47 protein-coding genes are annotated in these 53,270 nt (G+C 72.3%); 19 read left to right on the top strand and 28 right to left on the bottom strand.

What is annotated here, in order from left to right; genetic code table 11:
- Nucleotides 1-108: 108 nt before the first annotated feature.
- From ACZ6TI_RS42190 to murD, 3 genes are all read right to left on the bottom strand, one after another.
- The gene (locus tag ACZ6TI_RS42190) at nucleotides 109-1,407 is read right to left on the bottom strand and encodes an extracellular solute-binding protein (RefSeq protein WP_465350901.1); all 1,299 of its coding nucleotides are present in this window, start codon (nucleotides 1,405-1,407) and stop codon (nucleotides 109-111) included.
- 62 nt (nucleotides 1,408-1,469) lie between these two features.
- Nucleotides 1,470-2,456: a MurR/RpiR family transcriptional regulator gene (locus ACZ6TI_RS42185; RefSeq protein ID WP_465350900.1), complete on the bottom strand. Its 987-nt coding sequence runs from the start codon at nucleotides 2,454-2,456 to the stop codon at nucleotides 1,470-1,472.
- 255 nt (nucleotides 2,457-2,711) lie between these two features.
- The gene (gene murD, locus ACZ6TI_RS42180; protein ID WP_465350899.1) at nucleotides 2,712-4,061 is read right to left on the bottom strand and encodes a UDP-N-acetylmuramoyl-L-alanine--D-glutamate ligase; all 1,350 of its coding nucleotides are present in this window, start codon (nucleotides 4,059-4,061) and stop codon (nucleotides 2,712-2,714) included.
- A gap of 56 nt (nucleotides 4,062-4,117) precedes the next feature.
- On the opposite strand from murD, the gene ACZ6TI_RS42175 reads away from it, so the two are divergent.
- Nucleotides 4,118-5,446: a MurL-like N-terminal domain-containing gene (locus ACZ6TI_RS42175; protein WP_465350898.1), complete on the top strand. Its 1,329-nt coding sequence runs from the start codon at nucleotides 4,118-4,120 to the stop codon at nucleotides 5,444-5,446.
- A gap of 6 nt (nucleotides 5,447-5,452) precedes the next feature.
- On the opposite strand, the gene ACZ6TI_RS42170 is transcribed toward ACZ6TI_RS42175, so the two are convergent.
- The 10 genes from ACZ6TI_RS42170 to ACZ6TI_RS42125 all read right to left on the bottom strand — a co-directional run bounded on the left by ACZ6TI_RS42170 (nucleotide 5,453) and on the right by ACZ6TI_RS42125 (nucleotide 16,109).
- Nucleotides 5,453-7,441, bottom strand: coding sequence for a prolyl oligopeptidase family serine peptidase (locus tag ACZ6TI_RS42170; protein ID WP_465350897.1), 1,989 nt, complete (start codon nucleotides 7,439-7,441; stop codon nucleotides 5,453-5,455).
- Entirely contained in the window at nucleotides 7,441-9,564 is a 2,124-nt protein-coding gene (locus ACZ6TI_RS42165) for a flavohemoprotein (protein ID WP_465350896.1), read from the bottom strand. The genes ACZ6TI_RS42170 and ACZ6TI_RS42165 overlap by 1 nt, the downstream gene beginning before the upstream one ends.
- A gap of 72 nt (nucleotides 9,565-9,636) precedes the next feature.
- Nucleotides 9,637-10,788 carry a MalY/PatB family protein gene (locus tag ACZ6TI_RS42160; protein WP_465350895.1) on the bottom strand — a complete coding sequence of 384 codons (1,152 nt, stop codon included), beginning with the start codon at nucleotides 10,786-10,788 and terminating at the stop codon, nucleotides 9,637-9,639.
- 112 nt (nucleotides 10,789-10,900) lie between these two features.
- Nucleotides 10,901-11,707, bottom strand: a complete 807-nt coding sequence (locus ACZ6TI_RS42155; RefSeq protein ID WP_465350894.1) for a TrmH family RNA methyltransferase — start codon at nucleotides 11,705-11,707, stop codon at nucleotides 10,901-10,903.
- Between the two features lie 5 nt (nucleotides 11,708-11,712).
- Complete coding sequence (locus ACZ6TI_RS42150; RefSeq protein WP_465350893.1) at nucleotides 11,713-12,300, bottom strand: dihydrofolate reductase family protein; 588 nt, start codon at nucleotides 12,298-12,300, stop codon at nucleotides 11,713-11,715.
- A 25-nt stretch (nucleotides 12,301-12,325) separates the two neighbouring features.
- Entirely contained in the window at nucleotides 12,326-12,997 is a 672-nt protein-coding gene (locus ACZ6TI_RS42145) for a hypothetical protein (protein ID WP_465350892.1), read from the bottom strand.
- A gap of 166 nt (nucleotides 12,998-13,163) precedes the next feature.
- Entirely contained in the window at nucleotides 13,164-14,279 is a 1,116-nt protein-coding gene (locus ACZ6TI_RS42140) for an SPFH domain-containing protein (RefSeq protein WP_465350891.1), read from the bottom strand.
- 13 nt (nucleotides 14,280-14,292) lie between these two features.
- Nucleotides 14,293-14,742, bottom strand: a complete 450-nt coding sequence (locus ACZ6TI_RS42135; RefSeq protein WP_465350890.1) for an NfeD family protein — start codon at nucleotides 14,740-14,742, stop codon at nucleotides 14,293-14,295.
- A 57-nt stretch (nucleotides 14,743-14,799) separates the two neighbouring features.
- The gene (locus ACZ6TI_RS42130; RefSeq protein ID WP_465350889.1) at nucleotides 14,800-15,447 is read right to left on the bottom strand and encodes a class I SAM-dependent methyltransferase; all 648 of its coding nucleotides are present in this window, start codon (nucleotides 15,445-15,447) and stop codon (nucleotides 14,800-14,802) included.
- A gap of 5 nt (nucleotides 15,448-15,452) precedes the next feature.
- A complete protein-coding gene (locus ACZ6TI_RS42125) occupies nucleotides 15,453-16,109 on the bottom strand; it encodes a PadR family transcriptional regulator (protein ID WP_465350888.1) in 657 nt (218 codons plus the stop codon).
- A 106-nt stretch (nucleotides 16,110-16,215) separates the two neighbouring features.
- Here ACZ6TI_RS42125 and ACZ6TI_RS42120 point away from each other — a divergent pair, with 106 nt between their 5' ends.
- On the top strand, nucleotides 16,216-17,529 hold the full coding sequence (locus tag ACZ6TI_RS42120) for a serine hydrolase domain-containing protein (RefSeq protein WP_465350907.1): 1,314 nt from the start codon (nucleotides 16,216-16,218) through the stop codon (nucleotides 17,527-17,529).
- 3 nt (nucleotides 17,530-17,532) lie between these two features.
- Here the strand turns inward: ACZ6TI_RS42120 and ACZ6TI_RS42115 are convergent, their stop codons facing one another.
- Nucleotides 17,533-18,396, bottom strand: a complete 864-nt coding sequence (locus ACZ6TI_RS42115) for an EthD domain-containing protein (protein WP_465350887.1) — start codon at nucleotides 18,394-18,396, stop codon at nucleotides 17,533-17,535.
- A 19-nt stretch (nucleotides 18,397-18,415) separates the two neighbouring features.
- Complete coding sequence (locus ACZ6TI_RS42110) at nucleotides 18,416-19,348, bottom strand: DMT family transporter (protein WP_465350886.1); 933 nt, start codon at nucleotides 19,346-19,348, stop codon at nucleotides 18,416-18,418.
- 42 nt (nucleotides 19,349-19,390) lie between these two features.
- Between ACZ6TI_RS42110 and pdxR the strand changes: the two genes are divergently transcribed.
- Entirely contained in the window at nucleotides 19,391-20,809 is a 1,419-nt protein-coding gene (pdxR, locus tag ACZ6TI_RS42105; RefSeq protein ID WP_465350885.1) for a MocR-like pyridoxine biosynthesis transcription factor PdxR, read from the top strand.
- Here pdxR and ACZ6TI_RS42100 read toward each other — a convergent pair.
- The gene (locus tag ACZ6TI_RS42100; RefSeq protein ID WP_465350884.1) at nucleotides 20,793-21,593 is read right to left on the bottom strand and encodes a DUF3097 domain-containing protein; all 801 of its coding nucleotides are present in this window, start codon (nucleotides 21,591-21,593) and stop codon (nucleotides 20,793-20,795) included. The two genes, pdxR and ACZ6TI_RS42100, sit on opposite strands and share 17 nt — an antisense overlap.
- Before the next feature lie 35 nt (nucleotides 21,594-21,628).
- Here ACZ6TI_RS42100 and ACZ6TI_RS42095 point away from each other — a divergent pair, with 35 nt between their 5' ends.
- The 3 genes from ACZ6TI_RS42095 to ACZ6TI_RS42085 all read left to right on the top strand — a co-directional run bounded on the left by ACZ6TI_RS42095 (nucleotide 21,629) and on the right by ACZ6TI_RS42085 (nucleotide 24,377).
- Nucleotides 21,629-22,411, top strand: a complete 783-nt coding sequence (locus ACZ6TI_RS42095) for a hypothetical protein (protein ID WP_465350883.1) — start codon at nucleotides 21,629-21,631, stop codon at nucleotides 22,409-22,411.
- Nucleotides 22,404-22,886: an NUDIX domain-containing protein gene (locus ACZ6TI_RS42090; RefSeq protein WP_465350882.1), complete on the top strand. Its 483-nt coding sequence runs from the start codon at nucleotides 22,404-22,406 to the stop codon at nucleotides 22,884-22,886. The genes ACZ6TI_RS42095 and ACZ6TI_RS42090 overlap by 8 nt, the downstream gene beginning before the upstream one ends.
- Before the next feature lie 90 nt (nucleotides 22,887-22,976).
- Nucleotides 22,977-24,377, top strand: a complete 1,401-nt coding sequence (locus ACZ6TI_RS42085; RefSeq protein WP_465350881.1) for a S8 family serine peptidase — start codon at nucleotides 22,977-22,979, stop codon at nucleotides 24,375-24,377.
- Nucleotides 24,378-24,380: 3 nt separating this feature from the next.
- On the opposite strand, the gene ACZ6TI_RS42080 is transcribed toward ACZ6TI_RS42085, so the two are convergent.
- From ACZ6TI_RS42080 to fabG, 5 genes are all read right to left on the bottom strand, one after another.
- Nucleotides 24,381-25,163, bottom strand: a complete 783-nt coding sequence (locus ACZ6TI_RS42080) for an HAD-IIA family hydrolase (protein ID WP_465350880.1) — start codon at nucleotides 25,161-25,163, stop codon at nucleotides 24,381-24,383.
- A complete protein-coding gene (locus ACZ6TI_RS42075) occupies nucleotides 25,160-26,188 on the bottom strand; it encodes a ferrochelatase (RefSeq protein WP_465350879.1) in 1,029 nt (342 codons plus the stop codon). The genes ACZ6TI_RS42080 and ACZ6TI_RS42075 overlap by 4 nt, the downstream gene beginning before the upstream one ends.
- A 34-nt stretch (nucleotides 26,189-26,222) precedes the next feature.
- Nucleotides 26,223-27,782, bottom strand: coding sequence for a choice-of-anchor P family protein (locus tag ACZ6TI_RS42070; RefSeq protein WP_465350878.1), 1,560 nt, complete (start codon nucleotides 27,780-27,782; stop codon nucleotides 26,223-26,225).
- Nucleotides 27,783-27,933: 151 nt separating this feature from the next.
- The gene (gene fabI, locus ACZ6TI_RS42065; RefSeq protein ID WP_465350877.1) at nucleotides 27,934-28,701 is read right to left on the bottom strand and encodes an enoyl-ACP reductase FabI; all 768 of its coding nucleotides are present in this window, start codon (nucleotides 28,699-28,701) and stop codon (nucleotides 27,934-27,936) included.
- Nucleotides 28,702-28,729: 28 nt separating this feature from the next.
- On the bottom strand, nucleotides 28,730-29,434 hold the full coding sequence (fabG, locus tag ACZ6TI_RS42060; RefSeq protein ID WP_465350876.1) for a 3-oxoacyl-ACP reductase FabG: 705 nt from the start codon (nucleotides 29,432-29,434) through the stop codon (nucleotides 28,730-28,732).
- Nucleotides 29,435-29,526: 92 nt separating this feature from the next.
- Here fabG and ACZ6TI_RS42055 point away from each other — a divergent pair, with 92 nt between their 5' ends.
- The 4 genes from ACZ6TI_RS42055 (at nucleotide 29,527) to ACZ6TI_RS42040 (ending at nucleotide 34,038) form a co-directional block, all read left to right on the top strand.
- Nucleotides 29,527-30,747, top strand: coding sequence for a sensor histidine kinase (locus ACZ6TI_RS42055; RefSeq protein ID WP_465350875.1), 1,221 nt, complete (start codon nucleotides 29,527-29,529; stop codon nucleotides 30,745-30,747).
- Nucleotides 30,744-31,415, top strand: a complete 672-nt coding sequence (locus ACZ6TI_RS42050; protein ID WP_465350874.1) for a response regulator — start codon at nucleotides 30,744-30,746, stop codon at nucleotides 31,413-31,415. Before ACZ6TI_RS42055 ends, ACZ6TI_RS42050 begins: the two co-directional genes overlap by 4 nt.
- 74 nt (nucleotides 31,416-31,489) lie before the next feature.
- Entirely contained in the window at nucleotides 31,490-32,545 is a 1,056-nt protein-coding gene (locus ACZ6TI_RS42045; protein ID WP_465350873.1) for an alpha/beta hydrolase, read from the top strand.
- Nucleotides 32,542-34,038, top strand: coding sequence for an acyltransferase family protein (locus ACZ6TI_RS42040; protein ID WP_465350872.1), 1,497 nt, complete (start codon nucleotides 32,542-32,544; stop codon nucleotides 34,036-34,038). Before ACZ6TI_RS42045 ends, ACZ6TI_RS42040 begins: the two co-directional genes overlap by 4 nt.
- Before the next feature lie 342 nt (nucleotides 34,039-34,380).
- On the opposite strand, the gene ACZ6TI_RS42035 is transcribed toward ACZ6TI_RS42040, so the two are convergent.
- Genes ACZ6TI_RS42035 through ACZ6TI_RS42025 form a run of 3 tightly spaced genes read right to left on the bottom strand, consistent with a single transcriptional unit; the run spans nucleotide 34,381 to nucleotide 37,543 of the window.
- Nucleotides 34,381-35,331, bottom strand: coding sequence for a 26S proteasome regulatory subunit RPN10 (locus ACZ6TI_RS42035; protein ID WP_465350871.1), 951 nt, complete (start codon nucleotides 35,329-35,331; stop codon nucleotides 34,381-34,383).
- Nucleotides 35,328-36,344, bottom strand: coding sequence for a DUF58 domain-containing protein (locus ACZ6TI_RS42030; protein ID WP_465350870.1), 1,017 nt, complete (start codon nucleotides 36,342-36,344; stop codon nucleotides 35,328-35,330). Before ACZ6TI_RS42030 ends, ACZ6TI_RS42035 begins: the two co-directional genes overlap by 4 nt.
- Nucleotides 36,341-37,543: an AAA family ATPase gene (locus ACZ6TI_RS42025; protein ID WP_465350869.1), complete on the bottom strand. Its 1,203-nt coding sequence runs from the start codon at nucleotides 37,541-37,543 to the stop codon at nucleotides 36,341-36,343. Before ACZ6TI_RS42025 ends, ACZ6TI_RS42030 begins: the two co-directional genes overlap by 4 nt.
- A gap of 519 nt (nucleotides 37,544-38,062) precedes the next feature.
- Between ACZ6TI_RS42025 and ACZ6TI_RS42020 the strand changes: the two genes are divergently transcribed.
- Genes ACZ6TI_RS42020 through ACZ6TI_RS42010 form a run of 3 tightly spaced genes read left to right on the top strand, consistent with a single transcriptional unit; the run spans nucleotide 38,063 to nucleotide 40,504 of the window.
- Nucleotides 38,063-38,590 (top strand): PH domain-containing protein, encoded by a 528-nt coding sequence (locus tag ACZ6TI_RS42020; protein WP_465350868.1) that lies wholly within the window; start codon nucleotides 38,063-38,065, stop codon nucleotides 38,588-38,590.
- A complete protein-coding gene (locus tag ACZ6TI_RS42015) occupies nucleotides 38,587-40,104 on the top strand; it encodes a PH domain-containing protein (protein WP_465350867.1) in 1,518 nt (505 codons plus the stop codon). Before ACZ6TI_RS42020 ends, ACZ6TI_RS42015 begins: the two co-directional genes overlap by 4 nt.
- A gap of 10 nt (nucleotides 40,105-40,114) precedes the next feature.
- The gene (locus tag ACZ6TI_RS42010; RefSeq protein ID WP_465350866.1) at nucleotides 40,115-40,504 is read left to right on the top strand and encodes a thioesterase family protein; all 390 of its coding nucleotides are present in this window, start codon (nucleotides 40,115-40,117) and stop codon (nucleotides 40,502-40,504) included.
- On the opposite strand, the gene ACZ6TI_RS42005 is transcribed toward ACZ6TI_RS42010, so the two are convergent.
- Complete coding sequence (locus ACZ6TI_RS42005; RefSeq protein WP_465350865.1) at nucleotides 40,501-41,439, bottom strand: carbohydrate kinase family protein; 939 nt, start codon at nucleotides 41,437-41,439, stop codon at nucleotides 40,501-40,503. The genes ACZ6TI_RS42010 and ACZ6TI_RS42005 overlap by 4 nt on opposite strands.
- Before the next feature lie 118 nt (nucleotides 41,440-41,557).
- Here ACZ6TI_RS42005 and ACZ6TI_RS42000 point away from each other — a divergent pair, with 118 nt between their 5' ends.
- Nucleotides 41,558-42,226: a superoxide dismutase family protein gene (locus ACZ6TI_RS42000; protein ID WP_465350864.1), complete on the top strand. Its 669-nt coding sequence runs from the start codon at nucleotides 41,558-41,560 to the stop codon at nucleotides 42,224-42,226.
- Between the two features lie 65 nt (nucleotides 42,227-42,291).
- Nucleotides 42,292-43,755, top strand: coding sequence for an aminopeptidase P family protein (locus tag ACZ6TI_RS41995; protein WP_465350863.1), 1,464 nt, complete (start codon nucleotides 42,292-42,294; stop codon nucleotides 43,753-43,755).
- On the opposite strand, the gene ACZ6TI_RS41990 is transcribed toward ACZ6TI_RS41995, so the two are convergent.
- From ACZ6TI_RS41990 to ACZ6TI_RS41980, 3 genes are all read right to left on the bottom strand, one after another.
- A complete protein-coding gene (locus ACZ6TI_RS41990) occupies nucleotides 43,752-44,195 on the bottom strand; it encodes a DUF6174 domain-containing protein (RefSeq protein ID WP_465350906.1) in 444 nt (147 codons plus the stop codon). The genes ACZ6TI_RS41995 and ACZ6TI_RS41990 overlap by 4 nt on opposite strands.
- Before the next feature lie 93 nt (nucleotides 44,196-44,288).
- Nucleotides 44,289-47,546, bottom strand: a complete 3,258-nt coding sequence (gene pulA / locus ACZ6TI_RS41985; RefSeq protein ID WP_465350862.1) for a pullulanase-type alpha-1,6-glucosidase — start codon at nucleotides 47,544-47,546, stop codon at nucleotides 44,289-44,291.
- A 169-nt stretch (nucleotides 47,547-47,715) separates the two neighbouring features.
- On the bottom strand, nucleotides 47,716-48,105 hold the full coding sequence (locus tag ACZ6TI_RS41980; RefSeq protein ID WP_465350861.1) for a hypothetical protein: 390 nt from the start codon (nucleotides 48,103-48,105) through the stop codon (nucleotides 47,716-47,718).
- 168 nt (nucleotides 48,106-48,273) lie between these two features.
- Between ACZ6TI_RS41980 and ACZ6TI_RS41975 the strand changes: the two genes are divergently transcribed.
- From ACZ6TI_RS41975 to ACZ6TI_RS41960, 4 genes are all read left to right on the top strand, one after another.
- Nucleotides 48,274-51,045: an aconitate hydratase gene (locus tag ACZ6TI_RS41975; protein WP_465350860.1), complete on the top strand. Its 2,772-nt coding sequence runs from the start codon at nucleotides 48,274-48,276 to the stop codon at nucleotides 51,043-51,045.
- A gap of 127 nt (nucleotides 51,046-51,172) precedes the next feature.
- Nucleotides 51,173-51,610 (top strand): DUF4362 domain-containing protein, encoded by a 438-nt coding sequence (locus ACZ6TI_RS41970; protein WP_465350905.1) that lies wholly within the window; start codon nucleotides 51,173-51,175, stop codon nucleotides 51,608-51,610.
- Between the two features lie 73 nt (nucleotides 51,611-51,683).
- Nucleotides 51,684-52,091, top strand: a complete 408-nt coding sequence (locus ACZ6TI_RS41965) for a hypothetical protein (protein ID WP_465350859.1) — start codon at nucleotides 51,684-51,686, stop codon at nucleotides 52,089-52,091.
- Nucleotides 52,092-52,242: 151 nt separating this feature from the next.
- Complete coding sequence (locus tag ACZ6TI_RS41960) at nucleotides 52,243-53,160, top strand: serine protein kinase RIO (protein ID WP_465350858.1); 918 nt, start codon at nucleotides 52,243-52,245, stop codon at nucleotides 53,158-53,160.
- The last annotated feature ends 110 nt before the right edge of the window (nucleotides 53,161-53,270 follow it).

Here is a 53,270-nt window from a genome sequence, read left to right as displayed (position 1 = left end):
ATGGTGGTGCGGAGGGGGAGTCGACGAGGAACCTCCGGCTTCTTTCCCCTTCTTTTCGAGGGGCCCGGCCCCCCCCCCCGCCCGATCCCGGGCGGGCGGCGCGGGCGGTCAGCTGTTGAGGATGGTGGTGATCTGCTCGTCGGCCTTCTTGGTCGCGTCCGCGACGGTGGCCTTCCCGGTGGCGATGCTGACCAGCATCTGCGGGATGACGTTGGCCGACTCGACCTCGGCCCACTTCGGCGCCATCGGCACGAACCAGCTGTTCTTGGCGGCCTCGGCGACGGCCGCGTTGCCCTCCTTGGCGGCGGCCTTGTCCAGCAGGTTGGTCGCGTTGGGCAGCGCGCCCTTCTCGATCAGCAGCTCCTGCGACTTGGTGTCGGTGAAGATCTTGATCCACTGCGCGGCCAGCTCGGGGTTGGCGGCCTTGGCGGTGACGCCGACGTTCGAGCCACCCAGGAAGGACGGGATGCTCGGCATCGCGACCGTGGCGACCTTGCCGTTGACCTTGGTCTTGACCTTCTCCGACGCCGGGTCGTTGGGGTCCTTCGGCTGCTCCTGCGCCGCGCCGGCCTCCCAGCCCGCGCCGTACATCATGCCGCTCTGGCCCTGGCTGAAGATCGCGGCCTGGTCCAGCTCGTCCTTGGTCTTGTCACCGACCGAGAAGTTGGTGACCAGGTCCTTCCACTTGGTCAGACCCTCCTGCACCGACGCCTCGGAGAGCGTGCCGGTCCACTTGTCGCCGTCCTTCTTGGCGATCGTGCCGCCACCGCTGACCGCGAACGCGAGGCCCATGTACTGGTACTGGCCGGGGGCGTAGAACGCGGAGAACTTGCTGCCGGTGTTCTTCTGCTTCAGCGTGGTGGCCGCGGCGACGACGTCCTCGTAGGTCTTCGGCGGCTGCAGACCGGCCTTCTCGAACAGCTCGGTGTTGTAGATCAGCACCCGGGCGCCGGCGTAGTAGGGCACGCAGTAGGTCTTGCCCTCGAACTCACACGGCGCGGACAGGCCGGTCAGCCAGTTCGCCGAGTTCTCGTACTGCGCCTTGTCCAGCTCGTGGAAGGCGTTGTTGAACACGTACTTGGGCATCTCGGTGTTGCCGAGCTCCATCACGTCCGGCACTTCCGAGCCGGCCAGCGTCGCGTCCACCTTGGCGAGGTGGTCGCCCCACTGCTGATAGTCGATCTGCACCTGGGCGCCGGTGGCCGCGGTGAACCGCTCGTTGGCCTGGTCCACCACGTTCTTCCAGCCGGACTGGGCGTCGACCATCAGCCAGACCTTGAGGGTCTTGCCCTTGCCGTCGACCGAGGCGTTGACGTCCGGCGTGCCACTCGTGCTGCTGTCCGAGCCGCAGGCGGCGGCAAGCAACGCGGTGGCGAGTGCCGCGGCGAGCGCGATCTTGCGCTTCACGGTTCCTCCTGAGGGGGTTTTTGGTAAAAATTCTGATTTATTGGTGGGGCGATTGGTGTCGGTCATGGTGCGGGCGTCCCGTCCTTGGCGGCTTTGTGTCCGCTGACGGCCTGGGCGGTGCGCTGGAACGCGGCATGCGAACGTTCGTGGGTCCGCTGCGCGACGGCGACGTAGAGCAGATCGAGGACGACCAGCTGCGGGTGGCGCGCGGAGAGCGCGTCCGGCCGGAAGGTGGTCGCCTGCGTGGCGGTGAGCAGCACGATGTCGGCGAGCTCGGCCAGCGGGGAACGCGGGAAGCTGGTCAGCGCGATGGTGGTCGCGCCGCGGCTGCTGGCCTCGGCGAGCAGCTCGATCGTCTCGCCGGTCTCGCCGCTGTGCGAGATGCCGAGCGCGACGTCGCCGGCCCGGGAGAGGGCGGCGCTGGCCAGGCCGTTGTGCACGTCCAGCCAGGCCCATGCGGGCACCCCGATGCGGTGCAGGCTGAACTGCATCTCCTCGCCGACCAGCGCGCTGCCGCTGGCGCCGAAGATGTTCACCCGCGGCGCGGTCGCGATGGCCACCGCGGCGCGCTCCACCTCGGCGAGATCGAGCAGGGCGGCGGTGTCGTGCATGGCCCGGGTGTCGGAGGCCATGATCTGGCCGAGCACGCGCTCCAGCGGGTCGCCCGGCTGGATCTCCCGGCCGATGTCGACGGTCCAGCCCGCCGAACGCGCCCGGCCGGTCTCCGCGGCGATGCCCAGCCGCAGGTCGGCGTAGCCGTCGAAGCCGAGCGCGCGGCAGAAACGAGTGACCGTTGCTGGTGAGGTGCCGCTGCGCTCGGCCAGCTCGACGATGGTCGCCCGGGATGCGGCGGCCGGGTCGGCGAGAACCTGTTCGGCGACCCTCTGCAGGGCGCCGGTGAACTCCGGCAGGAGGGTTCGGATCCGCACCAGCACGCCGTCCGAGCCGTTGCGCTCGTCGCCGTGCCGGTCGAACGCGGGCGCGTGGTCGCGCACGGGGGTGTCGACGACCGCGGTCGCTGCGGCGCCGTCCACCTCTGGCTCGACCATGGGCCGTCCCCTCAGGAAAGAGTGTTAACTGTTGCGGTAAAAGTTCTTACTGCGGACCCCCTCGTGTCAAGAATTTGGGCGAAGTTTTCAAACCGTGACCTAAGAACGACGTGCTTCAATCCCTAAATAACCTTTACCGTCCGAGAGTCAGCAATGTCCCGTTAGCCCAGTTTGAGAGACCAGTCAAAACACAAAGTGGTAGCCCAGCCGTGCGTGCACACCCCGGATGCACGGCTGGGCTACCACTTCGGTGGGTTACACGGCGGTGTCGCGGACCGCCTGCACGAAGACCTCGGAGCGGTGCTCGAAGTTGCGATAGCGGCCATAGCTGGGCGCGGCCGGCGAGAGCAGCACGACGCCGCCCTCGGGCGTGAGCTTGCGGGCCAGCGCGACCGCCGCGGGCAGGTCCTCGGCGACCTCGGTGCGCACCGCGGGCAACCCGGCCAGCTCGGCCACGATCCGCTCACCGCTGTCCGGAATGCCGATCACGGTCAGCTCGCGGTCGCGCAGGTGCTCGCGCAGCGGCGCGTAGTCCAGCCCCCGGTCGGTGCCGCCGACCAGCACGGTCAGCGCCCGCCCCTGATACGCGTCGATCGCGTGCATCGCCGAATAGGGGCTCGTGGACAGCGTGTCGTCGACGAAGGTCAGCCCGGACGGATCCTCGATCTCGGCCAGCCGGTGCGGCAGCCCCTCGAACGTGCGCACCGCCGCCTCGATCTCCGGCGTCCGCACGTCGACACCCATCCCGTCCAGCACGGCCAGGGCCACGCACAGGTTGCGCCCGTTGTGCACGCCGCGCAGCCGCAGCGCGGTGCGCTCGAACAGCGCGTCGTCGCTGCACCACACCAGGCCGTCCGCCTCGACCCGGAAGCGCGAGTCGTCGGCGCCGGCCGGCACGGGCGCGAAACCGTTCGCGTCGGTGACGCCGCCGATCTCGGCCATCAACCGCTCGTCGGCGCCGTTCACCACGATCAATTCCGGACTGTGCGCCAGAATGTTGAGCTTGTCGCGGTAGTACTCCCGCTCGCCGCCGTGCGCATCCAGATGCTCCGGGAAGAGCGAGGTGACCACGGCCACCCGGGGCGAATCGGTCAGGTCGGAGCACTGGTAGCTGGACAGCTCCAGGGCATAGAGCTCCGCGGGTGGCAGGTCGAGCAGCGGCACTCCGATGTTGCCGCCGAACACGTTGGGCCGGCCGGCCGCCGCCAGCAGATGGCTGAGCAGGCTGGACGTGGTGCTCTTGCCCTTGCTGCCGGTGACCCCGACGGTGCGCCCGGCGTGCTCGGCCATCCACAACGCGCTGCCGCCGGTCACCGGGACGCCGCGTCTGCGCAGCTCGGCCATCCACGGGTGGGTCTGCGCAATGCCCGGCGAGCGGACCACCACGTCGGACGCCACCAGCGCGCCGAACGCGTGATCGCCTCCGGCCAGCGGCGCCAGCCGGGCCAGGTCGCCCTCCCACGGCACGGACAGGAAGTTGGCGCTGTCGTCCACCGCGAGCAGGCGGGACGGCCGGTGCGCGGCGATCGCGGTCACCGCGGCGCGGCCCTCCCGGCCGGTGCCCCACACCGCTACCGATCGGCCCTGCAGGTCAGCGAGACGCACTGTGCTCCCCTCGTCCGAGTCGGACTAGTATTGCGCGCTGGTCCGATGACGGGAGTATGCGGGTGCGTCAGCAGTACGAGGTCTTCCGATGCACGACGTGGTCCTTCGATCCGGAGACCGGCGTCGCGAGCTTCGGTTACGAGCTCGACGGGCCGGCTCCCGAGCGGTTCACCGAGACCGTCACCTTCCCGCGCAGCGATCGGCCGGTGCCCGAGGCCTTCCACCGGGTGCTCGACCTGCTGCACGTGGTGGCCGGGGTCAGTTACTACAAGGCCGGCGGCACGACCCGGGTGCTGGCGCCGGTGCGGGTGCCCGCCGAGGCGTCCGCCCTGTTCACCGCCGTCTACTCCAAGGGCATGTCGGAGTACGCGTACCGCAACGACCTGCCGCACGTGCTGGAGCTGGTGGTGGAGACCGGCGACCTGGTCCCGTCGGCCGGCCCGATCGACAACGCCGAGGGCCGGCCGCTGTCCGCGGTCGGCGGCGGCAAGGACTCCATCGTCACCCTCGAGATCCTGCGCCAGGCCGGCTTCGACCCGGTGCCGTTCTCGGTCAACCCCAACCCGGTGATCGAGAGCGTGAACGCCGCCTCCGGGCTGCCCGCGCTGGCCGCCCGGCGCAAGCTCGACCCGCGGCTGTTCGAGCTGAACAAGGCGGGCGGGCTTAACGGGCACATCCCAGTGACGGCGATCAACTCGCTGATCGCGATCGCCACCGCGGTCTGGCACGGGCTCGGCCCGGTGGTGATGTCCAACGAGCGCTCGGCGAGTGATCCAAACCTGATCTGGAACGGTCACGAGGTCAACCACCAGTGGTCCAAGGGGGTGGCCGCCGAGGGGCTGCTGCGAGCCGCGGTGACCGCGCACGCCGGGCTGACCGAGCCCTATTTCTCGCTGCTGCGCCCACTCTCCGAGCTGCGCATCGCCCAGCTCTTCGCCACGCATCAGCAGTACGACAACGTGGTCACGAGCTGTAACCAGGCGTTCAAGCTGCACGACCCGACCGTGCGCTGGTGCGGTGACTGCCCGAAGTGCCGGTTCGTCTTCCTGGCGATGGCGCCGTTCATGCCCCGCGAGCGGCTCGCGCACATCTTCGGCAAGGACCTGTTCGCCGACGAGGCGCAGATCCCGGGCTATCTCGAGCTGCTCGGGGTGGACGCGCACAAGCCGTTCGAGTGCGTCGGCGAGGTCGAGGAGTCGGTGGTCGCGCTGACGATGATGAGCGAGCAGGAGCAGTGGGCCGAAACCCCGGTGCTGACCGCGCTGCAGGCCGCCGTGCCGTCGTCCGCCTGGATCTCCGCCTCCCGCGAAGAGGTGCTCGCGCCCGGCGGCCCGTCCTTCGCTCCCCCGCGCTACGCCAAGGCGCTGGCCGACGCGCTCGGCTAGCGAAAACTAGAGACCGAGCTGCGTCGCCAGGAAGGCCAGCTCGTCGGCGGCCAGGCCGATGTCGCGGGACACCGAGCGCGACGAGTGCCCGACACCCAGCTCGCGGCGGAGCAGGACGGGCGCCGGGCCGGCCGTGTCCCGCTGCAGCAGCGCGCACATCTTGCGGGCGTGCATGGTGTCCACCCGGGTGTCGCCCTCGAAGACGGTGAACAGCACCGCCGGATATGCCGTGCCGGGGCGCACGTGGTGATAGGGCGAATAGGCCCGCAGCCACCCGAACTCGACCGGGTCGGCGGCGGTGCCGTACTCGCCGTTCCAGTATTCGCCGAGCCCGAACCTCTCGTACCGGATCATGTCGAGCAGCGGTGCCGAGCAGACCACCGCGCGGAAGGCGCCGGGGTGCTGGGTCAGCGCCGCGCCGACCAGCAGGCCGCCGTTCGAGCCGCCCCGGATGCCCAGCTGCTCGCGGGTGGTGACGCCGTTCTCGACCAGCCAGCCGGCGGCCGCCGCGAAGTCGTCGAACACGTTCTGCTTGTGCTGGCGCATGCCGGCCCGGTGCCAGGCCTCGCCCTCCTCGCTGCCGCCGCGCAGGCTCGCCACCGCATAGACGCCGCCACGGGAGACCCAGGCCTGGACGAACGGCGAGTAGCCCGGCGTGATCGGCACGTTGAAGCCGCCGTAGCCGTACAGGATGGTGGGTTTCGGGCCGTCGGGGGCGTCGGCGGGCTCGATCAGGAACATCCGGACCGGGGTGCCGTCGGCCGAGGTGTAGGTGACCTGCCGGGTCGACACCGCGGTGCCGGGCGTGCCGGGCGGACGGGCGTGCTCGGTCAGCGCACCGTCGGCGGCGTCGGCGCGGAGCACGTACCCCGGGGTGGTGAAGTCGGTGAAGCTCAGCCACACCTCCGAGCCGGAGCGGCGCCGGGAGATCTCACTCACCGTGCCGAGGCCCGGCAGGGCGAGGCGGCGCAGCTCGCGACCGGACTCCAGATCGTGCACGGTGACCTCGCTGACCGCGTGCCGGCTGCGGACCAGCACCAGCAGCCCGGCGTCGGCCAGCACCTCGGCGTCGCCGAGCACCGCCTCCGGATCCTCCGGCAGCAGCTCGCGCCGGTCGCCGTCCACCCAGCGCAGCAGCCGCCAGCGCGGCGCGTCCAGGTTGGTGAGCAGATAGACCCGGCCGGTCGCGTCGAAGAACGCATAGGTGTGCGCGTCCTCGCCGACGCTCACCGGGATCGGCACGTGGTCGCCGGGCACCGCCAGCCACACGTCGTTGCGGGCGTCGGTGCCCCGGGTCGCGGTGATCGCCATCCAGCCGCCGTCGTCCGACGTGGACACGCCGAGGTGGGTGGCGCGCGGCAGGTCGTCGCCGAAGACCAGCTGATCGAACTCGGGGTCGGTGCCCACCTCGTGCCGGTAGACGCGCTGCCGCAGCCGGCGCTCGGTGTCGCCGTCGTCCATGGTCAGGAAGCGGGGGTAGTAGAACGCGCGCCCGCCGGGCAGCCAGGCCACCGAGGGATGCCGGGTGCGGGTGATCGGCCCGTCCACCACCTCGCCGGTGCCGACGTCGAGCACCCGGATCGTGGCCCACTCGGTGCCGCTCTCGCTCAGCGCGTACGCCAGCAGGTCGCCCTCCTTGGACGGCGACCAGGCGTCCAGCACCGTGCCGCCGGACGGGTCGATGGCGCCCGGGTCGACCAGCACCCGCTCCTCCCCCGACGGCTCGGTGACCAGCAGCACGGCGTGGTCCTGGCCCGGGTCCCGGCGCATCGAGAAGGCCCGCTCACCCCGCCAGTAGGGCGCGCCCACCGACCCGACCGCGAACAGCTTCTCCAGCCCGGCCGTCCAGGTGTCCCGCCCCGGCCAGGAGTCCCGGGCGGCGGCGAACCGGGCGTCCTGCCCGGCGCACCACGCGACGGTCTCCGGATCCTCGGCGTTCTCGAGACTGCGGAACGGGTCGTCGATGGGTTCACCGTGGATCACGTCGACCGTCATCAGCCCTCCGGGGAGTCGTGGTGGATGCGCTCGGGCGCGACCCCGAGCATCTCGAGCGCGGCCCGGGTGGCCTCCAGCATGATCGGCGGGCCGGCCAGGAAGGCGTCCGCCCCGGACCACTCGCCGTAGGCCGCGATGGCCTCGGTGACCAGGCCGGACGCGTACTGCCCGGCCTCGCCGACGGAGACCACCGGCACCACGGTCGCGCGGTGGCAGGCGCGGGCGAGCGCGGCGATCTCCTCGATGTCGTACAGCTCGTCCAGATCACGCACGCCCCAGAAGAGCACCGCGTTGCGCCGGTCGCCGGTCGCGGCCAGCTCGGCGAGCATCGCCTTGAGCGGCGCGACGCCGGTGTCCCCGGCCACCATCAGCAGGTCGCGCGCGGAGCCCTCGGGCAGGCCCATGTGCCCCTCGGCCCGGCCGAACCGCGCCCGGTCGCCGGGACGCAGCGCATAAACCAGCGCGCCGGAGACGCCGGCCTCGCTCTTGGCCCGCACGTGCAGCTCCACGATGTTGTCGCGGCGGGGCGAACCGGCCAGCGAATAGGGCCGCCAGACGCCGGGCAGCGCCGGTACCTCGATCCGGGCGTACTGCCCCGGGCGGAACGGCATCGGCAGGTAGGGCCGGAAGCGCACCACGGCCAGGTCGGGCCGGCGCAGCTCGTGCGACACCACTTCGGCCAGCCAGGTGGCCGGCTGGTAGCGCGCGGTGTCGGCGCCGTGCCCGATCCACTCGTGCACGTGCTGCCAGGTGCTGCGCCACGCCTGGTCGAAGTCCTGCCGCCAGCCGTTCGCCGCCATCCCGGCGCGCATCGCCTCGGCCAGCGCCGCCCCGACCAGGGTGAGCTGCTGCGGCTGCACGCCGCACTCGGCCAGCGCCGCGCCGAGCTGCACGCACCCGGCCACCAGCGCGGGCGGCTGGTCGAGGTGGTGCGCCAGCCAGGTGAGCGCCTGGGCGAGCTGCTCGCGCTGGGACTGCGGCCCGCCCGGCAGCTGGGCCATCAACTGCGGCTGAGCCAGCACCAGCGCGGCACGCAGCCGGGTCGCGACCTCGTCGGCGCCGCCGGCCATCGAGAGGCTGTTGCCGACCAGCCGCTGCACTTCGCGCAGCGCCGTGTCGTCCGCCGGGTTCATCCCGTCGCCGCCGGGTCCGCCGGGGGCCGGGCTGCCCACCCGTGGTACGCCGGGCAGCGGCGTCCCGGGCGTCACCGGAGTCGACGGGATCACCGGTTCAGGATATTGCCCGGGTACCGGGCGGCCGACTGCGGACAAGGCCTGAACCGGGTCGATGCTCACCGGGCCGGTGGAGATCACGCCGCCCTGATAGTGGGTCGGACCGTGCACCGGGCGGACACCGCTCGCGGTCCACGGGATCGGGTCACCGCCGACCTCGTGCGGGACCAGCGCGCCGGGGCTGGCGCTGCCCGGTCCGGGCGCGGTGGTGGCCGGCGGGGATGCTTGCGGAGTCGACAGTGGACGCCCGGGGGCCCACGGTGGCGCCGGGCTCGCGGGCGGCGGAGCCGGGTTCGGCGGGTGCGGGGCGTCCGGCGCGGTGCTGCCCAGCGCGGGATGCCCGACCACCGGATTGGCGCCGGCGGGACCGGTCGGCGGCAGCAGGCGGCCCGGTGTGGCGGGCGGGAAATGCGGGCGGGGCGCGGGCTGGGATCGGACCTCCGGGATCTCCGGGGGCGGCGCCTCACCCGGTGGGGTGGCCGGCGCCGCCGGGCCGTAGATGGCCGGCGGCACGGACGGCGGCGCGCTCGGGGTTAACGTGTCGGGGCCGGGCAGCAGTGGCGGGCCGGCCGGGTGCGCGCCGGGCAGGCTGGACTGGCTGGACTGGGCGGATTGGGCGGATTGGGCGGATTGGGCGAAGGGGTCCGCGTTCGCCGGGCGCTCGGGCTCCGCGTCGGCTGCCGCCGGGCCGGCCGGGAGGCCCAGCCGGGTGGCGGGCGGGGACAGCTCGGCCGGTGGACGGCCCGGCATCGGGGTGGCGGCAGGCGGCTCGTGCCCGCCTAGAGCTGCCGCGGTGTCCGCGGCGCCGGCCGCCGCCGCGTCGGGTGCGGCGAGCCGCAGCCGGATGGCGCGCAGCAGCGCCATCAGATGCGGGTCGGAGCCGGACGTCACCCTGCACACCCCCCGGACGCTGAGAGAACGCCGAACAGTACAACCGTACTGCCGCGGACGGTCACTCGTCGCCTACCCACCGAGAGCGGCCGCCATCCGTGCCGTCGCCTCGTCCAGCACGTGCGCCCCGGTGCCGAAGTTGAGCCGGACGAAACCCGCGCCCGCGGCCCCGAACGCGGTGCCGGGCTCGAGCGCCACCCGGCCGCGCTCCAGGAACAACCGCTGCGGCTCCTCGTCGGCGCCCACCTTGGTGCAGTCCAGCCAGGCCAGGAACGTGGCCTCCGGCGGATGCCAGCCGAGCGCCGGGAGACGCTCGGCCAGCAGATCGCCGAGCTGCGCGCGACGGGCGGCCAGGGTCTGCAGCAGCCGGTCCAGCCACGGCCCGCCGTCCCGGAACGCGGCGATGGTGGCCAGCACGCCGAGATGCCCGGTGCGCCAGCGCGCGTCCGGCGGAAACGCGTCCACCACCCCGGCCAGCCGGGCGGACCCGGTCACCACCGCGGCGCATTTGAGCCCGGCCAGGTTGAACGCCTTGCTCGCGGAGACCACGCTCACCGCCACCTCGCCCGCGCCGGGCAGCGAGAGCAGCGGGGTGTGCACGGCGCCGGGCAACGCCAGCGGCGCGTGGATCTCGTCGCTGACGATGGTCACCCCATAGAGCCGCGCGAGCCGGACCAGCGCGGTCAACTCGTCCGCGGTGTGCACCCGGCCGACCGGGTTGTGCGGGTTGCAGAGCACGTAGACGGCGGGGTGGGTGGCGAACGCCGCCTCCAGGGCCGGCAGGTCGAGCCGGTAGCCGGTGTCGTCGCGGTGCAGCGGCACCTCCAGCAGGCGCGCGCCGGCCTCCGGCGACCAGTCGAAGAACGGCGGGTAGACCGGCGGGCTGATCGCCACCACGTCGCCCGGCCCGGTGAGCACCCGCAACAGCTCGACCACGCCGACCCCGACGTCGGTGATCGCGGTGACCGCGGCCGGGTCCACGTCCCAGCCCCAGCGGGCGGCGGCGAACCCGGCGACCGCCTCGCCCAGCTCGGGCTGCGCCGCCGAGTAGCCGGTGTCGGAGGCGTCGATCGCGTCCCGCAGCGCGGACCGGACCGGCGGCGCGAGGTCGAAGTCCATCTCGGCCACGGTCAGCGGGATCACGTCGGAGGGGAACTTGCGCCATTTCGCGCTGCGCCGGCGGCGCAGGTGGTCCAGCGGCGCGACTTCGAGCTCGTCGGTCATGACTCCCATCGTGCCCGCTCGATGCGGTACACAACCGACGGAAGGCCGTCGTCCTCGAAGTCGGAGGCCGGATCGCAGGTCATGCGAGCCGGCGCGATGGCCAGGATCTCGGTCACAGGTCGTCCCTGCCCAGTTCCCAGAAGACCACCGCGGCGGCGGCCGCCACGTTGAGCGAGTCGACGCCGCGGCGCATCGGGATCTTCACCGGCACGTCGCTGGCGGCCAGCGCGTGCTTCGACAGGCCCGGGCCCTCGGCGCCGAGCAGCATGGCGGTGCGGGCGCGCTGCTCGGGCGTCAGCCTGTTCAGCGGCACGGCGTCCGGCGACGGGGTCATCGCGAGCACCGTGAAGCCGGCCGCGCGGACCTCGGCCAGGGCGTCCGGCCAGGGTTCGAGGCGGGCGTACGGCACCGCGAAGACCTCGCCCATGCTGACCCGGACGGCCCGCCGGTAGAGCGGGTCCGCGCAGGTCGGCGACAGCAGCACGGCGTCCACGCCGAGAGCCGCCGCGTCACGGAACACCGCGCCGATGTTGGTGTGGTTGTTGATGTCCTCGAGGATGGCGAGGCGGCCGGCGGTGGCGATCAGCTCGCCGGCGGTGCGCAGCGGCAGGCGGTGGAACGAGCCCAGCACGCCGCGGTGCACGTGGAAGCCGGTGGCGCTCTCCAGCACCGACTGGCTGGCCGCGTACATCGGGGCGTCGTCGGGCAGGTCGGCCAGCTGGTCCACGCGCTTGGCGTCGATCAGAAAGGACCGCGGCCGGTAGCCGGCCCGCAGCGCGCGGCGCAGCACCAGCTCGCCCTCGGCGATGAAGAGCCCGTTCGGCGGCTCCCACTTGATCCGCAGCTCGAGGTCGGTGAGGGCGCGGTAGTCGCCGAGGCGGACGTCGGCCGGATCGGTGATCTCGTGGACGATCGGCACCGTCGTCAGTCGACCCGGTAGTACAGGTGGGTGGCGTGCGCCGATGGGCGGACGCGGATCTGCCGCAGCTCGCGCGGCGACGCATCCACGAACAGCGGGGTGCCGCCGCCGAGGATCACCGGGGACAGGTGCAGGCGCAGCTCGTCGATCAGGCCCAGCTCGAGCGCGCCACGGATCACCTGGGCGCCGCCCATGATGTTCACCTCGCGGTCGTCGGCCATCGCGATCGCCTTGGACACCGCGCTGCCGACGCCGTCGACCACGAACGAGAACCGGTCGCCGAGCCGGACCTCGTCCGGCGGGTTGCGGGTCACCACCAGCACCGGCGGGACGCCGGCCTCGGCCGCGCCGTAGCCCATCTCGTCGGTCCAGCCGTCCGGCCCGTCGACGAAGTCGAACAGCGTGCGGCCCATGATCACCACACCGGTCGCATCGGTGGTCTCGCGCAACACCGCGCGGTCGGTGTCGTCGCCCTCCAGCGCCCAGACGTGCAGGCCCTCGCCGCCGCGTCCCAGCCCGGCGCCCGGGCCCGGATCGGGGCCGGTCACGAATCCGTCCAGGGAAATTGAGATGTCGCCGATCACCTTCGCCATGACGTCACAGCATGCCATCTGCGGGTCAGGAGCGCGGGATGAGCCGTCCACCGGTCCAGGCGAGACCCATCCCGGCCGCGAGCAGCAGCAGGGCGCCGACGGTGGGCAGCGGCTTCGTGGCGTACGTGCCGGCGCCGATGGACACCGCGGCCAGCATCAGCAGCACGCCGTCCGCCGGGTTGACCAGCCTGCTCCGGAACACCGCCCAGCCCAGCAGCAGCCAGCCGGTGCCCAGGACCGCGGCGCCGGTCAGCGCCACGATGCGCACCTGGTCGGCGGCGAGCGGGCTGCCGTCCGGCGCGACCCCGGCGGGCAACGCGGCCACCGGCAGCAGCACGATCGAGCCGGCCAGCCCGACCAGCAGCCCGGCCAGCGCCGTCCGCCGGGTGCGCGAGCCGGCCAGCAGCGCGGCCAGTGCGATCATCGCGATCGTGGAGCACCAGCCCGCGGCCAGCCGGACCACGAGCGGGCCGGGCGGGGTGGACACCGCCAGGGTGGACCAGCCGAGGAGCAGGGCGCTCAGGGGAAGGGCCCAGAGGGCGGCTCGGGCGTAGCGGCGGACCGACCAGATCCACACCGCCTCGCGTACCGGATGGAAGCCGTCGTCCGCGGCGGCGGCCGGGCGCGCGGCGCCGACCCAGGCCGGCGCGACCCGCAGTGGACGTCCGCTGGCGGTCTGGTGCTGGCTGATGCTCATGGCGACGCCCTCGCTCGCGGCCGTGCGGCTCGGGGGCACCGTCGGTGGAACCTTGCGACCAGCATCCCAAATGGACGGCCGGCGCGTTGCGAAACGCCCGAAAAGGGACGCGTGTTCACCGAGAGACGGCCGGTCCCCAGGGGAACCGGCCGTCATCGTCGACGGATCAGGCGCGCTCGGGCTCGCCCGCTCCGTTGTAGTCGGCGCTGCCCAGCGCGGCCGACGGCGGGATCGGCTCGGGGGCGGGCAGGCCCCGCGGGCCGTTGTCGCCGGAGACCTGCGCCTCGGCCGCCCGGACCTGCCGGTTGACCGCTTCGGCCTCGGCCTGCGCGGCCTCCGCGGCCGCGATCGCCTCGCGCTCGACAGCGGCGGAGTCGACCGCCTCGGAAGGCTTGTCGCCGACCATGTTGGCCAGTCCGCCCAGCGCGCCGCCCAGGCCCTCGAGGGACTTGGACAGTTCGGTCGGGATGAACCAGACCTTGTTCGCCGCGCCGTTCGCGATCTGCGGAAGGGCCTGCAGGTATTGGTAGGCCAGCACCTTCTGCGACGGGTTCGCCGTGTGGATCGCGTCGAACACCGTGCGGATCGCCTTGGCCTGGCCCTCGGCCTGCAGGATGCGGGCCTGCCGGTCACCGTCGGCGCGCAGCACCTGGGACTGCTTCTCACCCTCGGCGGTGAGGATCGCCGCCTGCTTGTGGCCCTCGGCATTGAGGATGGTCGCGCGGCGCTCCCGCTCGGCGCGCATCTGCTTCTCCATCGAGTCGCGGATGCTCGGCGGCGGCTCGATCGCCTTGATCTCCACCCGAGTCACCTTGATGCCCCAGCGGCCGGTGGTCTCGTCGAGCACGCTCGACAGGTGCCGGTTGATCTCCTCGCGGCTGGTCAGGGCTCGCTCGAGGTCGAGCGAGCCGATCACGTTGCGCAGCGTGGTGACGGTGAGCTGCTCGATGGCCTGCAGGAAGTTGTTGATCTCGTACGTCGCCCGGACCGGGTCGACGACCTTGAAGTAGAGCACCGTGTCGATCGAGACGACCAGGTTGTCCGAGGTGATCACGGGCTGCGGCGGGAAGCTGACCACCTGCTCGCGCATGTCCACCTTGCTGCGCACCGCGTCGACGAACGGCACCAGCAGGTTGAGGCCGGGCGACAGGGTCCGCTTGTACTTACCCAGCCGCTCGACGACGTCCATCCGCTGCTGCGGCACGATGCGGACGGACCGGATGAGCGTGATCACGGCGAACAACGCGATCACGAAGATGAGTACACCGATGATGGCTTCCATGGCGCCCCTTTATTTAAATGTTCGGCATGTCATCGCGCCACACGATGGCCGTGGCGCCTTTGACCTTGATCACCCGGACGCGCTGTCCGGGCAGGTATTTCTCGGTGTGGTCGAACGTGCGGGCCTGCCAGACCTCGCCGTCGATCTTGATCATGCCCCGGTCGGTGTCGACCTCTTCCAGCACGGTCGCCGCGGAGCCCTCGATCGCCTCGAGACCGAACGGCGTCTCGCCGGACTCGGCCGCGGACCGCTGGTGCTTGACGATGATCGGCCGGATCGCGCCGACCGACAGCCCCGAGACGATCGCGAAGACGATCGCCTGGAGCAGCACGGGAGCGCCCAGTGCGGCCGCGCCCGCGGCGGCCAGGGCGCCCACCGCGAAGAAGATGACGAGGAAGGTCGCCGTGAACGCCTCGGCGATCGCGAGCGCGACGGCGAGGACGACCCAGAGCACTGCTTCCATACTTGAATCGTGACACGTCTACGCCCGTGACGGTCGGCCCGGTCATGCCCAATCGGCTCAGGCGCTCAACCGCACCTCCAGGCTCAACCCCTCGGCGACGATCTCGCAGCCGCCGAAGGTGCTCGCGGCGGCCAGCGCACGCAGGTCGGCCGGCCGCCGGGCCCGCCTGCGGAGCTGCCGCAGGGTGAGCCGGGTGACCGCCGCGTTGGCCGGGCCGAGCCCCATCGCGGCCACCTCGGCGGCGATGTCCGCGCTGGTCGCGTCGCGGTTCAGGTCCTGGATCACGGCCCGGCCGCCGGGCCGCAGCACCCGGTGCATCTCGTTCAGCGCGCGCACCGGGTCGAGGAAGTTCTTGAACGCCGCCTGGCAGACGATCAGGTCGAAGCTCGCCGCGGCGAACGGCAGCGCGGTGGCGTCGCCCTGCCGGAAGTCCACGGTCACCCCGGCGACGGCGGCCACCTCGGTCGCGATCTCCACCATGGTGTGGCTGATGTCCAGCCCGGTGACGGTGTGCCCGAGCCGGGCCAGCTCGACCGCGTGGTAGCCCGGGCCGGGCGCCACCTCGAGGATGTCGGCGCCCGGCGGCAGCCCGGTGGCCAGCGCCTCGGCCAGCCGGCGGAACTCGCGCCGCTGGCTCGCGGAACCGCGCTGTTTCGCGTACCACCGGGCCGTGCGGCCCTCCATCTCCGGAACTCGCAGTCGCATCTGTCTCAGTCCTCCCCCTCGGTCGCGTCCCCGGTCAGGAGCGCGGTCCAGCCCGGCGGGGTCCCGCCGGTCTCGTGCCAGGCACGCCAGCCGTCCATGCCGGGCAGGGTGCCGTCGTGCAGCTCGGTCAGCAGCGACCGGACCCAGCCGGCCTCGGCCGCGCGGACGGCCAGCGCGTATTCGTCCTCGATCAGGAACAGCCGCGGCACCTCGGCGGTGAACCGGCGCAGGTCGGCGCGGCGGCGCTCGAGGTCGGCCTCCAGCGCGGCCAGTCGCAGCTGGAGCAGGTCAGCGGCGTCCTCCGGCGGCAGCACGCCGAGCACGGACAGCGCGGCGCCGAACCGGACCTGCTCGACCACCGGCTCGGCGACCAGCTCGTGCATCCAGTCGCGCAGCTCGGCCCGGCCGGCCTCGGTGATCGCATAGCGCGTGCGCTCGGGGCGGCGCCCGGCCCGGCCGGTGTCCACCGTTTCGATCAGCGCGTGCTTCTGCAGGTTGCCGACCACCGTGTAGAGCGAGCCCCACTTGACGGCGCCGCCCTGCTCCTTGCCGGTGCGCCGGAGCACGGTCGCCATCTCGTACGGATGCATGGGCCGGCCCGGCACCAGCAGCGCCAGCAGAGCCAGTGCCAGCAGGTTGCCGACCTTGCGCTTCGCCACCATGGCTCCTATCCGCCGCCGATTACTCGTGCACGAGTATACGCACAGAGGCGTAGCCGGAAACGGCGCGTGCCAGTTACACATGGAGATCCCCGACGAAAGGCCCGCCGTGTCCCTGTTGCCGGAAACCGGCCGTCGCGTCACCGAGATCGCCGCCCGCGCGCAGTCCGCCGGCCGGGTGCCGTCCCTGGTCGTCGCGGTCGTCCGGGATCGCGCGGTGCTGCACTTCGCGGCCGCCGGCGAGCACCCGCGGCCCGACCCGAAGACGCAGTACCGGCTCGGGTCGATCACCAAGACGCTGACCGCGACGATGGTGATGCAGCTGCGCGACGAGGGCTACTTCGCGCTGGACGATCTGCTCTACCGGCACCTGCCGGGCACCCCGGTCGGCGGCATCACGCTGCGCCAGCTGCTCGGGCACGTCTCCGGCATGCAGCGCGAGCCGGACGGGCCGTGGTGGGAGCGCAGCACCGGCGGCGACGTCGACAAACTGCTGGCCGAGCTGCCGTTCGACAAGCCGGCCGGTCCGCCCTTCCGGGCGTTCCACTACTCCAACCTGGGGTACGGGTTGCTCGGCGCCGTCCTGCAGCGGGTCACCGGCGAGTCCTGGGCCACCCTGGTCGGCAAGCGCGTGCTCGACCCGCTCGGCATGAAGCGCACCACCTATGCGCCGGTCGAGCCGTTCGCCCGGGGTTACGTGGTGGACCAGGCGCACGGGACGCTGCACGAGGAGCCGCGGCTGGACTCCGGCGCGATGGCCCCGGCCGGGCAGCTCTGGTCCACCGTGACGGACATGGCGAAGTGGGCGGCGTTCCTGTCGGATCCGGCGCCGGCCGTGCTCAGCCGCGAGACGGTCGATGAGATGTGCACGCCGGTGGCCATCGCCGACCTGGAGTCCTGGACCAAGGGGCACGGCCTGGGCCCGCAGCTCTTCCGGGTGGGCGAGCGGGTCTATGTGGGACACGGCGGCTCGATGCCCGGTTACGTCGCGCACCTGGCCGTGCATCGCCGGAGCCGGTTCGGCGTCATCGTGTTCGCGAACGCCTACGGCCTGACCGGCGGGAGCATCCGGAAGGTCAGCCTGGAGGCGCTGACCGCGGTGCTGGACGCCGAGCCGGTGCCCACGACGCCGTGGCGCCCGTCCGCGCCACCCTCCGGCCCGGCCGCCGAGCTGGCCGGGCGCTGGTGGTGGATGGGCCGCGAATACGAGGTGGTCGCCGAGGCGGAGGCCGTGGTGATGCGCTGCCTGACCGTGCCGGACGAGACGTGGCGCTTCACGCCGGAGGGCGCGGACCGGTGGCGCGGCCGCACCGGGGAGAACACCGGCGAGATCCTGCGGGTGCTGCGGGCGGACGACGGGGCGGTCGAGGCCCTGGACATCGCGACCTTCGTCTATCGCCGCGACCCGGCACATCTGGCCTGAGAGTCACGCCAGGCTGGGCGCTCCTTGCGGCAGGAACAGCACGCTCACGTCGGCGTCGCGCTGGCTCTTGGCGTCCAGCCGGCGGATCACGTCGGCCACCGCGATCCCGCGCACCCCGGCCAGCGTGATCCGGCCGTCGATCTTGGTGGTGACGCACCGCTCGACCCGGGCGGCGTGCACCGCCTCGCAGTGCCGCGCCAGCTCCGGGGCGGCGCCGGGCAGGCCGGACAGCGCGGCGGCGTCCTCCACGACCACCTCGACGCAGGCGCCGTACTGGCGCTCCGGCGGCTTGAACATCAGCACGCCCGGGTGGTCCAGGGTGATGTCCAGCGGCTCGAACAGGTGCCGGCGGACCTTGCGCACGCCCGGCGCGGCGGCCCAGACCGGGGCCAGCTCGTGGCTCACGTAGTCACGCAGCTGACCGGCCGCCTCCGGGCGGGCGCGCAGGAAGACCAGGTGCCGCACCAGCGCGTCGGTGCCGTCCGGCGCCGGATCGGTGTGGTCCGCCACGGTCTCGCTGCCGCCGGCCACGCTGACATAGGCGAGCTGCTCGGAGAGGAAGTTGATCCCGTCCTCCATCTGCACCCGGGACGCGCCCTGGAACGCGCCGAGGTCCTCCATGGTCGGGAAGGTGGCCTCCGGCACGCCGTGGAACTCGTCCTCGGCGGCCGGCCGGTTGCTGACCCCCTCGATCGGCGGGAAGAGCACGGAGTCGAAGGAGACCGCGTGCAGCCACACGCTCGCGATCCCGGGGAACCGGGGCGGCAGGGTGACGTGGGCGTTGAGCCAGTAGTCGTAGAAGTCGCCGACCGAGATCGACTCCTTCTTTCGCAGCGGGATGACCAGGGTCACGGCGTCATGAGTCATGCCCCAGAACTGTATACAGTTACCCGGAAGTTGCATACAGTTTGTCGTCGTGATCCGCGCTGACCAGGGGAGTTCTTGCTTTGTCCGCCTGATTGGTCAGTCCGATCGCCAGCCCGGCCGCGACCAGGCCGATGCCGAGCCAGACCCCGAGCCCGGGCGGCGGCCCACCGAGCGCCATCCCGGCTGCCGCCGCGGCGATCGGCGCCACCCCGGTGAGCAGCCCGGCCTTCCCGGAGCCGAGGCGGGCCACCGCGGTGTACCAGAGCACGAACGCCACCGCGGTGACCAGCACCGCCAGGTAGGCCGTGGCCAGCAGGTGCGCGGTGGTCAGCCGGGTGATCGCGGCCGGGCCGTCGAGCGCGAGCCCGCCGATCCCGAAGAGCACCGCGGCCAGCCAGGTGGTGTGCACCGAGACGCCGAGCGGGCCGTGCCGGCCGAGCAGCGGCACCGCCATCAGCGTGAAGCCCGCCTCGCACGCGAACGTGACCGCCGCCCAGCCGACCCCGATCGCGTCCGCCCGGCCGACGCCCTGCACCAGCGCGGCGCCGAGGGTCACCACGATCGCCGCGGCGACCACCCGGGCGGCCGGGCTCCGGCCCTCCAGCAGCGGGCCGAGCAGCGCGAACACGATCGGCACGCAGGCCACCGCGACGCCCAGCACGGCCGGTTCGGCGTGCTGCGCGCCGTGCACCAGCGCGACGTTGAAGAGCACCAGGCCGGCCGCGGTGACGCCGAGCAGCCAGAGCCACTCGGCGCCGCGCGGGCGGGCCAACCTGCGGCCGGTCAGCCGGGCGTAGCCGAGCAGCAGCAGGCAGGCGACGGCGTAGCGCAGCGACTGCACGGTGGCCAGCGGCGCGTCCGCGAGCAGGCCGGACACCGCGACGCTGCCGCCCACGCAGACCATGCCGGTGGCGCCGGCCAGGACCGGCAGGGCGATGCGGGATGAGGTCATGTGGTCCATGCTGGTGGCGGACATGGTCCAGGTGAAGGACCAATGCATGGGCTCGGAGGTGGACCAATTCCCGGATCGGACTTCCTGCAACTGCGGCCGGAGTCGGCGCCCGCCAAGGGGCTGACCACCTGGCTGACCGATGCGCTGCGCACCGCGATCGCGGACGGGCGGCTCGCCGACGGCGCCCGCCTGCCGGCCACCCGCACCCTCGCGGGCGAGCTCGGAGTGGCCCGCGGCAGCGTGGTGGAGGCCTATCGGCGGCTACTCGACGAGGGGTTGGTGCGCGCGCTGACCGGCGCCGGGACCGTGGTCTGCGCGCCCGGCCCGGCCACCCGCACAGCGCCCGCGACGACCACCGACCGGCGGGCCGGGGTGGGACTGCGGCTGCCACCGCCCAAACCCGAGGGCATCCGGTACGACCTGTCGCCGGGAGTGCCGGACCTGTCGGCGTTCCCGCGCACCGCCTGGCTGCGGGCCGAGCGGGCGGTGCTGGACCGGACCACCGGCGCCGATCTCGGTTACGGGGATCCGGGCGGGCACCCGGCGCTGCGCCGGGTGCTGGCGGGCTGGCTGGCGCGTACCCGTGGGGTGCGGGCCGAGCCCGACGACATCCTGGTGGTGGGCGGCGTGGCGCAGGCCCTCGCCCTGCTGGCCCAGACCCTGACGGCCGAGGGCGTGACCGGCGTCGGGATGGAGGACCCCGGATCGCGTGGCGCGCGGGACCAGATGGCGCACTGGGGCATCGACCCGGTCGGCGTGCCGGTGGACGACGAGGGTGTCCGGGTGGACGAGCTGGCCGGGCTGGACGCGGTGGTGCTGACGCCCGCGCACCAATATCCGACCGGCGTGGTGCTCAGCCCGGCCCGGCGCCGCGCGCTGCTGGACTGGCCGGGGCTGGTGATCGAGGACGACTACGACGCCGAGCACCGCTACGACCGGGCGCCGGTGGCCGCGTTTCAGGGCTCGGCGCCGCAGCGGGTGGCGTACGCCGGAAGTGTCTCGAAGTCCCTGGCGCCGGGAATGCGCCTCGGCTGGCTGATCACGCCGCGCCGGATGCAGCCCGCGCTGCTGGCCGCCAAGCACGCCAGCGACCTGGGCAACCCGGCCGTGCCGCAGCTGGTGCTCGCGCGGCTGCTGGAGAGCGGCGACTACGAGCGGCACCTGCGGTCGGTGCGCACCCGCCAGCGCCGCCGCCGGGACGCGCTGCTGGCCGCCCTGCGCGAGCATCTGCCGCAGGCCCGGGTGGCGGGCGTGGCGGCCGGGCTGCACCTGGTGGTCACGCTGCCCGGCGACACTCCGGACACCGAGCTGGCCGAGCGGGCGGCGCGGGCCGGCGTGCTGGTGCAGCCGCTCTCCTGGCACCGCCATCGGCCGGGGCCGCCGGGTCTGGTGCTGGGTTACGCCGCCCGCACGCCGGACGAGTTGCGCGAGGCGGTGGCCGCCATCAGTCGGGGACGGTGACGAAGTCGATCAGTCGCTCCATCGAGTTGATCAGGGGGGTCTCGACGTCCTTGTAACTGTTCACCGAGGCCAGGATGCGGCGCCACATCTCGTAGGGCTCGCGCACCCCGACCGCCGCGCAGACCCCCTCCTTCCAAGGCCGGCCGGGCGGGATCACCGGCCAGGCGCGCAGGCCCACCCGCTCCGGCTTCACCGCCTGCCAGATGTCCACATACGGGTGGCCGGTGACCAGCACGTCCGGGTCGGTGACGGCGGCGACGATGCGGCTCTCCTTGGAACCCGGCACCAGGTGGTCGACCAGCACGCCGAGCCGCCGTCCGAGGCCGGGGCCGAACGACCGCACCGCGGCCGCGAGGTCGTCGATGCCGTCCAGGGGCTCCACCACCACGCCCTCGATCCGCAGGTCGTCGCCCCAGATCCGCTCGACCAGGGCGGCGTCGTGGATGCCCTCGACCCAGATCCGGCCGGCCTTGGCGACCTGCGCGCGCACTCCGGCGACCGCGGTCGACCCCGATGCCGTGCGGCGCGCGACCGGCGCCGTCGTGGCGGCCGGCCGGCGCAGCGTCACCACCTCGCCCTCGAGGAGGAACGCGGCGGGCGCCAGCGGGAAGTTGCGGCGCCGCCCCTTGCGGTCCTCGAGCACCACCGCGCCGAGCTCGAAGCCGACCACCGCGCCGCAGAAGCCCGAGTCCACGTCCTCGACGACCAGGTCACGCTCGGCGTCCACCTCGGGCACCGCCTTGCGCCGACGCCAGTTACCGGAAAGCACGTCCTCCCCATACATGGGAGGCACGGTATCGGCTCCGCTACCCTAACGGCATGTCCCCCGCAGCGAATGCGGCCACCCTGACGGCGCGCAGATCGACCCGGTTCGTGTCCTGGGTGCGCGCCTGGCGGGCCGGGCTCGTCCCGTTCGACGAGCTGGCCGACGAGATCGCCGGCGACGAGGAGCACCTCGTCGCCGATGCCCCCGGCACCTGGCAGGACGTGCCGCTGTCGCAGGGGCTGCCGGTCTTCGCGAAACTGCATCCGGACGACATCCGCCTGGTCCTGCCAGCGCCGGGCGACCCCCGCGGCCTCTCCGGCCCGGGCCCGCTGACCGGCGCCGCGATGCTGGCCGGTGAGGCCGTGATGACGCCGCAGTTCGGGGTGGTGCCCGAGGTCCGCACGCACACGTCCGGCTCCGGGATGACCTTCGAGACGGTGCTCTGGCGGGTGATCCCGGTCGAGGAATACCGGCCCGGCTTCCAGATCGGCGCGGCCGAGGCCGAGCAGGAGCTGACCCAGGCGCTGACCGAGACCACCGCCCAGCTGACCCGGCTCGACGTGGCCCAGTGGCGGCCCGAGCTGGCCGGCGCGCTGCAGGCGCTGCGACGCCCGGAGAGCACCGCGACGCTGCCGCCCGGCTTCGACCCGCGGGCGCGCCGGGTGTTCGCCCGGGCCAGCGTGCTCGACCAGGTGCTGACGCTGGCCGAGCACAATGCGCCCGGCGGCGCGGTCAACACCTACGAGGCCCAGCAGCGGGATGCCGCGCTGCGCCCGCTCACCGCGGCCTGCCGGCAGGCACTGGTCGCGGCCTGCAACTCGCCGCTGCATGCCTGACCGCTTCGCGCACTGCACGTTCTGCGGCGCGCGGTTCACGCCCGGCCAGCCATGGCCGCGGCACTGCGCGGCGTGCGGCGAGATCAGCTATCGCAATCCCACGCCGGTGGCGGTCGCGGTGCAGCCGGTCGGCGCCGGCCTGCTGGTGGTGCGGCGCGGGATTCCCCCGGCGATCGGCCGGCTGGCCCTGCCGGGAGGCTTCATCGAGGTGGGCGAGACCTGGCAGCAGGCTCTGGTACGCGAGCTCGTCGAGGAGACCGGAATCGTGCGCGAGGCCTCCTCGGTCCGCCACTTCGCCACGTCGAGTGCGACGGACGTGATCCTGATCTTCGGCGTCCTGCCCCCGCTGTCACAGTTCTCCGCCTTCAGCAACGCCGAGACCGCCGCGGTGGAGGTCCTCGCCGCACCGGCCGAGCTCGCCTTCCCGTTGCACACCGAGGTCGCCAACCGGTGGTTCGCCGAGTCCCGCAACTGAGCCGCTACCTCGGAAAACATGGATTCGGGGCGACCCGATCCGATGGTGGGTGAACCAAGATCCCACGATCGGTGAAGGTTGCCTACGCCCATGACGACCCACCTCCTGTTCCGCCGCACCACGACCGCGCTGCTGGCCGCCCTCGTCGGCGCCGGCGCCGCGGCCGTCCCGGCGCAGGCCGCCACCCAGCCGACGAGCCGCTACATCGTCTCGGTGTGGCCGGTAGGCCCGCTCGGCGCGACCGCGCAGGCGCTGGTCGGCGACAAGGTCGAGGCCGAGCTCGGCGGCGCCTCGTCGTCCTTCACCGCCCGGCTGACGGCGCGGGAGGCCGGGCGGCTGGCCGGGAATCCGCTGGTGGCCATCGTGGAGAAGGACCGGATCGTGCGGGTCAGCGACACCCAGCGGAACCCGCGGTGGAACCTGGACCGGATCGACCAGCACAGCAAGACGCTGTCGCGCACCTACACGCCGCTGAGCTCGGCGTCGGCGGTGCACGCCTATGTGATCGACACCGGCATCAACATGGCCCACGACGAGTTCGGCGGCCGGGCGGTCAGCGGGTTCAGCTACCGCACGGGAAAGCCCGCGACGGACTGCGACGGGCACGGCACGCACGTCGCGGCGACCATCGGCGGGCGCACGTACGGGGTGGCCAAGGGCGTGCAGCTGGTCGGGGTCAAGGTGCTCGGCTGTGACGGCAGCGGGTGGATGTCCGACGTGGTCGCCGGCGTGAACTGGGTGACCGCCCACGCGATCAAGCCGGCGGTGGCGAACATGAGCCTGGGCGGCGAGGCCAGCGCGAGCCTGGACGCGGCGGTCAAGCGGTCGATCGCGTCCGGGGTCACGTACACGGTGGCGGCCGGCAACGACGGCGTGGACGCCTGCACGTCCAGCCCGGCCCGGGTGCCGGCCGCGATCACGGTGGGCGCCACCAACGCCAGCGACTACCGGGCGTCCTTCTCGAACTACGGGCGCTGCCTGGACCTGTTCGCGCCCGGCGTGAGCATCGTCTCGGCTTTCAAGGGCGGCCGGGACGCCCTGGCGATGCTCAGCGGCACCTCGATGGCCAGCCCGCACGTGGCCGGCGCCGCCGCCATGCTGCTCGCCGCCACGCCCACGCTGACCCCGGCGCAGGTGTCCGCGCGGCTGAACTCGGGCGCCACCGCCAACCGGATGCGCAACGCCGGCCGCAAGTCGCCGAACCGTCTGCTCTTCACCGCGACGCCGCCGACCGCCGCCACGGTCTCCACGGCCGGGCTGCCGGACGCGACCGCCGGGGTGGCCTATCACGCGCAGCTGACGCACTCGGCCAGCGTGGCCGGCGGCTGGAAGGTGGCGGGCGGCGCGCTGCCGGCCGGGCTCACGCTCTCTCGCACCGGCCTGATCTCCGGCACCCCGGCGAGTGACGGCGAGGCCGCGTTCACGGTGCGCTACACCGACTTCGTGCCCCGCAACGCCGACCGCGCGCTGACCATCACCGTCAATCCGTAGCGATCAGACCTCGTCGATGAGGTCGGCGACGCTGGCGATCACCCGGGACGGCCGGTACGGGTATCGCTCGCTCTCCGCCTCGGTGCTGATCCCGGTCAGCACCAGGATGGTCTCCAGCCCCGCCTCCAGGCCGCACAGCACGTCGGTGTCCATCCGGTCGCCGATCATCGCGGTGGTCTCCGAGTGGCCCTTGATGACGTTCAGCGCCGAGCGCATCATCATCGGGTTGGGCTTGCCCACGAAATAGGGCTCCACGCCGGTCGCCTTGGAGATCATCGCGGCCACCGACCCGGCGGCCGGCAGCGCGCCCTCGTTGGACGGGCCGGTCGCGTCCGGGTTGGTGCAGATGAAGCGGGCGCCGCCGTCGATCAGCCGGATCGCCTTGGTGATCGCCTCGAAGCTGTAGGTGCGGGTCTCGCCCAGCACCACGTAGTCCGGGTCGAACTCGGTGAGCACATAACCCGCCGCGTGCATCGCCGTGGTCAGGCCGGCCTCGCCGATCACATAGGCCGTGCCGCCCGGCCGCTGGTCGGCGAGGAACTGGGCGGTGGCCAGCGCGGCCGTCCAGATCGACTCCTCGGGCACGTCGAAGCCCATCCGGCCGAGCCGGGCCGCGAGGTCGCGCTGGGTGTAGATCGAGTTGTTGGTGAGGATCAGGAAGGGCTTGCCGGACTCCTTGAGCCGCTTGACGAACTCGGGCGCGCCGGGGACCGGCACACCCTCGTGGACCAGCACCCCGTCCATGTCGGTGAGCCAGCTCTCGATGGCCTTGCGCCGCTCGGTCATCTCGGTCCTTTGCGTTGGGGAGTGGGGCAGCAGTTCGCGGGACAGACGTCCCAGACCGGCAATGTACCCATCCGCTGTTGCGAGCCGGTGGCGGTGCGCTCCTGGACCAGCTCGCGGATCATCGTGACGAATTCCGGACGGCTGCCGGGGGTGCCCGCCCGAACATAGCCCAGGCCCAGGTCACGGGCGGTTTCCAGGGCCTCGTTGTCGAGGTCCCAGAGCACCTCGAGGTGGTCCGAGACGAAGCCGATCGGGCTCACTACGACGTCCGTCACATCCTTGTCGGCGAGCGCCCGCAGGTGGTCGTTGACGTCCGGCTCCAGCCACGGCACCTGCGGCGGGCCGGAGCGACTCTGCCAGACCAGGTCCCACGGCAGGTCGGGGGCGGCGGCCGCGTGCACCAGGCGGGCCGTCTCCTGCAGCTGGGCGGTGTATCGGCCGCCCGTGGGGCCCGCGTTCTCGGCCATCGAGACCGGAATCGAGTGGGCGGTGAAGACCAGACGGGTGGTCGCGCGCCGCGCCGGGTCGAGCTTGTCCAGAGCGATGCGTACGCCCTCGGCGTGCGGCCGCACGAACCCGGGGTGATCCCAGAACTGCCGCAACTTGGCGATCTGTGGCGCCCCCGGCCCGACGTGCGCCCGGGCCGCGGCGATGTCCTCCCAATATTGCTTGCAGGACGAATATCCGCCGTATGCGCTGGTCGCGAACCCGAGCGCGTGCTCGACCCCGTCGTCCCGCATCCGGGCCACGGTGTCCGCCAGCATCGGCTGCCAGTTCCGGTTGCCCCAATAGGCGGGCAGCCCCACCCCGTGCGCGGCGAAGTCCGCCTGCACCGCGGCCAGCAGCTCACGGCACTGCTGGTTGATCGGGCTCACCCCGCCGAAATGGTGGTAGTGCTCGGCCACCTCGAGGAGGCGTTCCTCGGGCACGCCGCGCCCGCGCGTCACGTTGCGCAGGAACGGCATCACATCGTCGGGGTGCTCGGGTCCCCCGAAGGAGAGCAGCACGAATGCGTCATAGACCACCCAGCCATCCTCCCCCTGCTGGCCGGGCCTCGTTTCAGAGGGTGCCCAGCGGCTCGGGCCGGGGCCGGTTGCGGGCCACCAGCCGGATCGCCACACCGACCGCGATCAGCAGGATCGAGAAGACCAGCAACGAGAACACGTTGTTGCCGGTGCGCGGCAGGTTGTCGCCGCCGTTCCCGCCGGTGTTCGAATTGTCGGTGGGCGTGGTCGGCACCGGGGTGGGCGTCGGGTCCGGGTCGTCATCGTCGCCCGCCGCGGCCACCGTGACGTGCGCCACCGCGGAGTTGATGGTGTCGGCGCCGACGGTGCGGGCGTTGCCGGCCACGGTCGCGGACGGCACCGACAGCCCGGAGTGGCGGTTGCCGATCGGCACGGCGACCGTCGTGATCGCGCCGGACGGGCCCTGGTCGGCCACGGTGACCGTGCCGGTGGCGTTCGTGCCGGCCCTGAGCGACATCGGGGTGACCGTGCCGGTGGCGTTCGTGCCGGCCGCGAGCGACATCGGGGTGATCGTGACGGTGCCGCCGGTGCTCTGCGGCGCGAGCACGGTGACCAGGGTGCCGCCGCCGTCGACGTCGATGATGGTGCCGGCCGCGGAGGCGATCGGCGTGCTCCGCGCGGTGATCGCGGCGCCGCCCGGCGCCCAGTTCGCCGCGCTCAGCGCCGAGCTGTTCACGGTGACCGGCAGCGAGACGGTGACGCTGCCGGCGCCGGGCACGGTCACGCCGGAGCAGCGGATCCGGGTGGTGGTCGAGGTGCATTCACCGCCGCCGGTGGTGGTCACCGCGCCGAGCGTGTAGCCGGTCGGCGGCGCCGGGATGGTGATCACCGTGTTCGGCGCCGCGATGTCGCCGGTGTTGGTGACGGTCACCGTCGGGGTGGCCGAGTCGCCCGGGACGATCGACTTCGGGCCGGGGGTGACCGAGCCCAGCCGCACGATGCCGGAACACACCGACTCGGCGACGATCACGGTGCCGTCCGCGACCACGGAGAGACCGCCGGCCAGGGCCAGATCAAGACCACGCACGGTGTACGTGAGCCGCCCGGTGTTCTGGTCCCAGGTGGCGAGCTCATGATCGACCGTGCCGGAGAGCACGCCCTGCACGCCGATGTCGGTGTTCACCGCCGGGTTGACGGTCTGCCCGGCGACCTCGAGGTTGGCCACGTCGGTGTTGCCGGTGATCCCGGCGCCGGTCATCGAGCAGCTCGAGTTGATCGCGGCCGCGCCCAGCGTGCCGGTGTTCAGCACGTTCAGCCCGAGCACCTCGGCGGACGCCTGCCCGCCGCCGGTCGCGGACTGCGCCTCGACGGTGATCGCGCCGGTGATCGCGCCGGTGATCGGCACGGTCGGCGCGAGGATCGGCACACCGAGGTTGACCGCCGCGGTGTTCCGGGTGACCGCGGCGCCGCCGGTCTGCCAGCTGGCGGCGGGCGTCGACGCGCTCAGCGGGATGCCGCCGGAGAGCAGGTTGATGTCCGCGCGCAGGCCCTGGCCGCGGGTGGTGATCGTGCCCGCCGCCGCGTAGGCCGCGACCGGTGGTCCGGTCAGGGTGACGGCGACCAGGACCACGACCGCGGCCGCGGTCCTGCGCACGGCGGGAGGGTTTCCGGGGGTGAAACGCCTATTGACCACGACGCGAAGGTAAGTCAGGCGAAAGCGGAGGATTCCTCTTTCCCGAAGAATCCTCACAAGTCAGACTTTTACCCGCACGCCCACCGGTCCGACGATCTCCGCAACCGGACGATCATGCTCCCAGGGCGTGGTATCCCCCGTCGACGTGCACGATCTCGCCGGTGGTGGCCGGGAACCAGTCGGACAGCAGAGCACAGATCGCCTTCGCGGCCGGCTCCTTGTCCTCCAGGTCCCAGCCCATCGGCGCGCGCTCGGCCCAGGCGTCCTCGAACTGCTCGAAGCCCGGGATCGACTTCGCCGCCATGGTGCGCAGCGGGCCGGCCGACACCAGGTTGCTGCGGATGCCCTGCTTGCCCAGGTGCAGCGCCAGGTAACGCGACGCCGACTCGAGCCCGGCCTTGGCGACGCCCATCCAGTCGTAGACCGGCCAGGCCTTGGTCGCGTCGAAGGTCAGACCGACCACGCTGCCACCCCGCCCCATCAGCGGCAGGCAGGCCGTGGCCAGCGACTTGTACGAGAACGTCGACACCTGCAGCGCCTTGGCCACGTCGTCCCAGCCGGCGTTCAGGAACTCGCCTCCCAGCACGCTCTGCGGACCGAAGGCGATCGAGTGCACCACGCCGTCCAGGCCGTCCACGTGCTCGCGCACCTTGGCCGGCAGCGCCGCCAGGTGCTCCTCGCTGGTCACGTCGAGCTCGATCACCGGTGCGGTCTCGGGCAGCCGCTTCGCGATCCGCTCGACCAGCGACATCCGGCCGAACCCGGTGAGCACCACGGTGGCGCCGGCCTCCTGCGCGATCTTCGCGGCGGAGAACGCGATCGAGGCATCCGTGATCACACCCGTGATCAGCAGGCGCTTACCCTCCAGCAAACCGGACAACTGAACCCTCCAAGGTCGATTCTGCGGATCAATGTCCCATGCCGAGGCCGCCGTCGACCGGGATCACCGCGCCGGAGATATAGCCCGCCGCGTCGCCGGCCAGCCAGGTCACCGCCGCGGCCACCTCGTCCGGGTGCGCCAGCCGACCGGCCGGGATCGCCTTGAGGATCTCCGCCTTGCGCGCCTCGGGCAGCACGTCGGTCATCTCGGTGTCGATGAAGCCGGGCGCCACCACGTTCGCCGTGATGTTGCGGGTGCCCAGCTCGCGGGTGATCGAGCGGGCCACGCCGACCAGGCCGGCCTTGCTCGCCGCGTAGTTCACCTGGCCCGGGCCGCCGTAGAGCCCGACCACCGAGGAAATGAAGATCATCCGGCCCCACTTGGCCCGCAGCATCTTGCCGGAGGCCCGCTTCGCGCAGCGGAAGGCGCCGGTCAGGTTGGTGTCGACGACCCGCTCGAACTGCTCGTCGGTCATCCGCAGCAGCAGCGTGTCGTCGGTGATGCCGGCGTTCGCGACCAGCACCTCCACCGGCCCGAGCTCGGCCTCGACGGTGCTGAACGCGGCGTCCACGGCGGAGCTGTCGGTGATGTCGCAGCGCACCCCGAGCATGCCGTCCGGCGCGCCGGAGCCGCGGTGCGTGATCGCCACCCGGTCGCCCTGCTTGACGAAAGCCTGCGCGATGGCCAGGCCGATGCCGCGATTGCCACCGGTCACCAACACGGTGCGGGCCAACGGACTCTCCTTCGCGTCATACCCCGGTATGAGTTCCGGGACCGGACCACGGTGTCACGACGTGCTCGCGTCATCGCCGTAACCTGCTGGGAATGGAGACTAGCGGCCCGCTGACCGCACGCGACGCCGTGGGGCCGCTGCGCCGCCTCTTCATCGGCCCCGCGACCCGCATCCCCACCCCGAAGAACATTCTCCTTCGGTACGCGGTGGGCCCCGGCATCCTGATCCTGGTCGCGATGGCGCTGGCCAACAACGTCTACCTGCAGGAGAACCGCGACCTGGACCTGTGGATGTCGCTCCTGCTGTCGATCGGGGTCGTGCTGCCGGTGGTGTTCGGGGTGCGCCGGCCGTTGGTGGGCTGGCGGATCGCGTACGTGATGCTCTTCTTCGGCCCGGCCTACGCCGGCCCCACCGAGTCGTGGCCCTGGTCGCCGGTGCAGATCGTCTGCTTCCTGGTCGTGCTGGTCCTGGTCGCGTTCACCGAGGACACCTCCGTGACGATCTGGCTGACCGCCCTGAACATCTGGGTGCCGTTCGTCTACGCCGACCAGGCCAACGCGACCGGCGTCGCGGTGCTGCTGGTGGTGGTCGCGATACTCGGCGACGTCGTGGCCCGGCGGCGGCAGGGCCGGCGCGCGCTGGCCGAGCAGGCCGAGCTCACCGAGCTCGAACGGGCCCGGCGCACGGTGCTCGAGGAGCGCACCCGGATCGCCCGGGAGATGCACGACGTGGTGGCGCACCACATGTCGATGATCGCGGTGCAGGCCGAAACCGCGCCCTATCGGGTGACCGGGCTGTCCGAGCCCGCGCGGCAGGAGCTGGCCTCGATCGCGACCTCGGCGCGGGCCGCGCTCTCCGACATGCGGCGGCTGCTCGGGGTGCTGCGGGCCGACGACGAGCAGGCGCTCAAGGCGCCGCAGCCGGGCCTGGACGAGCTGCCCGCGCTGATCGGCAAGGCACAGCGGGCGGGCATCGAGGTGTCGCTCGAGGCGACCGACCTCGACGGGGTGCCCGAGCCGGTGCAGCTGGCGGCGTACCGAATCGTGCAGGAAGCCCTGGCGAACGCGGCCCGGCACGCGCCGGACGGCCCGGTGCGGATCGAGGCCCGCGCCCGCGACGACCGGCTGGATCTGGTGGTGCGCAACGCGACGGCGGGGGACGCGCCGGTGGAGCCGGGGGTGGGCGGGCACGGTTTGATGGGCATGCGCGAGCGGGCCGAGCTGCTCGCCGGCACGCTCACGGCGGGCCCGGACGGCGCCGGCGGCTTCCGGGTCGAGGCGAGCCTGCCCTATGGAGGGGATCCGCAGGAATGATCAAGGTGCTGATCGCCGACGACCAGGCGATGGTGCGGCAGGGCTTCGGCGCGTTGCTGGCCGCGCAGCCCGACATCGTGGTGGTGGGCGACGCGGAGGACGGCGCGGTGGCCGTCACCCGCGCCCGCGAGCTGGCGCCCGACGTGGTGCTGATGGACGTGCGGATGCCCAGGATGGACGGTCTGGAGGCGACCCGGCGGCTGCTCGGCGGTCGCCCCGCGGGCGACGAGAGCGGCCCGCGGGTGCTCATCCTGACCACCTTCGACCTGGACGACTACGTGTACGAGGCACTGCGCGCCGGCGCCAGCGGATTCCTGCTCAAGGACGCGCCGGCCGCCGACCTGGTGCAGGCGGTGCGCGTGGTGGCGGCCGGCGACGCGCTGCTCGCCCCCGCCGTGACGCGCCGGCTGATCGCGGAGTTCGCGGCCCGGCCCAGCACCGACCGTCCCCGGCCCACCGCGCTGAACGCGCTGACGCCCCGCGAGACCGAGGTGCTGCGGCTGATCGCCCGCGGCCGGTCCAATCAGGAGATCACCGCCGAACTGGTGGTGGCCGAGCAGACGGTGAAGACCCACATCGGACGGATCCTGGCCAAACTCGGGCTGCGGGACCGGGCGCAGGCGGTCGTCTTCGCGTACGAGTGTGGTCTGGTGGCCGTCGGCGAGTAGCACCGTGGGGTGACCCCGAAGAGCGCACCGCGGTGTGACGAGACGGGGGTGTTCGCGACCGCACTCTGCGGCCCATGCGAACGAGAATCCTGCTCAGCACGGCGGCCCTGCTCACGCTGGCGCTCCCCGGTTCGGCACTGCAGACCGCCCCGGCACCGGATCCGGGCGCGTCGTTGTCCTATCGCGACGCCGCGGACGCCATGCGCCGGGCCGGCGGGATGTACGCCACCTGGGCCGCGTCCGGCCGCAAGTTCCTCGCCTTCGACGCGAGCGGCGACGGCACCGCGGCCGAGGTGGTCGGCGACCTGGCCGCCGCGGACCACGTGGTGGTGCTGATCCCCGGGGTGGACACCACGCTGCGCGACTTCGACCGCGGCCTGGGCGGCATCTCCCGGCGCGCGCCCGCCGTGCAGGCCCGCTCGGTCTACTGGAAGCTGCGGGCCACCGACCGCGCGGCCCACGTCGCCGTGGTGGCCTGGCTGGGCTACGACACTCCCGAGGGCATCGGCCTGGCGTCGATCCGCGAGCAGCGGGCCCGGGACGGCGCGGACCGCCTGGTCGCGTTCGTCGAGGCGCTGCAGGCTGCGCGCCCCGGCGCGTCGGTCACGCTGGTCGCGCACAGCTACGGCGCGATCGTGGCCGGCCTGGCCGCGCCGCGGCTGCCGATGGTGCACGACGTGGTGACGATGGGCGCGCCCGGCATCGGCGCCGGCCAGGCGTCCGACCTCGGCGGGGCGCGGGTGTGGTCGGCGCTGGCCCCGGCCGACTGGATCCGCCGCATCCCGCAGGTCCGGCTCTTCGACCTGGGCCACGGCCGGCGACCGTCCGACCCGGCGTTCGGCGCCCGCACCCTCCCGACCGACGGCGTGGCCGGCCACGACTACTACCTGGTCCCCGAGTCGGCCACCCTGGCCGCCGTCACCGACGTGGTCCTGGGCCGGGCCGATGCTGCTCACACGCCCGCCGAGCAGACCCAAGCTCGGACCAACCCCGCCCCGCCCGCGACGCCGGCTCGCCCGCGGCCCCGGCTCGCCCCCGACCCTCGTCTTGCCCGCGACCCCGGCTCGCCCGCGACCCCCGTCTCGCTCGCGACGCCGTCTCGCCCGCGGCCCACGGGCCAGGCGTCATGAGCGCGGCGGTGCTGCCCACAGTCGCTCAGAGCAGAGGGGCCGGGCGGGATCGGAGCATCGACGTCGCGCGGGCGGTGGCGATCATCGGGGTGGTCGGTGGGCACTGGCTGGTGACCGGGCTGGTGCTGGACGGTGGCGGCGGCTGGCGGCAGGCCAGCCCACTGGGCACGATGCCGGTATTCACGCCGATCTCGTGGTTCCTGCAAACGCTCGGGTTGTTCTTCTTCACCGGTGGTTTCGCGGCCGGCCTGCCCAGCTCCCGGCGATCGGCAGACAACCGGCCGCGGGAGGCGACGAGGCGACCGCGATGGCCGCGCGCCGCGACGAAGCTCGCCCGCCCTCTGGTCCTCCTGCTCGGCGGTTGGACGGTCGTTCTGGTGGTGGCCAGTGCGGCCGGCCTCCCGGACAGCACGCGGCGCACCATCGCGGTACTGGTCCTCAGCCCGCTCTGGTTCCTGCTGCCGTATCTGGCCTTGAAAGCCGCCACCGGCGTGCTGTCCCGTGCCGTGGACCGCGCCGGGCCGTTCGTGGCCGCCGCGCCCGCGGTGGTCGTGGTCGCCCTGTCCGACGCGGGCCTGATCCCCTCCTGGATCGCGGTCATCGCCGCCTGGTCGGTCCCGTGGATCCTGGGCGTCGCCCTGGCCCGCTCAACCCCGGACCACTCAACCCCGGACCACTCAACCCCGGCCGGCCGCCGATCTCTGCCCGCGGCCGGTCTCCTCGTCGGCGGCATCGCCGCCCTCGTCGTCCTGGTCCAGGTCCTCGATTACCCCGCGTCCGCGGTCGGCGTCCCCGGCGACGGCCGTTCCAACCTTTCCCCGCCGTCCCTGTTCGCGATCGCCCTGGCGTGCGCCCAGATCGGCGTCTTTCTACTTCTCCGCGACAAGCCCTGCTTCCCCAGAGGAAGCAGAGCAAAGCGCTTGCGCCACACGCTCCGCTCCCTCTGGGGAAGCAGAGCAAAGCACTCGCCCGACACGTCCCGCTCCCTCTGGGGAAGCAGAGCAAAGCGCTCACCCGACACGTCCCGCTCCCTCTGGGGAAGCAGAGCAAAGCGCTCACCCGACACGTCCCGCTCCCTCTCGGGAAGCAGAGCAAAGCGCTCACCCGACACGTCCCGCTCCCCCAGAGGAAGCAGAGCAAAGGGCTCGCGCCACACGCTCCGCTTCCTCAGAGGAAGCAGAGCAAAGGGCTCGATCGTGGGGTCACTCAATCGGGCGGCGCTGCCGATCTACCTGGCCCACCAGAGTGTCTTCGTCACCGTTGTCGCGGGTGCCGCCGCGATCTGGTCCGGACCGGTTCCGGGCCTGCTCACCGCCCCGATCGGACCCCAGTGGATCATCGCGCGCATCGCCTGGCTACCATTTCTCGCGCTCGCCCTGACCGCCCTGATCCGGGTGGCGTGGTGGACGACACGGCGACCCGGTCGCCTTAAATCGTCCTTAAGCGGTAGGCTCCTGCACGGCCCTGAAGAAGACCACGACCGACGGAGGTGATCGCTGTGCGAGATAGCGATCCTCCCAGTCGTGGCCGGGCCGCTCGTCAGCGTGTCTGACCGCTGAGTGTCTGACCGCTGACCTGACTTCCGCCCTTCCCCCACCGCGCCGACGGCAGAGCCGTGGCCGGTGCGGTCGTGTGCGCCGCGACCACGGGGTTCGGGGTGCCGGCCGCGACATGACGTGCGCGCTTTCCGAGAGCTCAACCCACCGGAAGGTACGTCAAATGAGCCGTTTCGTCGCGCCTCTCACGTTCACCATGGCCGCCGCCTGGGTGGTCGTCGTCTTCCTGCTCGTGCACGGAAACAACTGACAAACACGGAACAACCGACAAACCAAGGCCTAGGGCAGCCGGGATGTCCACAACAGACTCATCCCGGCTGCGACGAGTCCGAAGAGCAGCGCCGCCCCGGCATACCACTGGGTCACCTCGCGCGGCTCCACCCGATGGCCGATCGAGCTGCCCATGTCCTCATAGACCTGTTTCAGCTCGGTGACCGAGGCGGCCTCGTAGAAGTAGCCCTTCGTCGTCTCCGCAAGCTGCTGCAGCGACAGCCGGTCCACCGGCACCCGCTGCAGCGCTCCGCGGATGTCGACCACGCCGGTGTCGGTGCCGAAGGCGATCGTCGACACCGGCACGTTCGCGGCGAGCGCGGCGGCCGCGGCGTCCTCCACCGAGCGGCCGGAGGTGCGGTAGCCGTCCGACAGCAGCACGATCCGGGCCGGCGGGGCGCCGTCCGCGCCGTCCGACGGCACCGTGCGGATCGCGTCCAGCGCGGTGAAGACGGCCTCGCCGGTGGCGGTCGCCTCGGCCAGCGTCAGCCCGTCGATGCCGGCGATCACCGCGGACCGGTCCTTGGTCGGCGACACCAGCACGTTCGCCGCCTTGGCGAAGGAGACCAGGCCCAGGTTGTAGGTCGGCGGCAGCTCCTGCACGAACTGCTTGGCCGCCTCCTGCGCCGCCTCGATCCGGTTCGGCAGGACGTCGTCGGCCTCCATCGAGAGCGACACGTCGATCGCCAGCATCACGGTGGCGCGTTCCAGCGGCTGCTCGCGGTCGACCGAGGGCCGGGCCATCGCCGTGCCCAGGGCCGCCAGGCTGAGCAGGAAGGCGCCCGCGGCCGCGTGCCGGCGCCAGCCCAGGCCGCGCGGCGCGAGGCTGCGCAGCAGGTCGACGTTGGTGAACTTCATCGCGTAGGACCGCTTGCGGAACTGCCGCCAGACATAGGCGCCGGCGACCGCGAGCACCGGGAAGAGCGCGAGCAGCCACCACGGCTGGAGGAATCTGATCATCGTGTGGTCCCCCGGGTGCGTGCGTGCCGCTGGGCGGCGACGAATCGGACCGTGTCCAGCAACCAGTCTGTATCGGTGCGCAACCGCAAGTGTGCCGCACCGGCCGCCCGCAGCGCCCGCGCGATGTCGCCGCGCTGCTGACCGGCCGCCTCCGCGTAACGCCGCCGCAGCTCCGGGTCGGTCTGCACCTCGTGCAGGGCGCCGGTCTCCGGGTCGGCCAGGGTGAGCACGCCGACGTCCGGCAGCTCCAGCTCGCGCGGGTCGACCACCTCGATGGCCAGCACGTCGTGCCGCACCCCGAGCTTCCGCACCGGGCGCGCCCACGAGTCCACCGGCGCCATGAAGTCGGAGATCACCACGGCGACACCCCGCCGGCGCGGCGGTCGGTTGAGGCGGTCGATCAACTCACCCAGATCGGTGCGTCCCGGCCTGATCTGCGTACGCGCGATCGCCCGCAACAGCCCCTGCGCCTCCTTGCGCCCCGGCCGGGCGGGCAGCCGGACGATCGGCGCCTCGTCGACCGGCGGCGCGGCGGGCTCGGCCTGCTTGCGGCGGCCCCACCGGCGGCCGGTCTCGCGGACGACCTGACCGGATCCGGTGCCCACCACCGCGCCGATCCGGTTGCCGCCGCGCACGGTCAGGTGCGCCATCGCCGCCGCCGCCGCGATCACCAGGTCGCGCTTGAGCCACTGCGCGGTGCCGAAGTCGAGGCTGGCCGACAGGTCGATGGCCATCCAGGTCTCCAGCTCGCGGTCGGCCACCGTGCGCCGCACGTGCGGCGTGGTGGTGCGCGCGGTCACTGGCCAGTCCATCCGGCGCACGTCGTCGCCGGCCCGGTATTCCCGGGACTCCCCCGCCTCGCTGCCCGGCCCGGGCAGCAGCCCCACGTAGTCCCCCTGCAGCAGCCCGTCGAGTTTGCGGGTCACCAGCAGCTGCAGCCGCGACAGCACGGCCTCGGCCCGGGCGGTGCCGCCCTCGGCGGCCGACGGGAGGTCAGCGGGGGCCTGGGTCACTGCTGACCCGGCCAGAGGGTGTTCGTCTGCGGCGGCTGATGCGGCTGCGGCTGACCGCCGTCGTGCGGGCCGGGGATGCCGCCGCCGGGGATGCCGCTGCCGAGGATGCCGCTGCTCGGGGCCCCGCTGGTCGGCATCGGCTGGTGGTGACCGTTCGGGGAGGAGCCCTGCCGGGACGCCACCGAGGGCATCGGCACGCTCTGCATGATCCGGGCCACGATGTGGTCGGCCGGGATGTCGTCGGCCAGCGCGTCATAGCTGAGCACCAGCCGGTGCCGCAGGATGTCCGGCACGATGTCCTGCAGATCCTGCGGCAGCGCGTAGTCCCGGCCGCGGAGCAGGGCCAGCGCCCGGGTGGCCCGGACGATGCCGAGCGAGGCGCGCGGGCTGGCGCCGTATTGCACCAGCTGGGCCACGTCGGGCATGCCGTGCTGGGCCGGCGCGCGGGTGGCCAGCACCAGCCGCACCGTGTAGTCGACCAGCGCATTGTGCACGAACACCTGGTCGGCCCGGCGCTGCAGGCCGAGCAGCTCCTCCGGGGTGAAGACCGCCTGCGGCTCGGGCGCGCTGACGCCCATCCGATAGACGATCTCGCGCTCCTCGGCGTCGGTCGGGTAGCCGACCAGGATCTTCATCAGGAACCGATCGCGCTGCGCCTCCGGCAGGGGGTAGACGCCCTCCTGCTCGATCGGGTTCTGGGTGGCCATCACCAGGAACGGGTCGGGCACCTCGTGCGTCTCGCCGCCGATCGACACCTGATGCTCGGCCATCACCTCGAGCAGCGCGGACTGCACCTTGGCCGGCGCCCGGTTGATCTCGTCGGCGAGCAGGAAGTTGACGAACACCGGCCCGAGCTCGACGTCGAACTTCTCGCTCGACTGCCGGTAGATCCGGGTGCCGACGATGTCCGCCGGGACCAGGTCGGGGGTGAACTGGATCCGCGAGAACGTGCCGCCGACCACCTTGGCCAGGGTCTCCACGGCCAGCGTCTTGGCGACGCCGGGGACGCCCTCGAGCAGGCAGTGTCCGCGCGCGAGGAGCGCCACGAACATCCGCTCGATCATCCGGTCCTGACCCACGATCACCCGCTTGACCTCGAACATCGCGCGCTCGAGCTGGGTCGCGTCCTGGGCCGGTGGCACCGGCGCGGACCGGGTCTCGGTGCTGGTCTCGGTCTCGGGCGTGGTCGGCTGGGCCACCGGTCCTCCACAGCGGTCTGAGGGCGCGCCGGCGCGGGTGCCGACGCTCAAGACTTACACGAGCATCCTGGGAGCGTCCGGGCAGGCGCTGTTTTCCGCGCCGAGGGTGCTCCTGCCCTGGTCCACCGGAGTCGATCTTTCTGCGCGATCCGCCGGAACTCCCACGCCACCAGGGGTGGACGGCGGGACCGATCAAGAGTGTAAGATTTGGGGCGTCGCCGGGCGACTTCCCCCGTGGTCGCCCGGCGCTCAATGTCTCCAGGTTGTCTCTCCCACCGGCGTAGTGTTGCCCGGGTGGTCGAGGGCGAAGAGATAGACATCCAATGCAGCTCCAAGGGCTGTCGCACGCCTGCGAAGCATCAGTTGCTGTGGAACAACCCCAAGCTGCACACGCCCGAGCGGCGCAAGACGTGGCTGGCCTGCGACGATCACCGTCAATCCCTGGGGCAGTTCCTCGAGCTCCGCGGGTTCCTGAGAGAGGTTCGGCCTTTCTCCCCGCTATCTCCTAGGCTTTGACGCGTGACCGAGCCGTCCGACGCCGCCGTGACGCATGCCGGCATCGATCCCCTCGAACCCTGGCCCGACGCCGTCGACTGGCGTCCGGTCTCCCCCAAGCTGATCACTGTGGAGCTGATCACCCGCGCCGTCTGGGTGCTCATCCTGCTGGCCGGCCTCATCGTCGGCCGGATGCTGACCGGCCACTGGATCTGGCTGCTGGCGATGGCCGCGGTGGTGGTCTTCGCGGTCTGGCGCTCGTTCATCACGGTCCGGGCGGTGCGCGCCTGGGGTTACGCCGAGCGCGAGCACGATCTGCTGGTGCGGCACGGCCTGCTGATCCGCCGGCTGTCCATCGTCCCGTACGCCCGGATGCAGTACGTGGACGTCACCGCCGGCCCGCTGGAACGCGCGTTCAGCCTGGCCACGGTCCAGCTGCACACCGCGGCGGCGGCCAGTGACGCGCGCATCCCGGGGTTGGCGCCGGCCGAGGCGTCCCGGCTGCGCGACCGGCTGACCGCACTCGGCGAGGACCGGGCCGAGGGCCTGTGACCGCCACCGACGCGACCCCCGAGCCGCCGCCTCCACCCCCGCAGGCGCAGGCCCCACCGGCCGTCGAAGCGCCGGCCGAGGAGCCGCGGCGACGCCTGCACCCGCTCAGCCCGCTGCTGCACGGCGCCAAGTCGCTGGCGATCATCGTGGTCGCGCTGTCCTGGCAGACGCTCGCGCAGATCGGCCTGGAGAAGTTCGCGCTGGTCGTGCTGGTGATGGCGGTCGCCGTGGTGATCTTCTCGCTGATCAACTGGCTGAACACCGGCTACCACGTCGTCGGGCGCGAGCTGCGCATCCAGGACGGCCTGCTGTGGCGGCGCAACCGCGCCATCCCGCTCGAGCGGCTGCAGGCGGTCGAGCTGCGCCGCCCGCTGCTCGCGCAGCTCACCGGCCTGGCCGAGCTGCGGCTCGAGGTGGTCGGCGGCGGCAAGACCGAGGCGCCACTGGCCTATCTGACGGTACGAGACGCCGCCGCTCTCCGCGAACGGCTGCTCTCGCTCGCCGGGCGTACCGAAGGGGTGGAGAACGGCCCGGCAGTGGCCGGACATCCGAACGGCGCCTCCGCCCTGGAGCGCCCGTTGTTCCGGGTGCGCAACCACGACGTGGTGCTCAGCCAGCTGCTCACCCCACAAGCGTTCCTGCTGCCGTTCGGCGTGGCGTTCGTGATCATGCAGTTCGCGCTCGAGCACGCGTTCACGTTCATCGGCATCGCGTCGACCATCACCGCGATGGCCGGTGTGCTGCTGCAGCCGGTGCGCCGGGTGCTGCAGGACTGGGACTTCCGGCTGGCGCGCGACTCCGGCGGCCGGCTGGTGGTGCGCTACGGGCTGCTGGAGACGCGCAGCCAGGTGGTGCCGCTGCACCGGGTGCAGTCGGTCGGCGTGACCTGGCCGCTGCTCTGGCGTGGCAAGCGCTGGCTGCACCTGCGGCTGGACATCGCGGGATATGCGGGCCCGCAGAACGGCAACGACAAGCGCTCCGACCGGCTGCTCCCGGTCGGCGACAACGACACCGGCCGCGCCCTGGTGTGGGACGTGCTGCCCGGCGTCGACCTGATGGCGCTGCCGACCACCCCGCCGCCGGACCGGGCCCGCTGGCTGCACCCGTTCGCGCTGCGCCGGTTCGGGATGGGCCTGACCCCCGAGGTGTTCGTGACCCGCTGGGGGCTGCTGACCCGCGAGATGTCCCTGGTGCCCTATGCGCGGCTGCAGAGCGTGCGGGTGCTGCAGGGCCCGTTCCAGCGCCGCCTCGGGCTGGCCACGGTCTATGCCGACACGGCCGGCGGCCGGGCCGGGGTGGCCCGCGACCGCGACCTGCACGAGGCCTGGGCACTGGCCGACGAGCTCGCGAACCGGGCCCGGCTGGCCCGGGGCCCAGCCCCGCTGGTCACCGGCGAGGTAGCCGCCGACGTGGTCCCGGCCGGGGAGGTGGCCCAGGGCGGCGAGGTGGCCCCGGCCGGCGAGGTGGCCCAGGCCGGTGGCAGCACAGCCGACTCGGTCTGGCAGCGACCCTAGACTGAGCGCCATGGAGATCCCGGAGTTCGCCGTCGGGCTCAGCGCCAGGCTGGAGCTGACCGTGACCGACGCCGACACCGCGCAGGCCCTGGGCTCGGGCGACGTGCCGGTGCTCGGCACCCCGCGGGTGCTCGCGCTGGCCGAGGCGGCGACCGTCGCGGCCACCGCGCGGCAGATGCCCGGCGGTGTGACCACGGTGGGCACCCGCGCCGAGGTCGAGCACCGCGCGCCGACCCCGCTGGGCCGCACGGTCACCGCGACCGCGACGCTGGCCAAGGTGGACGGCCGCAAGCTGGTCTTCGAGGTGACGGTGCGCGACGGCGACGACGTGGTGGCCGACGTGCGGGTCGAGCGGGTGCTGCTGGACCGTCAGCGCTTCATCGAAAAGGCCCTGGACTAAAGCAGCGCGCCCCAGCGGGCGGCCAGTTCCTCCGTGGTCGGCATCGCGACCGCGCCGCCGCGACGTTCGCAGACCAGGCCGGCCACCGCGAGTGCGAAGCGGACGTTGCGCTCCCAGCCGGCCAGGTTGTCCGGCATGCCGTCGGCGAGCAGGCGGCGGATCAGCGCGGCCATCACCGAGTCACCGGCGCCGGTCGCGTCCACCGCGGCCACCGACGGCGCGGGCAGCATCGTGCCGCCGTCCGGCACCGCCGCATAGGCTCCCTTGGAGCCGCAGGTCACGACCACCGCGCGGGCGCCCAGTTTGAGGATGCGCTCGGCCGCGGCCGGGGCGGTGGCGCCGTCGTAGAGCACCTCGGCGTCGGCCAGGCTCAGCTTGACCAGGTCGGCGGTGGCGAAGAACTCCTCGACCAGGTCACGCATGGCGGCCACCGCGCCCGCGCCGGGCAGCAGCGTGGGCCGCACGTTGGGGTCGAACACCCGCAGCGGCCCCGGGGTCTGCCAGGCGGCCCGGGCGGCGGTCTGGAACGGCTCGCGCAGCAGGGCGATCGAGCCGGTGTAGACCACGTCCGCCCCGGCCAGCAGCTCGACGTCCAGGTCGGCGGGCTCGAGCAGCGCATAGGACGGCGGCTCGCCGTAGAACGTGAAGGTCGGCTCGGCGCCCTCGAAGGTGGTCACCGCGAGCGTGGTGGACACCGGCACCCGCTTGAGGAGGCGGGTCGCCACGCCCGACTTACGCAGGAACTGGGCGATGCGGTCGCCCAGGATGTCCTGGCCGAGCGTGCCGCCGAACTGTGCCTCGCCGCCCAGCCGGCTGATCCCCACCGCCACGTTCAGCGGGCCGCCGCCGATCGCCTGGCGATAGATCAGCTCGCCGCCGGCCTCGGTCTCCAGCAGGTCGACCAGGGACTCCCCGAGCAGCACCGCGTAGCCCATGCCGAACCCTCCCGGTAATGCGCGCGACATCTCCTCCACAGCCTTGCTTTCGGCGGCGGAGAAAGCCAGCCGCGCGCGGGTGCTCGTCCTTTACGCCCGAGTTTGGCATGATTCAGGGGTGCGCCGCCTTCTGATCGCCACGCTGCCCGTGCTGCTCGCGCCGCTCGCCGGGTGCATCGACACCGGCCTGGAGAACCCGGTGTTGTCGCCACCGGTCTCGCCGGTCGCGGGTCCGCCGCTGTTCGCGCCGGAGACCAGCGCGGCGCCGGGTGACGGCGGCGGGATCCTCGGGCCGGACGACATCGGGGTGCCGGAGGTGGTGGCCGAGGGATCGTTCGCCACGTCGAGCGCGACCGCGGTGACCTACGACCCGCGGCTGGTGCCGGTGGGCGCGACCGCGCAGCTGGCGTTCGGCCGGGTGGCGGACGGCGTCACCGTGCGGCTGGCGGTGACCGGGATGCTGCCGCGGCGCACCTATGGCGCGCATCTGCACACCAAGCCGTGCACCGCCACGCCGGCCCAGGCCGGCCCGCACTATCAGCACGAGACGGACCCGAGAGTGTCCGCGTCGCCTGACCCCTCATATGCGAACCCGGCGAACGAGGTGTGGCTGGACTTCACCGCGGACCGGCTGGGCGTGGCGACCGTCACGGCGGTGCAGCGGTGGACGTTCGACGAGCTGACGCCGCCGCGTTCGCTGATCGTGCACGCCTCGCGGACGCGTACCGAAGAAGGGCTTGCCGGGACCGCCGGAGAGCGGGTGGCGTGCCTCACCCTGCCCGGCTGATTGCCGGGCGAATCGGCGCCGCCGGCACGGTACGGTCAGTGGTGGACGACGACGGGAGGACCCCCATGGCCGACGAGCAGCAGGCGCAGATCAAGACCGAGTCGCACGATCCCGACTACCCCGAGGCCTTCCTGCAGTTCATGCGCGGCGGCTGGCGGGACGACGCGCTGGCCGTGACGCCGCTGGCCGAGGTGCCCAACTACGCGAAGCGCCGCGCCGAGCTGTCCGACGCCTTCCCGGGCGAGACGCTGATCATCCCCAGCGGCACGGAAAAGGTGCGCGCCAACGACACGGACTACCACTACCGTCCCGGCAGCGACCACGTCTATCTGACCGGCGACCGCGACCCGGACAGCGTGCTGGTGCTGCGGCCGAGCGGCTCGGGCCACGACGCGGTGCTCTACACGCGGGAGCGCAACTCCAAGGAGACCGACGCGTTCTTCCGCAGCCGCGACGGCGAGCTGTGGGTGGGCCGCCGGCACACGCTCGGCGAGAAGTCGACCGAGCTGGGCCTGGAGACGGCGCCCTATGCCGAGCTCGGCCGCGCGCTGGCCGAGTGCGCTCCGGCCCGCACCCGGGTGCTGCGCGGGCTCGACACGGCGGTCGACCGCGCGGTGCTGGCCTACGAGCCCGATCCCCAGGTGCGCCGCGACCGCGAGCTGGCCCGGGTGATCTCCGAGCTCAAGCTGGTCAAGGACGAGTGGGAGATCGCGCAGCTGCAGGACGCGATCGACGCGACCGTCCGCGGCTTCGAGGACGTGGCGCGGGTGCTGCCCGCCGACCGGCCGGTCAAGGAGCGGCTGCTCGAGGGCGTCTTCGGTCTGCGCGCGCGGCACGACGGCAACGACGTGGGTTACACGTCGATCGTCGGCGGCGGCGCGCACGCGACGATCCTGCACTGGGTGCGCAACACCGGCATGACCACGCCGGGCGACCTGCTGCTGATGGACATGGGCGTCGAGGGCCACAACTTCTACACCGCCGACGTGACCCGCACGGTGCCCGTCTCGGGGAGCTTCACCCCACTGCAAAAACAGGTCTACGACATCGTGTACGCGTCACAGCAGGCCGGCATGGACCACATCAAGCCCGGCGTGATTCACCAGGACGTGCACCTGGTCTGCATGCGGGTGCTCGCCGAGGGCCTGCACGACCTGGGTCTGCTGCCGGTCAGCGTGGACGAGGCGATGGACCCGGAGTCCACCGTCTACCGCCGCTGGACGCTGCACGGCTTCGGGCACATGCTCGGCATCGACGTGCACGACTGCACCTATGCGCGCAAGGAGAAATACCGCAACGGCCCGCTCGGCGAGGGTTATGTGCTGACCGTCGAGCCGGGTCTCTATTTCCAGCCGGAGGACGACCTGGTCCCCGAGGAGCTGCGCGGCATCGGCGTGCGCATCGAGGACGACGTGCTGGTCACCGCCGACGGCTGCCGCAACCTGTCGGCCGGCCTGCCGCGCACCTCCGACGAGGTGGAGACGTGGCTGGCCGCCCAGCGCGAGGCCGGCCCGCGGCTGCCCGGCTAGCCCTTCGGGGCATAGTCGCTGATCACGAAGCAGACGGCGTCGCCGGTCTCCTCCCCCGCACGGTTGATCGTGACCTCGGTGGGGTGGCCGTCGGCGCCGTCGTGCTTGGTGGTGGCGTCGGCGCCGTCGTCGATCGCGGTCTGCGCCTCCTCGAGCATGCCGCCGAGCGTGGGCACCTCGATCTCCTCCTCGCCCTCGGCGGTCCTCCCGTCGACCCGCTCGGTGGCGGTCACCTCGCCACCCTCGACCGTGACCCGATATTTGCCCAGCGAGGCGCCGTCGCCGCACTTGCGGTCGACGACGAACCCGTAGTTCGCCGGCTCGGTCCACGGCGGCGGCGACCCGGCCACGGTCGAGGTCACGGGCGCCGGTTCGTCGTCACCGGTGCAGCCGGTCAGAGCGAGCACGAGCACGGCGGCGGGGATCAGGAGCTTTCGCATCACGGCCGGGACTCTAGCGGCCCCGGTCGAGCCCGTAGCGTGTGCGGTGTGACGCTGACCGATCCGAGCGAGACCGCCGTCGCCCGCCCGTGATCAGAGGTCGGCGACGAACACCGCCACGCTGCGGCCCGGAACCGTGACCGTGCCGTCCGCGGCCGTCGCCGTGCGCAGCAACGGATCCGCCGAGGCGGTCAGCTCCGGGTGCAGGCGCAACTCTCCGGCCGGCACCGCCTCGGTCACCGCCGCGTCGGTGGCGTTGAAGACCACCACCAGCCGCGCCCAGCGCTCGTCCAGCCCGGTCGAGTCCAGGCACATCACGATCACCCCGGGCGTCTCCGCCGGGCCGCCCGGCGGGAAGGTCACGCGACGCTGCACCTCCTCGGCGGTGGGCAGGCCGAACACCGGCGACGAGCGGCGGATCCGGAGCAGTTCCCGATAACGCTCGGCGGTCATCGCGATCACCTCGGGCGGCGGCACCAGCATCGGGTCGCCGAGCAGCGGGCGGGCCGGCTCCCAGGCGCCCTCGTTGTCCGGCGCGGGCGGCAGGCCGAGGCCGAAACCGTTGCCCTGCGCCGGATCCCAGCGGATCTGGTTGAACCAGTCCCCCGAGTCGAACGAGTTGCGGTCGAGCGACTTGGACCGCAGCCGCTCGCTGCCCAGCGCCAGAAAACCGACGCCCTGGCTCAGCACCACCAGCGACAGCGCGAGGATCTGCATGCGCGCACGGTCCGCGGCGGGCGTCTCCCGCGGAAGCTTGAAGGCCAGCGCGTCGAAGAGGATCTCGTTGTCGTGGGCGTCCACATAGTTCACCGTCTCGCCGGGCGCGGCCGCGTAGCCGCTCGGTGAGCCGTGGTAGTCGATCTGCGCGCCGCTGTGCTCCTGCCCGGTGTGCGTCACGAACCGGTACGCCGCCAGCCCGCCCGCCAGCCCCACCTTGATCGCGTCGTGCAGCCGCAGCGGCGTGTCCGAGCCCAGCCCCGACGCGAAGCCCCGCTGGGCCTGACCGCCGTGCGCGCTGCCGCCCCGGGCCGCGTCCCGCATCCGGTCGTTGAACGTGCCGATCCCGGTGCCGGCCATGTTCACCTGGGTGGCCTGCGCGAACCGGGCGTCGCCGGCCACCTCGCCGAAGTTCCAGCCCTCGCCGTAGAGGTAGACGTCCTTGCCGGACACCCCCTCCACCTCGGGTTCCAGGTGGTCGAGCGCGACCCGTACCTCCTGGATGTTGGCCCTGGGGTGGTGGCCCATCAGGTCGAAGCGGAAGGCGTCCACCTTGTGGTCGCGGGCCCAGGTGACGACCGAGTCGACCACGAGACGGCCCATCATCAGGTGCTCGGGCGCGGTGTTGGAGCAGCAGGTGGACTCGGCGACAGTGCCGTCGGCGAGCAGCCGGTGGTAATAACCGGGCACGATGCGGTCGAGCACGCTCACCGGGTGCAGGCCGTCGGCCATCGTGTGGTTGTAGACCACGTCCATCACCACGCGCAGCCCGGCGGCGTTGAGCGCGGCCACCATCGACCGGAACTCCCGGATCCGGGCCGCGCCCTCCGGCTGCTCGGCGAAGCTGCCCTCCGGCGCGGTGTAGTGCCACGGGTCGTAGCCCCAGTTCCAGCCGTCGCGGTCGGCCACCGCCAGCACCGCGCGCTGCTGCTCGGGCGAGTCCGGCGGCAGCGCGGCCAGGTCGCACGCGGGCACGGCCTGGTCGGCGCGGCGGTCCGGCACGGTGGAGAAGTCGAACGCGGGCAGCAGATGCAGGTGGGTGAGCCCGGCGTCGGCCAGTGAACGCAGGTGCCGCATGCCCGCCGAGTCCGCGGTGAACGCGCCGTAGGTGCCGCGCTGCGCCGCTGGGACCGTCGCGTCGAAGATGGAGAACTCGCGGACCGACGTCTCGGCGATCTGCATGCGGGCCGGCGGCACCGCGGCCGGCTTGCGCAGCGCGTCCCAGCCCGGCGGGGCCAGCGCGGGGTCGGCCAGATCGACCAGCAGACTGTGGGTCGAGTCGACGGCCAGAGCCAACGAGTACGGGTCGGTCACGCTCGTCGTCACGACCCGCTGCGCCGCCGGGTGGAACACCTCGACCCGGAAGCGGTAGTAGCGCCCCAGCCACTTGCGCTTGCCGGTGATCGACCACACGCCGGTCACCGCGTCGCGGTCCATCGGCAGCAGCTTGGGCTCGGCCGACGGGGTCTTGAACAGCTCGAGCAGCACCGTGCGGGCGGTCGGCGCCCACACCGAGAGGGCCGGGCGGTCCTCGCCGTCGATCACCGGGCCCAGCTCGGCCTCGCGGGCGTCGGCATAGAGGTCGTCCAGCACGCCGGGCAGCTGCACCCCGGTCAGCACGGCGAGCCGGCCGTCGGTGTCGCGCCCGGCGACCAGCACCTGGCCGCGCAACAGGTAACCCAGCGCGGCGTCGCCCAGCTCGCGGACCGAGAACGCGTGGTAGGCCCGCAGGTGCGGGAAGCGGCGGCTCTGCGCCTGGAACAGCCCGCCCGGGCGCGGGGTCAGCGGCAGCGTGGTGTGCTCGCCGGTCAGCTCGTCGCCCGCCCGGCGCAGGTCCCCGGCCGGTGCGGCGACCAGCGCGAAGCCGGTCGCTCCGGCGGTCAGCTCGGCGGGCAGGGCGATCGTGGTGCGGTCGAGGAACACCGCGAGCGCGCGGGCCGGGTCGAGCTCGGGGCCGAGCGTGCCGAGGTCGGGGCGGACCGGCGCCCGCTGCCCGGCCAGCAGCCAGATCTCGCGGCTCACCGACAGGTCGAGGCGCTGGTCGTCGGGCAGGTCCTTGACGTCGTCGCGGTGCAGCACGAAGCGCAGCCCGGTCGCGTCGGGGCGCACCGGCACCCGGAACACCGCACCGAACTCGTCGAACGTGACCGGGCTCAGCGGCGTACTCCAGTGGGGTTTGGCGAAAGTGCCCTCCCAGGCGTGCAGGCCCCACCCGGAGTAGTCCCCACCCGGCCGGCGGTAGTGGATCACCACATCGTCCGGGTCCTGCGGCGCCGCCGGCGGCGTGGTCGAAATGTCCTCTTCGCCGGCGGTCAGCCAGATCTCCGGACTCACTCCGGGATCGATGCGCCGATCGACCGGCACGTCCTTGGCGCCGGTGCGATCGACCACGAGAAAGCCGACCTCACGCGCATCGTCCGCGAGGCGCACCCAGGCGAACCGGCCCCAGGCGTCCTCACCGGCAAAAGGGTGGCCGCCCGGGAAACCGGTCATCTCGCCCGGAGCGATGTCACCCCACGCGTGCAACGCCCACTCGCCGTAGGCCGCGTCCTCGCGCCGATAGTGCACGACCAGCCAGCGCGGGCTGCGCAGACGCTCGGACGTGGCGACGGGGGTGATCTCTAACGTGGTCACCCGGCCACTATGGCACTGGGACCACTTCTTCCACTCGCAGTGCGGCGAAGCCGCTTTGGCAGCTCCACTTCTTCCACTCGCAGTGCGGCGAAGCCGCTTTGGCAGCTCCACTTCTTCCACTCGCAGTGCGGCGAAGCCGCTTTGGCAGCTCAGTCGATTTCGGAGAGCCTCAGTGAGTTGAGATCACCGTCGTTATGCGGGGCCCGCTGGCGTCGGCCCGGACCAGGTAGCGATAGCTCTCGCCGGGCACCGCGTTGCCCGCGCTGTCCAGGTACTCCCACTCCACCGCGACCATGGCGAGCGCGTCGCTGAGCCGCTGCACGTCGAGGATCTGCGCGTGCGCCGCGACGATCTGCTGCTCGCGGTAGGCCGGCGCGGCGCCGAGAAAGGACAGCGCGACAGCCGCCGGAGAAGCGAAGGTGAAACTGTACGTGTCGGCGACCACCATGCCGGGTAATGCATAACAGTTCGCCACCGCGGCGACATCGCCCCTGGTCAGAGCCGACCCGTACCGATCGAAGAAATCGGTGAGGTGCTCCAGATCCGTGATCGCCTTCACGGAACGCGATGTTCCCACATGGTGTCCAGCCAAACCTCCCGCCTTGCAGACTTATACAAGACGGACGTACGGTTTACTGGTCGCGGCGGGCATGGCGAGTAAGGCGAACCTAACCGAATCGCCTTCGCAACCGGTGCGAAAGACTTCGGGGCGTGGGAAGGAGTTGACGTGGCCAGCCTGGACACCTTTGGTGCGAAGAGTGAGCTGAGCGTCGGTGACGCGAGCTACGAGATTTTCACGATCGACAAGGTGGAGGGCCACGAGCGTCTGCCCTACTCCTTGAAGATCCTGCTGGAGAACCTGCTGCGGACCGAGGACGGCGCGAACATCACCGCCGACCACATCCGCGCGCTGGGGAGCTGGGATTCCTCCGCCGACCCGAGCGTGGAGATCCAGTTCACCCCGGCCCGGGTGCTGATGCAGGACTTCACCGGCGTGCCCTGTGTGGTCGACCTGGCCACCATGCGCGAGGCCGTGCGCGACCTGGGCGGCGACGCCACCAAGGTGAACCCCCTCGCCCCCGCCGAGCTGGTCATCGACCACTCGGTGATCGCCGACCTGTTCGGCCGCGAGGACGCCTTCCAGCGCAACGTCGAGCTCGAATACCAGCGCAACCGCGAGCGCTACCAGTTCCTGCGCTGGGGTCAGACCGCGTTCAACGAGTTCAAGGTCGTGCCGCCCGGCACCGGCATCGTGCACCAGGTCAACATCGAATACCTGGCCCGCACGATCATGGAGCGGAACGGGCAGGCCTATCCCGACACGCTGGTCGGCACCGACTCGCACACCACGATGGTCAACGGCCTGGGCGTGCTCGGCTGGGGCGTGGGCGGCATCGAGGCCGAGGCGGCCATGCTGGGCCAGCCGGTCAGCATGCTGATCCCGCGGGTGGTCGGCTTCAAGCTGTCCGGCGAGATGCCGGCCGGCACCACCGCCACCGACCTGGTGCTGACGATCACCGAGATGCTGCGCGAGCACGGTGTGGTCAGCAAGTTCGTCGAGTTCTACGGCCCCGGTGTTTCGGCGGTGCCGCTGGCCAACCGGGCGACGATCGGCAACATGTCGCCGGAGTACGGCTCGACCGCGGCGATCTTCCCGATCGACCAGGAGACCATCAAGTACCTGCAGCTCACCGGCCGCTCCGACGAGCAGGTCGCGCTGGTCGAGGCCTACGCCAAGCGCCAGGGCCTGTGGCACGACCCGGACGCCGAGCCGGACTACTCCGAGCGGCTCGAGCTCGACCTGGGCACCATCGTGCCGTCCCTGGCCGGCCCGAAGCGTCCGCAGGACCGGGTGCCGCTCAACAGAGCCAAGCAGATGTTCCGCGACGCCCTGGCCAACTACGTCTCCGCCACCGGCCCCGCCGACGAGGCTTCGGAGGAGTCGTTCCCGGCCAGCGACCCGCCGGCCAACGGTGTCTCCGACGACTCGGACAAGCCACACGTGTTCTCCGCCGCGAACGGCGCCGACGGCCGCCCGTCCAAGCCCACCCGCGTGGTCGGCGACGACGGCACCGAGTTCGAGCTGGACCACGGCGCGGTGGTGATCGCCGCCATCACGTCCTGCACGAACACCTCGAACCCGCAGGTCATGATCGGTGCGGCGCTGCTCGCCAAGAACGCCGTCGAGCGCGGGCTCAACCGCAAGCCGTGGGTCAAGACGACCCTGGCGCCGGGGTCCAAGGTGGTCATGGACTACTACGACCGGGCCGGCCTCACGCCCTATCTGGACAAGCTCGGCTTCAACCTGGTGGGCTACGGCTGCACCACCTGCATCGGCAACTCCGGCCCGCTGCCCGAGGCCGTCTCGGCGGCGGTCAACGAGGCCGACCTCACCGCGGTCAGCGTGCTCTCCGGCAACCGCAACTTCGAGGGCCGGATCAACCCGGACGTCAAGATGAACTACCTGGCCTCGCCGCCGCTGGTGGTGGCCTACGCGCTGGCCGGCACGATGGACCTGGACATCACCACGGAGCCGCTCGGCATCGGGTCGGACGGGCAGCCGGTGCACCTCGCCGACATCTGGCCCAGCGCCAAGGAGATCGACGACGTCATCGCCTCGGCGATCGGCGCGACCGGGTTCTCGGCGGCCTACCAGGACGTGTTCGCGGGCGACGAGCAGTGGCAGTCGCTGCCGACCCCGACCGGCGACACGTTCGCCTGGGCCGAAGACTCGACCTACGTGCGCAAGCCCCCCTACTTCGAGGGCATGTCGGCGGAGCCCACGCCGGTGGTGGACTTCTCCGGCGCGCGGGTGCTGGCCAAGCTGGGTGACTCGGTGACCACCGACCACATCTCGCCGGCCAGCTCGATCAAGCCCGACTCCCCGGCGGGGAAATACCTGGCCGAGCACGGCGTCGAGCGTCGCGACTTCAACAGCTACGGCTCGCGGCGCGGCAACCACGAGGTGATGATCCGCGGCACCTTCGCCAACATCCGGCTGCGCAACCAGCTGGTGCCGGGCGTCGAGGGCGGCTTCACGGTCAATCACCTGACCGGCGAGCAGAGCACCATCTACGACGCCTCGGTGGCCTACCAGGAGGCGGGCGTGCCGCTGGTCATCCTGGCCGGCAAGGAGTACGGCTCCGGCTCGTCCCGCGACTGGGCGGCGAAGGGCACGATGCTGCTCGGCGTCAAGGCGGTCATCGCCGAGTCCTACGAGCGCATCCACCGCTCCAACCTGATCGGCATGGGCGTGCTGCCGCTGCAGTTCCCGCCCAAGACGAGCGCGGAGACGCTGGAGCTGTCCGGCAGCGAGACGTTCACCATCACCGGCGTCACCGAGCTCAACGACGGCGGCATCCCGTCCACGGTGAAGGTCCGCACGGACACCGGCGTGGAGTTCGACGCCGACGTCCGGATCGACACTCCCGGCGAGGCGGACTACTACCGCCACGGCGGCATCCTCCAATACGTCCTGCGGAAGATGCTGCACAGCTGATTCTCTTGTTTCCGGGCCCGCTCTCCGTTTCCTGGGAGGGCGGGCCGCACTTCTTTGAAGATCAAATTCTCGAGGTCGCGGGGGGAACGCCGCGTTCGCGCGGGGCGTCGAAGCCCTCGTGAAGCTGATGTTGGGTCTGGTCGTGGTTTGCCTCGCGCTCTCCGCTTGTGGCAGCTCCGATCCCACGCCGCGCAAACCCGGGAAAGCCGATGTCTCCGCCGGGCCTACGCCTGCCGCCGCGCCCAGCATTGTCGCGGTGACGGACTGCGGGGCGTTCGATGTGCCGCAGGGCGGTGACTTTCCCGTCGAGGCCGGGCGCTGCCTGGCCGACGCCGCGCAGGAGAAGCGGCCGGCCCGGCTTGAAGTGACCCGGCCGTCCACCGAAGGCGACCCGATTCCGATCACCTACACCGCCCGCACCGACGGCCGGGTGGAAGTGGTCACCGATGCCCGGGCGGACAACTTCGGCCAGAAGATCATCACGACCGAAATCTGCACCGGCCCGATCGTCGGCCCCGGACTGATGTTCGCCGAGTGCTCGGAGCCGACCCCGCTGAAGAGCTGAACCCCTGACCCCGGACCGGACGTCGCGCCCGTTCCCTGCTGACGCCTTGTGAGGCGTCGTTACCCTCCCGGTCATGAGCGTTGGTGCGGTGGCGGGGGCTTCTCGAGGGCTCCGGGTCTGGGGGCGAGTGGTCGCCGGCGCCCAGCTGACCTTCCTGGGTCTGCTCCTCGGTGGGCTGGCGCCGCTCTACGCGTACGCCGAGGGGATGGCCGGGCAGCACGAAGCGCTGGTGGCCCCGGCCACCGTGGCGCCCGCCGTGCTGGCGTGGTTGTTTCCCTTCATCGCGACCGCGACGCTGCTCGGGCCCGGGCTCGGCGTGCTGCTCGGGGTGACCGGGGTCGCGCTGGCGACGCTCACCGACCTGCGGCTGCAGCGGCGGCTGTCCGGGGTGCTGCTGATCGCGTCGGTGCTCTGCGCGATGGCCACGCTCGTGTTCGTGACGCCCTTCGGCGAGGACGTGCAGCGCTGGTTCCTGCGCTGATTTAATTCGCTTGCGCGCCTCGCGAGGGGGCGGCAAGGTGGCTCGTGCAAGGTCCGAATCGAGAGAAGAGGGGGTGTGAACCCATGGCCGTCTTTGTCATGCGCCGTGTCTTCGTTCCCCGTAAAACCTTCTTCTCCGAGGAGACCCTCAAGTGCGCGAGCACGATTCGTACGGTTCCACGACCAAGCGTCGCGGAAAGCTGAAGTTCGACGACGACGATTCCGACTTCCTGAAGCGCGGCCGCCTCGAGCCGATGCTGAAAGAGGACCCCGACCTGCCCCCTGAGGGCGACCGCTGGTCCACCTGGGACGGCGCCCTGCACGGGCCCGAACCCCGCCCCGACTGGATCCGCACCGAGCTGGGTGCGGTCGACGCCGAGCTGGGCATGCTCAAGACCGGCAAGGAAGCCGACGTCTTCCTGGTGCGGCGCTGGCTGCCCGAGACCGGCCAGACCAGCCTGCTGGCCGCGAAGCGCTACCGGGACGGCCAGCACCGTCTCTTCCACCGCGACGCGGGATATCTCGAAGGGCGCCGCGTGCGGCGTTCCCGCGAGATGCGGGCGATGACCAACCGCACGTCCTTCGGCAAGGAGCTGATCGCCGGGCAGTGGGCGGCGGCCGAGTTCGGCGCGCTCTCCCATCTGTGGCAGGTCGGTCAGGAGAGCGGGCTGATCCGGGTGCCCTACCCGGTGCAGCTGATCGGCACCGAGCTGGTGCTCGAGTTCATCGGCGACTGGGAGACCGGCGAGGCGGCGCCCCGGCTCGCGCAGGTGCGGGCCGACACGGCCGACCTGGACGACCTGTGGCGGCAGATGGTGGACGCGCTGTCGGTGATGGCGCGGGCGCAGGTGGCGCATGGTGACCTGTCGCCGTACAACACGATGGTGCACGACGGCCGGCTGGTGCTGATCGACCTGCCGCAGATCGTCGACGTGATCGCCAACCCGGCGGGCGCCGACTTCATCGCCCGCGACGTGCGGAACGTGGCCAACTGGTTCACCGCCCGCGGGCTGTCACCCGACGCCGACGAGCTGATCGAGCGCCTGCTCTATGAAGCCGGCCTGCGATGAGACGCCGACGCCCCGGCCCGGGGGGGGCGGGGGGGGGGGGGGGGGGGGGGGGGGGGGGGGGGGGGGGGGGGGGGGGGAGGAGCACGGGGGGCGTGGTGCTGCCTGGTGGC

It is taken from the genome of Actinoplanes sp. NPDC051388 (genome assembly GCF_055586225.1).
The sequence above is the reverse complement of the archived record's forward strand: the minus strand, read 5'-3'. Positions and strand labels throughout refer to the sequence as shown.

Bases quoted from the DNA above. Each gene is read 5' to 3' on its own strand.
- ACZ6TI_RS42185 (WP_465350900.1), bottom strand. From the start codon at position 2,456: ATGGTCGAGCCAGAGGTGGACGGCGCCGCAGCGACCGCGGTCGTCGAC.
- ACZ6TI_RS42175 (WP_465350898.1), top strand. From the start codon at position 4,118: ATGCGGGTGCGTCAGCAGTACGAGGTCTTCCGATGCACGACGTGGTCC.
- ACZ6TI_RS42170 (WP_465350897.1), bottom strand. From the start codon at position 7,441: ATGACGGTCGACGTGATCCACGGTGAACCCATCGACGACCCGTTCCGC.
- ACZ6TI_RS42160 (WP_465350895.1), bottom strand. From the start codon at position 10,788: ATGACCGACGAGCTCGAAGTCGCGCCGCTGGACCACCTGCGCCGCCGG.
- ACZ6TI_RS42150 (WP_465350893.1), bottom strand. From the start codon at position 12,300: ATGGCGAAGGTGATCGGCGACATCTCAATTTCCCTGGACGGATTCGTG.
- ACZ6TI_RS42145 (WP_465350892.1), bottom strand. From the start codon at position 12,997: ATGAGCATCAGCCAGCACCAGACCGCCAGCGGACGTCCACTGCGGGTC.
- ACZ6TI_RS42140 (WP_465350891.1), bottom strand. From the start codon at position 14,279: ATGGAAGCCATCATCGGTGTACTCATCTTCGTGATCGCGTTGTTCGCC.
- ACZ6TI_RS42135 (WP_465350890.1), bottom strand. From the start codon at position 14,742: ATGGAAGCAGTGCTCTGGGTCGTCCTCGCCGTCGCGCTCGCGATCGCC.
- ACZ6TI_RS42130 (WP_465350889.1), bottom strand. From the start codon at position 15,447: ATGCGACTGCGAGTTCCGGAGATGGAGGGCCGCACGGCCCGGTGGTAC.
- ACZ6TI_RS42125 (WP_465350888.1), bottom strand. From the start codon at position 16,109: ATGGTGGCGAAGCGCAAGGTCGGCAACCTGCTGGCACTGGCTCTGCTG.
- ACZ6TI_RS42115 (WP_465350887.1), bottom strand. From the start codon at position 18,396: ATGACTCATGACGCCGTGACCCTGGTCATCCCGCTGCGAAAGAAGGAG.
- ACZ6TI_RS42110 (WP_465350886.1), bottom strand. From the start codon at position 19,348: ATGACCTCATCCCGCATCGCCCTGCCGGTCCTGGCCGGCGCCACCGGC.
- pdxR (WP_465350885.1), top strand. From the start codon at position 19,391: ATGCATGGGCTCGGAGGTGGACCAATTCCCGGATCGGACTTCCTGCAA.
- ACZ6TI_RS42100 (WP_465350884.1), bottom strand. From the start codon at position 21,593: ATGTATGGGGAGGACGTGCTTTCCGGTAACTGGCGTCGGCGCAAGGCG.
- ACZ6TI_RS42095 (WP_465350883.1), top strand. From the start codon at position 21,629: ATGTCCCCCGCAGCGAATGCGGCCACCCTGACGGCGCGCAGATCGACC.
- ACZ6TI_RS42090 (WP_465350882.1), top strand. From the start codon at position 22,404: ATGCCTGACCGCTTCGCGCACTGCACGTTCTGCGGCGCGCGGTTCACG.
- ACZ6TI_RS42085 (WP_465350881.1), top strand. From the start codon at position 22,977: ATGACGACCCACCTCCTGTTCCGCCGCACCACGACCGCGCTGCTGGCC.
- ACZ6TI_RS42080 (WP_465350880.1), bottom strand. From the start codon at position 25,163: ATGACCGAGCGGCGCAAGGCCATCGAGAGCTGGCTCACCGACATGGAC.
- ACZ6TI_RS42055 (WP_465350875.1), top strand. From the start codon at position 29,527: ATGGAGACTAGCGGCCCGCTGACCGCACGCGACGCCGTGGGGCCGCTG.
- ACZ6TI_RS42050 (WP_465350874.1), top strand. From the start codon at position 30,744: ATGATCAAGGTGCTGATCGCCGACGACCAGGCGATGGTGCGGCAGGGC.
- ACZ6TI_RS42045 (WP_465350873.1), top strand. From the start codon at position 31,490: ATGCGAACGAGAATCCTGCTCAGCACGGCGGCCCTGCTCACGCTGGCG.
- ACZ6TI_RS42040 (WP_465350872.1), top strand. From the start codon at position 32,542: ATGAGCGCGGCGGTGCTGCCCACAGTCGCTCAGAGCAGAGGGGCCGGG.
- ACZ6TI_RS42035 (WP_465350871.1), bottom strand. From the start codon at position 35,331: ATGATCAGATTCCTCCAGCCGTGGTGGCTGCTCGCGCTCTTCCCGGTG.
- ACZ6TI_RS42010 (WP_465350866.1), top strand. From the start codon at position 40,115: ATGGAGATCCCGGAGTTCGCCGTCGGGCTCAGCGCCAGGCTGGAGCTG.
- ACZ6TI_RS42005 (WP_465350865.1), bottom strand. From the start codon at position 41,439: ATGGGCTACGCGGTGCTGCTCGGGGAGTCCCTGGTCGACCTGCTGGAG.
- ACZ6TI_RS41995 (WP_465350863.1), top strand. From the start codon at position 42,292: ATGGCCGACGAGCAGCAGGCGCAGATCAAGACCGAGTCGCACGATCCC.
- ACZ6TI_RS41990 (WP_465350906.1), bottom strand. From the start codon at position 44,195: ATGCGAAAGCTCCTGATCCCCGCCGCCGTGCTCGTGCTCGCTCTGACC.
- ACZ6TI_RS41970 (WP_465350905.1), top strand. From the start codon at position 51,173: ATGTTGGGTCTGGTCGTGGTTTGCCTCGCGCTCTCCGCTTGTGGCAGC.
- ACZ6TI_RS41965 (WP_465350859.1), top strand. From the start codon at position 51,684: ATGAGCGTTGGTGCGGTGGCGGGGGCTTCTCGAGGGCTCCGGGTCTGG.